Annotated in this window: 50 protein-coding genes, 1 tRNA gene and 4 pseudogenes (1 of these 55 running past the window's edge); 17 read left to right on the top strand and 38 right to left on the bottom strand. The window is 72.6% G+C overall.

Going from position 1 to position 56,414, the window contains the following annotated elements; all coding sequences use genetic code 11:
* The 3 genes from rpoB to rplJ form a co-directional block, all read right to left on the bottom strand.
* Positions 1–2,407: the 5' portion of a DNA-directed RNA polymerase subunit beta gene (gene rpoB / locus IXW69_RS01570; RefSeq protein WP_194784644.1), read on the bottom strand. 1,115 nt of this gene lie to the left of the window's left edge; 2,407 of the gene's 3,522 nt are visible here — the first part of the coding sequence; it begins with the start codon at positions 2,405–2,407; its stop codon lies off the left edge, out of view.
* A 494-nt stretch (positions 2,408–2,901) separates the two neighbouring features.
* Positions 2,902–3,288 carry a 50S ribosomal protein L7/L12 gene (rplL, locus tag IXW69_RS01565; protein ID WP_067942026.1) on the bottom strand — a complete coding sequence of 129 codons (387 nt, stop codon included), beginning with the start codon at positions 3,286–3,288 and terminating at the stop codon, positions 2,902–2,904.
* An 87-nt stretch (positions 3,289–3,375) separates the two neighbouring features.
* The gene (rplJ, locus tag IXW69_RS01560) at positions 3,376–3,897 is read right to left on the bottom strand and encodes a 50S ribosomal protein L10 (RefSeq protein WP_194784643.1); all 522 of its coding nucleotides are present in this window, start codon (positions 3,895–3,897) and stop codon (positions 3,376–3,378) included.
* A gap of 281 nt (positions 3,898–4,178) precedes the next feature.
* Here rplJ and IXW69_RS01555 point away from each other — a divergent pair, with 281 nt between their 5' ends.
* A complete protein-coding gene (locus tag IXW69_RS01555; protein WP_194784642.1) occupies positions 4,179–4,850 on the top strand; it encodes a prepilin peptidase in 672 nt (223 codons plus the stop codon).
* 181 nt (positions 4,851–5,031) lie between these two features.
* Here the strand turns inward: IXW69_RS01555 and rplA are convergent, their stop codons facing one another.
* The 5 genes from rplA to IXW69_RS01530 all read right to left on the bottom strand — a co-directional run bounded on the left by rplA (position 5,032) and on the right by IXW69_RS01530 (position 7,800).
* A complete protein-coding gene (gene rplA, locus IXW69_RS01550; RefSeq protein WP_194784641.1) occupies positions 5,032–5,721 on the bottom strand; it encodes a 50S ribosomal protein L1 in 690 nt (229 codons plus the stop codon).
* A 91-nt stretch (positions 5,722–5,812) separates the two neighbouring features.
* Complete coding sequence (rplK, locus tag IXW69_RS01545) at positions 5,813–6,244, bottom strand: 50S ribosomal protein L11 (protein ID WP_194784640.1); 432 nt, start codon at positions 6,242–6,244, stop codon at positions 5,813–5,815.
* A 215-nt stretch (positions 6,245–6,459) separates the two neighbouring features.
* On the bottom strand, positions 6,460–7,302 hold the full coding sequence (nusG, locus tag IXW69_RS01540; RefSeq protein WP_194784639.1) for a transcription termination/antitermination protein NusG: 843 nt from the start codon (positions 7,300–7,302) through the stop codon (positions 6,460–6,462).
* 94 nt (positions 7,303–7,396) lie between these two features.
* Complete coding sequence (gene secE / locus IXW69_RS01535; protein WP_194784638.1) at positions 7,397–7,633, bottom strand: preprotein translocase subunit SecE; 237 nt, start codon at positions 7,631–7,633, stop codon at positions 7,397–7,399.
* A 94-nt stretch (positions 7,634–7,727) separates the two neighbouring features.
* Positions 7,728–7,800 (bottom strand) — tRNA-Trp (locus IXW69_RS01530).
* 213 nt (positions 7,801–8,013) lie between these two features.
* Between IXW69_RS01530 and IXW69_RS01525 the strand changes: the two genes are divergently transcribed.
* Entirely contained in the window at positions 8,014–9,228 is a 1,215-nt protein-coding gene (locus IXW69_RS01525) for a pyridoxal phosphate-dependent aminotransferase (protein ID WP_194784637.1), read from the top strand.
* 152 nt (positions 9,229–9,380) lie between these two features.
* Here the strand turns inward: IXW69_RS01525 and IXW69_RS01520 are convergent, their stop codons facing one another.
* Both IXW69_RS01520 and IXW69_RS01515 read right to left on the bottom strand, forming a co-directional pair.
* The gene (locus tag IXW69_RS01520; protein WP_267240533.1) at positions 9,381–10,415 is read right to left on the bottom strand and encodes an alanine/glycine:cation symporter family protein; all 1,035 of its coding nucleotides are present in this window, start codon (positions 10,413–10,415) and stop codon (positions 9,381–9,383) included.
* A 357-nt stretch (positions 10,416–10,772) separates the two neighbouring features.
* Entirely contained in the window at positions 10,773–12,020 is a 1,248-nt protein-coding gene (locus IXW69_RS01515) for a phosphotransferase (RefSeq protein WP_194784636.1), read from the bottom strand.
* A gap of 78 nt (positions 12,021–12,098) precedes the next feature.
* Between IXW69_RS01515 and IXW69_RS01510 the strand changes: the two genes are divergently transcribed.
* A complete protein-coding gene (locus IXW69_RS01510; protein WP_194784635.1) occupies positions 12,099–13,163 on the top strand; it encodes an adenosine deaminase in 1,065 nt (354 codons plus the stop codon).
* 320 nt (positions 13,164–13,483) lie between these two features.
* Here IXW69_RS01510 and IXW69_RS01505 read toward each other — a convergent pair whose 3' ends face one another.
* The 3 genes from IXW69_RS01505 to IXW69_RS01495 form a co-directional block, all read right to left on the bottom strand.
* On the bottom strand, positions 13,484–14,770 hold the full coding sequence (locus IXW69_RS01505; RefSeq protein WP_194784634.1) for a UDP-N-acetylmuramate dehydrogenase: 1,287 nt from the start codon (positions 14,768–14,770) through the stop codon (positions 13,484–13,486).
* A 140-nt stretch (positions 14,771–14,910) separates the two neighbouring features.
* Positions 14,911–15,009: a 30S ribosomal protein bS22 gene (locus tag IXW69_RS01500; RefSeq protein ID WP_003792170.1), complete on the bottom strand. Its 99-nt coding sequence runs from the start codon at positions 15,007–15,009 to the stop codon at positions 14,911–14,913.
* Between the two features lie 137 nt (positions 15,010–15,146).
* Positions 15,147–15,389, bottom strand: coding sequence for a helix-turn-helix domain-containing protein (locus IXW69_RS01495; protein WP_194784633.1), 243 nt, complete (start codon positions 15,387–15,389; stop codon positions 15,147–15,149).
* A gap of 241 nt (positions 15,390–15,630) precedes the next feature.
* On the opposite strand from IXW69_RS01495, the gene IXW69_RS01490 reads away from it, so the two are divergent.
* Positions 15,631–17,187 (top strand): TrkH family potassium uptake protein, encoded by a 1,557-nt coding sequence (locus IXW69_RS01490; protein WP_407646509.1) that lies wholly within the window; start codon positions 15,631–15,633, stop codon positions 17,185–17,187.
* 97 nt (positions 17,188–17,284) lie between these two features.
* Complete coding sequence (locus IXW69_RS01485) at positions 17,285–17,953, top strand: potassium channel family protein (RefSeq protein ID WP_194784632.1); 669 nt, start codon at positions 17,285–17,287, stop codon at positions 17,951–17,953.
* A gap of 15 nt (positions 17,954–17,968) precedes the next feature.
* On the opposite strand, the gene IXW69_RS11465 is transcribed toward IXW69_RS01485, so the two are convergent.
* From IXW69_RS11465 to IXW69_RS01475, 3 genes are all read right to left on the bottom strand, one after another.
* The gene (locus IXW69_RS11465) at positions 17,969–18,310 is read right to left on the bottom strand and encodes a substrate-binding domain-containing protein (protein WP_323745111.1); all 342 of its coding nucleotides are present in this window, start codon (positions 18,308–18,310) and stop codon (positions 17,969–17,971) included.
* A 31-nt stretch (positions 18,311–18,341) separates the two neighbouring features.
* The gene (locus IXW69_RS11460; RefSeq protein WP_228524527.1) at positions 18,342–18,956 is read right to left on the bottom strand and encodes a LacI family DNA-binding transcriptional regulator; all 615 of its coding nucleotides are present in this window, start codon (positions 18,954–18,956) and stop codon (positions 18,342–18,344) included.
* Positions 18,957–19,020: 64 nt separating this feature from the next.
* Positions 19,021–20,016, bottom strand: coding sequence for an aldose epimerase family protein (locus IXW69_RS01475; RefSeq protein ID WP_194784631.1), 996 nt, complete (start codon positions 20,014–20,016; stop codon positions 19,021–19,023).
* 271 nt (positions 20,017–20,287) lie between these two features.
* On the opposite strand from IXW69_RS01475, the gene tkt reads away from it, so the two are divergent.
* The 6 genes and pseudogenes from tkt to IXW69_RS01445 all read left to right on the top strand — a co-directional run bounded on the left by tkt (position 20,288) and on the right by IXW69_RS01445 (position 27,490).
* On the top strand, positions 20,288–22,381 hold the full coding sequence (tkt, locus tag IXW69_RS01470) for a transketolase (RefSeq protein ID WP_194784630.1): 2,094 nt from the start codon (positions 20,288–20,290) through the stop codon (positions 22,379–22,381).
* A gap of 267 nt (positions 22,382–22,648) precedes the next feature.
* Complete coding sequence (locus tag IXW69_RS01465) at positions 22,649–23,710, top strand: siderophore ABC transporter substrate-binding protein (RefSeq protein ID WP_194784629.1); 1,062 nt, start codon at positions 22,649–22,651, stop codon at positions 23,708–23,710.
* 161 nt (positions 23,711–23,871) lie between these two features.
* A complete protein-coding gene (locus IXW69_RS01460) occupies positions 23,872–24,771 on the top strand; it encodes an ABC transporter permease (RefSeq protein ID WP_323745110.1) in 900 nt (299 codons plus the stop codon).
* Positions 24,768–25,862, top strand: coding sequence for an iron chelate uptake ABC transporter family permease subunit (locus IXW69_RS01455; RefSeq protein ID WP_194784627.1), 1,095 nt, complete (start codon positions 24,768–24,770; stop codon positions 25,860–25,862). The genes IXW69_RS01460 and IXW69_RS01455 overlap by 4 nt, the downstream gene beginning before the upstream one ends.
* Positions 25,859–26,614, top strand: a complete 756-nt coding sequence (locus tag IXW69_RS01450) for an iron ABC transporter ATP-binding protein (protein WP_194784626.1) — start codon at positions 25,859–25,861, stop codon at positions 26,612–26,614. Before IXW69_RS01455 ends, IXW69_RS01450 begins: the two co-directional genes overlap by 4 nt.
* A 181-nt stretch (positions 26,615–26,795) precedes the next feature.
* Positions 26,796–27,490: pseudogene (locus IXW69_RS01445) on the top strand (L-ribulose-5-phosphate 4-epimerase).
* Between the two features lie 343 nt (positions 27,491–27,833).
* On the opposite strand, the gene IXW69_RS01440 reads toward IXW69_RS01445, so the two are convergent.
* The 5 genes and pseudogenes from IXW69_RS01440 to IXW69_RS11445 form a co-directional block, all read right to left on the bottom strand.
* On the bottom strand, positions 27,834–29,243 hold the full coding sequence (locus IXW69_RS01440) for an MFS transporter (protein ID WP_194784790.1): 1,410 nt from the start codon (positions 29,241–29,243) through the stop codon (positions 27,834–27,836).
* A 101-nt stretch (positions 29,244–29,344) separates the two neighbouring features.
* On the bottom strand, positions 29,345–30,292 hold the full coding sequence (locus IXW69_RS01435; protein ID WP_194784625.1) for a sugar kinase: 948 nt from the start codon (positions 30,290–30,292) through the stop codon (positions 29,345–29,347).
* 191 nt (positions 30,293–30,483) lie between these two features.
* Positions 30,484–31,014 (bottom strand): annotated as a pseudogene (locus IXW69_RS11455) (TIM barrel protein); the annotation flags it as partial.
* 36 nt (positions 31,015–31,050) lie between these two features.
* Positions 31,051–31,365: a hypothetical protein gene (locus tag IXW69_RS11450; protein ID WP_228524501.1), complete on the bottom strand. Its 315-nt coding sequence runs from the start codon at positions 31,363–31,365 to the stop codon at positions 31,051–31,053.
* On the bottom strand, positions 31,362–31,979 hold the full coding sequence (locus IXW69_RS11445) for an orotidine 5'-phosphate decarboxylase / HUMPS family protein (protein WP_228524598.1): 618 nt from the start codon (positions 31,977–31,979) through the stop codon (positions 31,362–31,364). The genes IXW69_RS11450 and IXW69_RS11445 overlap by 4 nt, the downstream gene beginning before the upstream one ends.
* Here IXW69_RS11445 and IXW69_RS01415 point away from each other — a divergent pair.
* Positions 31,944–32,204 carry a sugar-binding domain-containing protein gene (locus IXW69_RS01415; RefSeq protein WP_194784624.1) on the top strand — a complete coding sequence of 87 codons (261 nt, stop codon included), beginning with the start codon at positions 31,944–31,946 and terminating at the stop codon, positions 32,202–32,204. The genes IXW69_RS11445 and IXW69_RS01415 overlap by 36 nt on opposite strands.
* Positions 32,205–32,225: 21 nt before the next feature.
* Here the strand turns inward: IXW69_RS01415 and IXW69_RS01410 are convergent, their stop codons facing one another.
* The 5 genes from IXW69_RS01410 to IXW69_RS01390 all read right to left on the bottom strand — a co-directional run bounded on the left by IXW69_RS01410 (position 32,226) and on the right by IXW69_RS01390 (position 37,501).
* The gene (locus tag IXW69_RS01410) at positions 32,226–33,257 is read right to left on the bottom strand and encodes a siderophore-interacting protein (protein WP_194784623.1); all 1,032 of its coding nucleotides are present in this window, start codon (positions 33,255–33,257) and stop codon (positions 32,226–32,228) included.
* On the bottom strand, positions 33,254–34,135 hold the full coding sequence (locus IXW69_RS01405; RefSeq protein WP_194784622.1) for an ABC transporter ATP-binding protein: 882 nt from the start codon (positions 34,133–34,135) through the stop codon (positions 33,254–33,256). Before IXW69_RS01405 ends, IXW69_RS01410 begins: the two co-directional genes overlap by 4 nt.
* A complete protein-coding gene (locus IXW69_RS01400; RefSeq protein WP_194784621.1) occupies positions 34,132–35,208 on the bottom strand; it encodes a FecCD family ABC transporter permease in 1,077 nt (358 codons plus the stop codon). The genes IXW69_RS01405 and IXW69_RS01400 overlap by 4 nt, the downstream gene beginning before the upstream one ends.
* Positions 35,205–36,260, bottom strand: a complete 1,056-nt coding sequence (locus IXW69_RS01395) for a FecCD family ABC transporter permease (RefSeq protein ID WP_315501192.1) — start codon at positions 36,258–36,260, stop codon at positions 35,205–35,207. The genes IXW69_RS01400 and IXW69_RS01395 overlap by 4 nt, the downstream gene beginning before the upstream one ends.
* An 83-nt stretch (positions 36,261–36,343) precedes the next feature.
* Entirely contained in the window at positions 36,344–37,501 is a 1,158-nt protein-coding gene (locus IXW69_RS01390) for an ABC transporter substrate-binding protein (protein ID WP_194784619.1), read from the bottom strand.
* 191 nt (positions 37,502–37,692) lie between these two features.
* Here IXW69_RS01390 and radA point away from each other — a divergent pair, with 191 nt between their 5' ends.
* Positions 37,693–39,114 (top strand): DNA repair protein RadA, encoded by a 1,422-nt coding sequence (gene radA, locus IXW69_RS01385; protein WP_194784618.1) that lies wholly within the window; start codon positions 37,693–37,695, stop codon positions 39,112–39,114.
* 150 nt (positions 39,115–39,264) lie between these two features.
* A complete protein-coding gene (disA, locus tag IXW69_RS01380; RefSeq protein ID WP_194784617.1) occupies positions 39,265–40,335 on the top strand; it encodes a DNA integrity scanning diadenylate cyclase DisA in 1,071 nt (356 codons plus the stop codon).
* Positions 40,336–40,477: 142 nt separating this feature from the next.
* On the opposite strand, the gene IXW69_RS01375 is transcribed toward disA, so the two are convergent.
* The 4 genes from IXW69_RS01375 to IXW69_RS01360 all read right to left on the bottom strand — a co-directional run bounded on the left by IXW69_RS01375 (position 40,478) and on the right by IXW69_RS01360 (position 44,341).
* Positions 40,478–41,515: a hypothetical protein gene (locus IXW69_RS01375; protein ID WP_194784616.1), complete on the bottom strand. Its 1,038-nt coding sequence runs from the start codon at positions 41,513–41,515 to the stop codon at positions 40,478–40,480.
* Between the two features lie 147 nt (positions 41,516–41,662).
* Positions 41,663–42,583, bottom strand: a complete 921-nt coding sequence (locus IXW69_RS01370) for an A/G-specific adenine glycosylase (protein WP_194784789.1) — start codon at positions 42,581–42,583, stop codon at positions 41,663–41,665.
* A 29-nt stretch (positions 42,584–42,612) separates the two neighbouring features.
* Positions 42,613–43,209, bottom strand: a complete 597-nt coding sequence (locus tag IXW69_RS01365) for an amino-acid N-acetyltransferase (protein WP_194784615.1) — start codon at positions 43,207–43,209, stop codon at positions 42,613–42,615.
* Between the two features lie 37 nt (positions 43,210–43,246).
* Positions 43,247–44,341 (bottom strand): sugar-binding transcriptional regulator, encoded by a 1,095-nt coding sequence (locus IXW69_RS01360; protein ID WP_407646508.1) that lies wholly within the window; start codon positions 44,339–44,341, stop codon positions 43,247–43,249.
* A gap of 241 nt (positions 44,342–44,582) precedes the next feature.
* On the opposite strand from IXW69_RS01360, the gene IXW69_RS01355 reads away from it, so the two are divergent.
* Positions 44,583–46,274, top strand: coding sequence for a glycerol-3-phosphate dehydrogenase/oxidase (locus tag IXW69_RS01355; protein WP_194784787.1), 1,692 nt, complete (start codon positions 44,583–44,585; stop codon positions 46,272–46,274).
* A gap of 259 nt (positions 46,275–46,533) precedes the next feature.
* On the opposite strand, the gene IXW69_RS01350 is transcribed toward IXW69_RS01355, so the two are convergent.
* Genes IXW69_RS01350 through glpA form a run of 3 tightly spaced genes read right to left on the bottom strand, consistent with a single transcriptional unit; the run spans position 46,534 to position 51,148 of the window.
* A complete protein-coding gene (locus IXW69_RS01350) occupies positions 46,534–48,012 on the bottom strand; it encodes an anaerobic glycerol-3-phosphate dehydrogenase subunit C (RefSeq protein WP_194784614.1) in 1,479 nt (492 codons plus the stop codon).
* Positions 48,012–49,430, bottom strand: a complete 1,419-nt coding sequence (gene glpB, locus IXW69_RS01345) for a glycerol-3-phosphate dehydrogenase subunit GlpB (RefSeq protein WP_194784613.1) — start codon at positions 49,428–49,430, stop codon at positions 48,012–48,014. The genes IXW69_RS01350 and glpB overlap by 1 nt, the downstream gene beginning before the upstream one ends.
* The gene (gene glpA / locus IXW69_RS01340) at positions 49,427–51,148 is read right to left on the bottom strand and encodes an anaerobic glycerol-3-phosphate dehydrogenase subunit GlpA (RefSeq protein ID WP_194784786.1); all 1,722 of its coding nucleotides are present in this window, start codon (positions 51,146–51,148) and stop codon (positions 49,427–49,429) included. Before glpA ends, glpB begins: the two co-directional genes overlap by 4 nt.
* 378 nt (positions 51,149–51,526) lie before the next feature.
* Here glpA and IXW69_RS01335 point away from each other — a divergent pair, with 378 nt between their 5' ends.
* Positions 51,527–52,267 carry an MIP/aquaporin family protein gene (locus IXW69_RS01335; protein ID WP_194784612.1) on the top strand — a complete coding sequence of 247 codons (741 nt, stop codon included), beginning with the start codon at positions 51,527–51,529 and terminating at the stop codon, positions 52,265–52,267.
* A gap of 126 nt (positions 52,268–52,393) precedes the next feature.
* The gene (gene glpK / locus IXW69_RS01330; protein WP_194784611.1) at positions 52,394–53,929 is read left to right on the top strand and encodes a glycerol kinase GlpK; all 1,536 of its coding nucleotides are present in this window, start codon (positions 52,394–52,396) and stop codon (positions 53,927–53,929) included.
* Positions 53,930–54,078: 149 nt separating this feature from the next.
* Here the strand turns inward: glpK and IXW69_RS01325 are convergent, their stop codons facing one another.
* The 5 genes and pseudogenes from IXW69_RS01325 to IXW69_RS01315 form a co-directional block, all read right to left on the bottom strand.
* The gene (locus IXW69_RS01325; protein ID WP_194784610.1) at positions 54,079–54,348 is read right to left on the bottom strand and encodes a metal-sensitive transcriptional regulator; all 270 of its coding nucleotides are present in this window, start codon (positions 54,346–54,348) and stop codon (positions 54,079–54,081) included.
* A 5-nt stretch (positions 54,349–54,353) separates the two neighbouring features.
* Positions 54,354–54,656 (bottom strand): rhodanese-like domain-containing protein, encoded by a 303-nt coding sequence (locus IXW69_RS11440; RefSeq protein ID WP_323745109.1) that lies wholly within the window; start codon positions 54,654–54,656, stop codon positions 54,354–54,356.
* A 94-nt stretch (positions 54,657–54,750) separates the two neighbouring features.
* A pseudogene (locus tag IXW69_RS01320) lies at positions 54,751–55,242 on the bottom strand (NAD(P)/FAD-dependent oxidoreductase); the annotation flags it as partial.
* Positions 55,243–55,367: 125 nt separating this feature from the next.
* Positions 55,368–55,559 (bottom strand): annotated as a pseudogene (locus IXW69_RS11850) (CoA-disulfide reductase); the annotation flags it as partial.
* Positions 55,560–55,674: 115 nt separating this feature from the next.
* On the bottom strand, positions 55,675–56,414 hold a 740-nt coding region (locus tag IXW69_RS01315; RefSeq protein ID WP_194784609.1), incomplete at its 5' end, for an IS110 family RNA-guided transposase.

Below are 56,414 nucleotides of genomic sequence, written 5' to 3'. Positions count from 1 at the left end.
TCTCGCCCTTCGGGGTGACCTTGCCGACGAGGATGTCGCCGGAGCGGACCTCGGCGCCGATGCGGATGATGCCGCGCTCGTCGAGGTTGGCGAGGGTCTCCTCGGAGACGTTCGGGATGTCCCGGGTGATCTCCTCGGCACCGAGCTTGGTGTCACGGGCGTCGACCTCGTGCTCCTCGATGTGGATCGAGGTGAGCAGGTCCTCGGAGACGACCCGCTGGGACACGATGATGGCGTCCTCGTAGTTGAGGCCCTCCCAGGTCATGAAGGCGACGAGGAGGTTCTGGCCGAGGGCGAGGTCGCCGCCCTCGGTGGCGGGGCCGTCGGCGAGAACGGACCCCTCCTCGACGCGCTCGCCCTCGTTCGCGACGACGATCTGGTTGTAGCAGTTGCCCTGGTTGGAGCGGCGGAACTTCGCGACCTTGTAGACGGTCTCGGTGCCGTCGTCGTTGGCCACGCGGACGAAGTCGGCGCAGACCTCGGTGACGACGCCGCCCTTGGTGGCGACGAGGACGTCGCAGGCGTCGACGGCGGTGCGGCGCTCCATGCCCGTGCCCACGAGCGGGGCGTCGGGGCGGATGAGCGGCACGGCCTGGCGCTGCATGTTGGCGCCCATGAGGGCTCGGTTCGCGTCGTCGTGCTCGAGGAACGGGATGAGCGAGGTGCCCACGGAGACCATCTGGCGGGGCGAGACGTCCATGAGGTCGACCTGCGAGGCCTCGACGAGCGCCGGCTCGCCGCCGGTGACGCGGCAGAGCACGTGGTCCTCGGCGAAGTGGTTGTCGTCGGTCAGCTCGACGTTCGCCTGGGCGATGACGTGGCGGTCCTCGTCGTCTGCCGTGAGGTAGTGCGTCTCGTCGGTGACGAGCCCGTCCTTGACCACGCGGTAGGGCGTCTCGATGAAGCCGAAGGGGTTGACGCGGGCGTAGGTCGCCAGCGAGCCGATGAGGCCGATGTTCGGTCCCTCAGGGGACTCGATGGGGCACATGCGGCCGTAGTGCGAGGTGTGGACGTCGCGGACCTCCATGGAGGCGCGCTCGCGCGAGAGGCCACCGGGACCCAGCGCGGACAGGCGGCGCTTGTGCGTCATGCCGGCCAGCGGGTTGTTCTGGTCCATGAACTGCGAGAGCTGGGAGGTTCCGAAGAACTCCTTGATCGCGGCGGTCACGGGCCGGATGTTGATGAGGGTGTTCGGCGTGATGGCCTCGACGTCCTGGGTCGTCATGCGCTCGCGCACCTGACGCTCCATGCGGCTCATGCCGGTGCGGACCTGCGACTGGATGAGCTCACCGACCTGGCGGATGCGGCGGTTGCCGAGGTGGTCGATGTCGTCGTACTCGACGGCGATGTCGGTGATCTCGCCGTTGCGGACACCCTCGACGGTCTCGGCGCCGGCGTGCAGCGAGAGGAGGTACTTGAGTGCCGCGACGATGTCCTCGATGCGGAGGACGGACTCGGTGAGGTCGGCGGTGAGGCCGAGCTTCTTGTTGATCTTGTAGCGGCCGACCTTGGCGAGGTCGTAGCGCTTGGCGTTGAAGTAGAAGTTCTCCAGGAGGGTCCGGCCGGCCTCGACGCTCGGCGGCTCGCCCGGACGGATCTTCTTGTAGATGTCCAGGAGGGCCTCGTCCTGCGTGGTGACCTTGCGGTCCTCGTCGAGGGCGGAGGTGAGGACCGGGTAGTCCTTGAACTCCTCGCGGATCTCGGCCTCGTCCATGCCCAGGGCGAGGAGGAAGACCGTGATGTCCTGCTTGCGCTTGCGGTCGACGCGGACGGCGACGTGGTCGTTCTTGTCGACCTCGAACTCGAGCCAGGCGCCGCGCGAGGGGATGAACTTGACGTTGTAGACGTACTTGTCCGTCGACTTCTCCGTGGTGCGCTCGAAGTAGACGCCCGGGGAGCGGACGAGCTGGGAGACGACGACGCGCTCGGAGCCGTTGACGATGAAGGTGCCCTTGCCGGTCATGAGCGGGAAGTCGCCCATGAAGACCGTCTGCGACTTGATCTCGCCGGTCTGGAAGTTCTCGAAGTCGGCGACGACGTAGAGGGGCGCGGAGTAGGTGAGGTCCTTCTCCTGGCACTCCTCGGCCGTGTACTTCGGCTCCTCGAAGCGGTGGTCGTGGAACGAGAGGGCCATGGTCTCGCCGAAGTCCTCGATGGGGGAGATCTCGTCGAAGATCTCCTCGAGGCCGCTCGTCTCGGGCAGGGAGCCCGGGCGCTCGGCGTTGGCGGCGTCCACGCGGGCGCGCCACTTCTCGTTCCCGACGAGCCAGTCGAAGCTCTCGGTCTGCAGGGCGAGGAGGTTCGGGGCCTGCATGGGCTCCGGGATCTTCGCAAAATTGATACGACGCGACGCGGTACGGGCGGCGATGTCAGCGGCAGTAGGTGCGTAGGTGCGCGAGGCAGCCAAAGGGGGATCCTTCCCTCATCTCGGGGATCACACTGCGTACACTGTCGGTACCGGCTGCGCCGTTCCAACGCTCTCCCAGCCTGAGGGCCTGAGCGTCGGGCAACGTCTGAAATGCCAGTACACACAATGGACGCAAAGCGCTAGCGTACACGGCCGCTACACCACGATCCATGGCTCGCCGCTATTGGTTCTTGCGATTCACGCCACAGCCGGGCATACTGCCCCGTTCCGTACCGGTGGCGTCGGGTCCGCGAGGCGCAGGCGCTCCGCAGAGCGCGCACCCGTCCAGCGCTCCCCCGTCGCGCCCCGGGCCCGGCCCCCGTTCCCCAGTCCCTCATTCCCCAGGCCCTCGACGAACCGCCGTGGACCCCTGGCCGCACGCAGGACGAGGCCCCGTCCACCGGGAGGTGGACGGGGCCTCGTCGCGATGAGGGTCCCCTGCCGCGGTCGGGTCCGACCTCAGCGGTCGGCGCCCGACGGCGTCGGGGAGGGGCTCACTTGAGGGTGACGGTGGCGCCGGCGCCCTCGAGCTGCTCCTTGGCCTTCTCGGCGGTCTCCTTGTTGGCGCCCTCGAGGACGGCCTTGGGAGCACCGTCGACGAGGTCCTTGGCCTCCTTCAGGCCGAGGGAGGTCAGGGCGCGCACCTCCTTGATGACCTGGATCTTCTTGTCGCCAGCGGCCTCGAGAATGACGTCGAACTCGTCCTTCTCCTCGGCGGCGGCCTCGCCGCCGGCGGCGGGGGCGCCGGCAACGGCAACGGCGGCCGGAGCGGCAGCGGTGACGTCGAAGGTCTCCTCGAAGGCCTTGACGAACTCGGACAGCTCGATGAGGGTGAGCTCCTTGAAGGCCTCGATGAGCTCGTCGGTGGTCAGCTTCGCCATGATGGGCGTTCCTTCCTGGAAATGGGGTCCTGCACCGTCTTTGTTCTCAGCACAGGGTGAGTTGGATGGGGGTGACGCGAGTGGCCGTCAGGCCGCCTGCTCCTGCTTGTCGCGCAGGGCGTCGACAGTGCGGACCGCCTTGGAGGCGGGCGCAGCGAAGAGGTACGCGGCCTTGGACAGGGACGCCTTCATGGCGCCCGCAGCCCTGGCGAGCAGAACCTCACGGGACTCGAGCGACGCGAGCTTCTCGACGGCGGCGGCGTCCAGGACGTTGCCGTCCATGAGACCGCCCTTGACGACGAGCTGCTCGTTGTCCTTGGCGAAGTCACGCAGGGCCTTGGCGGCCTCCACCGGCTCGCCGGTGACGAAGGCGAGGGCCGTGGGGCCCTTGAGGTCGTCGGCGATGCCCTCGAAGCCCGCCTGGCGGGCGGCGATGGTGGCAAGCGTGTCCTTCACCACGGCGTACTCGGCGTTACCGGCGAGGGAACGACGCAGCTCCTTGAGCTGGGCGACGCTGAGCCCGCGGTACTCAGTCAGCAGGACGGCGTCGGACTGACGGAACTTGTCCGTGAGCTCGGCGACCGCCGCTTCCTTCTCAGGCCGTGCCATGGGCCCTCCTTCCGTGGTCATCCGCAGGGCCCACTGACGGAAGAAGCCCCGCGCCGGTGGCACGGGGCTCGCACTCCGCTCACGCGGAAGGATCTCGTCTCACCTGCGCCGGCCCCGACGTCTTCGGACTTGGTCCCGGCCCTCCTCGGAGGGCCAGGAGACCTGCGGTCTTTGGCAGGGCTCAACGTAACCACGCCGTCGGGTTGTGGGGCAAGGCTGACGGTCTCCACAGGGCGGTGCGATCGGTCACGCACCGGCGACGCCCGTGGCAGACTGCCGCCGTGCTGGCTCTCCTGCTCGTCTGGGCGGCGGCATGGACCGCCGTCACCGCCGCCCCGCTGCGCCGCTGGGCGCTGCGGTACGCCGTGTCGCGCCCGCAGGGCGAGCGAGTCCGGCGCCGCGCCCTCTCCCCCATGAGCGCCGTCGTCGCCGTGGGAGCGATGACGGCGCTCACGGTCGCGCTGAGCACCAGCGCCGGCAGTCCGTGGGCCGGCGCCGCCGCGGTTCCGGTCCTCGCGGTCCTCACGCTGGCGGCCTTGACTGACGTCGCGGCCCACCTGCTGCCCAACAGGCTCCTGGGAGCGGCGACCGCCTGGCTCCTCGTCTGCGGCGCGGGCGCCACCCTCGCGAGTCCTGGGACGGCCCACCTCGCAGCCGTCTCCCTCGCGTGCGGCGCGGCCACAGGAGTCCTCGCGGGCTTCGCCGCGGCAGCACCGCGCGGCACCGGCCTGGGCATGGGCGACGTCAAGATGCTCACCGTCCTCGCCCTCTGGTTGGGATGGTTCGGTCCGACCGCCGTGTGGACGGGCATCGTCCTCGGGTTCCTCGTCGCCGGTCTCACGGCCCTGGCACTCGTCCTGGTGCGCCGCGCCGGCCGCCGTGACCCGATCGCGCTAGGACCGTCGCTGCTCGCGGGCGCCGTGCTGGCGTGGGCGGCAGCGCTGACACCCTGACGGGCCGGGCCGAGGCCCGGAGCGGCTCCCACCTCGGTCGGAGCAGCCCGGCCAGGGCTCGCTGCGGGCCGAGACCGAGGACGACGACGTCACCGTGCGCGTCCACCACGACGGCGCCGGCCGCCTCCCGGGTGGGAGACGACCGGCGCCGGTGCGCCCCGAGCGGGGCGCTGCGAGGCTGTCAGGCCTTGGTGACGTCCAGCGGGATGCCGGGGCCCATCGTCGTGGCCATGGTGGCCTTGAGGATGTAGCGGCCCTTCGAGGTCGCGGGCTTGAGGCGCAGGATCTCGTCGAGGGCGGCCTGGAAGTTCTCCGCGAGCTGCTGCTCGGTGAAGGAGGACTTGCCGATGATGAAGTTGAGGTTGGAGGCGCGGTCGACGCGGAACTCGATGCGGCCGCCCTTGATGTCGGAGACGGCCTTGGCGACGTCCATGGTGACGGTGCCGGTCTTCGGGTTCGGCATGAGGCCACGGGGACCGAGCACGCGGCCGAGGCGGCCGACCTTGCCCATGAGGTCCGGGGTGGCGACGGCGGCGTCGAAGTCGGTGTAGCCCGCGGCGACCTTCTCGATGAGCTCGTCGCCGCCGACCTCGTCGGCTCCGGCGTCGAGCGCCTGCTGGGCGCGGTCGCCCTGGGCGAAGACGATCACTCGGGCGGTCTTACCGGTACCGTGCGGCAGGGACACGGTGCCTCGCACCATCTGGTCGGCCTTGCGAGGGTCCACCCCGAGGCGAAGGACGACGTCCACGGTGGAGTCGAACTTCGTCACGGAGGTCTTCTTGGCCAGCTTCACGGCCTCGGCCGGGGTGTAGAGGATCCCGGACTGGATCTTCTCAGCGGCGGCGCGGTAGGCCTTGCTGCGCTTGGTCATCTGCTTCTCCTTGCAGTCGTGGTGAACGGGCCGCGCAGGCCCTTCCACGGTTCTTGTCTGTGGGGGTGTCGGTGCTCGTGAGCGAAGGGGCTCAGGCGTCGACGGTGATGCCCATGGAGCGGGCGGTGCCGGCGATGATCTTGGAGGCGGCCTCGACGTCGTTGGCGTTGAGGTCGGCCATCTTCGACTCGGCGATCTCGCGGACCTGGGCCTGGGTCAGGTGACCGACCTTGTCCGTGTGCGGGGTCGAGGAGCCCTTGGCCACACCGGCGGCCTTCTTGATGAGCTCGGCGGCCGGCGGGGTCTTGGTGATGAAGGTGAAGCTGCGGTCCTCGTAGACGGTGATCTCCACGGGGATGACGTTGCCGCGCTGCGACTCGGTCGCGGCGTTGTACGCCTTGCAGAACTCCATGATGTTGACGCCGTGCTGACCGAGCGCGGGGCCGATCGGCGGGGCGGGGTTGGCGGCGCCGGCCTGGATCTGGAGCTTGATCAGCCCGGCGACCTTCTTCTTGGGGGCCATGTGTATGGGTCCTTCTTGTCCGGAGCGCTGCACGCCTGCCGTGCAGCGGTGGGGCACGTCCCACGGACGTGCGCGCGCACGAGGACCGATCTTAGCCCCGCTGGTGGAGCCGGACCGCGCCCGGTGCGCGGGATCACAGGCTCAGTGCCTGTGAGACGCGACGCCGGCGACCGCCCCGGTCGGGGCCGGTCGCCGGCGTCGCGTTGGCTGCGTGCTCAGATCTTGGCGACCTGGTTGAAGGAGAGCTCGGCCGGGGTGTCGCGCCCGAAGAGCGAGATGAGGACCTGGAGCTTCTGGGTGTCCGGGTGGATCTCCGAGATCGTGGCGGGGAGCGACTCGAAGGGGCCGTCGGTCACGATGACGGACTCGCCGGCCTCGAAGGCGACCTCGAAGACCTGACCGCCGGCCGAGATCTGGCTGCCCTCGCCGGACTCCAGCGGCGCGGCCTGGGCCTCGGCCTGCTGGGCGGCGACCTCCTCGGGGGTGGGGCCGAGCTGGGAGAGGGCCTCCTCGAAGGTGAGCGGGACCGGGTTGTAGCGGTCGCCGACGAAGCCGGTGACGGCCGGGGTGTCCTTGATGGTGCGCCACACGCGGTCGGAGGTCTCCGGGTCGTCGAGGTCCATGCGGACGAAGACGTAGCCGGGGATCCGGACGCGGGACACCTCCTTCTTCTTGCCCGCGTTCTTGACCTCGATGACCGTCTCCATGGGGACGGTGGCGTCGAAGACGTAGTCCTCGAGCTCGAAGTTCTCGGCCCGTGCCATGATGTCGGCGGCGACGCGGCGCTCGTAGCCGGAGTAGGTGTGCAGGACGTACCACTCGCCGGGGAGGGAGGAGAGCCGCTTGCGGAACTCCTCGACGGGATCGACCGCGGGGGCGGCCTCCTCTGTCGGCTCCTCAGCGGACTCGGCGGGGGCGTCGACGGCGTCCTCGGTCTCGACCTCGGCAGTCTCGAGGGCCTCGTCCTGGCCCTCCTGGGCCTGGGTCTCGGGCTGGTCGGCGTCGAGGACGGCGGCCTCGTCGTCGGCGGTCTCGGCGGAGAAGGTCTCCTCGGACACGGTGTACCTGCTTTCAGTGACGGATGAGTCGGCGGGCTCGAGGACTGCGGGCGCTGCCGGAGCGGCTCCCGTGGTCCTGCTCAGTGAAGGGGCCTCAGGCGAGCGCCCACATGATGAGGCGGTCGAAGGCGACGTCGAGGACGCCGGTGAAGGCCATGATGGCGATGATGAAGACGACGACCACGACGAAGTAGGTCCACAGCTCGTTGCGCGTCGGCCAGACGACCTTGCGGAGCTCGTCAATGACCTGCTTGAAGAAGAGCACGATGCCCGCGAAGAAGCCGCGCTTCTTCTGCTGCGTGCCCTTGGCGACGGTCGCGCCTTCGCTCATGCTCGGGATCCTCGGGGTCGACAGTTCGGTCTGCGCCCTCGCGGGCGAGAGAGACGGAACCGACGGGATCTCCCGACAGATCCGCCGTTCTCAGCAGGGCAGGCGGGACTCGAACCCACAACCGCCGGTTTTGGAGACCGGTGCGCTACCAATTGCGCCACTGCCCTTCAGCGGAAACTGATCATGCCACACGCTACCCGCCAGGGGAAATCAGGCCCAGGTGGGCTGCGACACGTCCCCGGGAAGGGAGGGCTGCCCGGTCCGCGCCTCCTGGAGGAGCGGACCGACCCGCCGACGCCTCACGGCCGAAGGAGACTCAGCCGGAGGTTCAGGTGCCGAACGCGCCTGCGCGCAACGGGGCCCCGTGGGACCATGACGGGGTGAGTACCGCACCCAGGAGCCGAGTCTCCGCCCGTCTTGCTGCCATCGCCCCCTCCGCGACGCTCGCCGTCGACGCCAAGGCCAAGGCCCTCAAGGCCGCGGGCCGGCCGGTCATCGGCTTCGGCGCCGGTGAGCCGGACTTCCCCACGCCGGACTACATCGTCGAGGCCGCCGTCGCGGCCGCGAAGGACCCGGCCAACCACAAGTACTCCCCCGCCAAGGGCCTGCCCGTCCTGCGCGAGGCCATCGCCGCGAAGACCCTGCGAGACTCCGGCTACGCGGTCTCCCCCGACGACGTCCTCGTCACCAACGGCGGCAAGCAGGCCGTCTTCCAGGCCTTCGCCTCCGTCGTCGACCCGGGCGACGAGGTCCTCCTGCCCACTCCGTACTGGACCACCTACCCCGAGGTCATCGCCCTCGCCGGCGGCACCACCGTCGAGGTCTTCGCCGGCGCGGACCAGGGCTACAAGGTCACCGTCGAGCAGCTCGAGGAGGCGCGCACGGAGCGCACCAAGGTCCTCCTCCTGTGCTCGCCGTCCAACCCGACCGGTGCCGTCTACGCGCCCGCCGAGCTCACCGCCATCGGCGGGTGGGCCCTCGAGCACGGCATCTGGGTCATCACCGACGAGATCTACGAGCACCTCCTCTACGACGGCGCCGAGACCGCGCACGTCGTCAAGCTGGTCCCCGAGCTCGCGGACCAGACGATCGTGCTGAACGGCGTCGCGAAGACCTACGCGATGACCGGCTGGCGCGTGGGCTGGATGATCGGCCCCTCCGACGTCGTCAAGGCAGCGACCAACTTCCAGTCGCACCTGACGAGCAACGTCGCCAACGTCTCCCAGCGCGCCGCCCTGGCCGCTGTCTCCGGCGACCTGGCCACCGTCAACGAGATGCGGACGGCCTTCGACCGCCGTCGCCGCCTCATCGTGGACCTGCTCTCGCACATCGACGGTCTCGCGGTGCCGGTGCCCCAGGGCGCCTTCTACGTCTACCCGAGCGTCGAGGGCCTCGTCGGCCGCACGCTGCGCGGCACGACGATCGACTCCTCCGCGACGCTCGCCGGCCTCATCCTCGAGCACGCCGAGGTCGCCGTCGTCCCGGGCGAGGCCTTCGGCCCCTCCGGATTCCTCCGCCTGTCCTACGCGACGAGCGACGACGCCATCACCGAGGGCGTCACCCGGATGCAGAGGCTCCTCGCCGAGGTCGAGTGAGCCGCGACGTCCGGTGCCTCCTCGAGCGGGCACCGGACGTCCACGCACCAACGTCCAGGCACGACGGAGGGGGCCGTACCCGATCGGGTACGGCCCCCGCCGTCGTGCCGGCCGGGCTGCGAGGACGGTCCGCTCGCTGGTCGCGACCGCGGTCAGCGCAGCGAGGTGTCGGCGACCTCGGGCACCGAGGTGAAGTCGTCCCCGGCGCGGCGCAGGTGCGGGTCCTGCGAGAGGTACGCCTTGGTCTCGCGGGCGATGAGGCCCGAGAGCAGGAGCAGGCCGAAGAGGTTCGGGATGGCCATGGGACCGTTCGCGATGTCCGCGAAGGTCCACACGTCGGTGAGCTCGGTGACCGTGCCGATGAAGGTCTGGGTCATGGACACCATGCCCTGGCGCGCGGGGTGGTTCGTCTTCGCGGCCGCCGCGGCGATGGCGGCTGAGCCCATGCCGGACTCGTTGGAGAAGATGCCGCGGGCGACGCCGTACTGGATCGCCAGCATGAGCGTGGAGCCGGCGAAGCCGCCGGTGGCGCCCTGCGCGGTGAAGGCGTCGTGGAAGACCATGCCGAGGGCGCGGGGGATGCCGGAGACGTTGACGGCGCGGATGTAGAGGCAGCCGCCGAGGTAGAAGACGATCATCATGGGCACGAAGCCGGCCGTCACCTTGCCGATGGACTCGATGCCCCCCAGGAGCACGGCGCCGACGCACAGGGCGAGGACGAGGCCGACGGCCCAGCCGCTCCATCCGAAGGAGTTGGCGGGCTGAGCGGCCACCGCGTTGGACTGCGTCATGCAGCCGATGCCGAAGGAGGCCAGGACGGCCGAGCAGGCGAAGAAGATCGAGAGGACCCTGCCGGGTGTGCCCTTGATGGCCTCGCGCAGGTGGTACTGGGGGCCGCCGGACTGCTGGCCGTTGGCGTCCGTGGTGCGGAAGCGGACGGCGAGGAAGGCCTCGGAGTACTTCGAGGCCATGCCGAAGATCGCGGTGACCCACATCCAGAACAGGGCGCCGGGGCCGCCCATGTGGATGGCGGTGGCGACGCCGACGATGTTGCCGACGCCGACGGTGGCGGCGAGCGCCGTCGTGAGCGCCTGGTAGTGGGAGATGTCGCCCTCGGCGCTGACGGCCTCACCGCCGCCGTCGCGCTGGAGGAAGGCGAAGCGCAGGGCGGGGCCGAGCTTGCGCAGCTGGAGGCCGCGCAGGCGCCAGGTGAGGACGATGCCGGTGCCGAGGAGGAGCGGGATGAGGAGGTACTTGCTCAGATGAAGGAGTCGACGGCGCTCAGGCCGTCGGAGAAGGAGACCGGCGCGATCGCCGGCGCGACGAGGGTTGAGGTCGTGAGCACGGGCCTGCCCTTTCGGCCCTTGGGATGGGGATGGGGATGGGGGCGGGTGTAGTGCCGGCAGGGTGGCAGCGCCACGTGTCGTTCACATGTCGCGTGCCACACGGGCGTGTGACACGGAGGGTCGAGGGAGCGGCTCCGCACGGGCCGATGGGCTCGATCCCGGACCGGCCGGGTCGTGCCCACCCAGGTGCCGAGCCTCTCAGTGGGCGCCGCGTCGCGCCTGGATCTCGCGGGCCTGCGCCAGCCACGACTCGGCGCGGGCGAGACGGCCCTCGGCGTCGGGGCGCCACGGGCCGCCGTCCTCGCGGCGGGCGCCAGCGACGAGGGAGAGGACCACCCCGGCGCAGCGCGCCCGTAGGGCCACCGGGTCCACCTGCCGCTCGGCGAGCTCCGTCCAGCGCTCGAGGACCGGGCGCACGTGCGGGTACGAGGCCGGTGCGAGGTGGTCGAGGACGCTCACGTGCCCGAGCAGGCACGCGAGGTCGTCGACGCGGCGGCCGGGCCCGAGGGAGTCGACGTCGAGGAGGCTCGCGACGCCCTCGCCCTCCATGAGGACGTTCGCCTCGTAGAAGTCGCCGTGGACCGGCACGAGCGGGCCGGCGTCCGTCGCGGCCATGAGCTGCTCGACGCCGTCGGCGACGGCGCGGGCCCGGGCGGCGTGCTCGGGCAGGACCGTGGCGGCTGCGTGGGCGTAGTGACGGGCGCGCTCGGACCAGGCGGGGTGGGCGGAGAGCTGGAGGGCGGAGGCCGGCAGGGCGTCGAGGAGCCCCGTCAGCGAGGCGAAGACACGGGTCGCCTGCTCGCGGTCCATGCCCCGTGAGAGGAGCCCGGACAGCGGGACGCCGGCGCCGGTGGACAGGAGGACGAGGCCGTCGGGGTCGTCGCGCAGGACCGCGGGCGCGGGGACGCCGGCGGCCCGCAGCATGCGGTGACGCTCGGCGAAGGCGGCGGAGTGCTCCGGTCGCAGGACCTTGGCGTAGGACGTCGAGGAGTCCGGGTAGGTGACGCGGACGACGGCGCGGCGCGTGGGCCGGTAGGCGACCATCGTGGCCTTGACGGCGACGCCGAGGCGGCGCGAGAGCATCGACGGGGTGCAGGCGACCGCGAGCGCGGGGAGCTCTGGGTCCGCGGGGTGCCGCCAGACGTGGACGACCGGTCCGTCCCCGCCCGTGGGGGCGACGCGCGTCAGGCCCGTGGCGTTCGGGTTGGACAGGCGCGCTGTGGTGGCGCAGAGGTACTCGGTGACCTGGCGTCTCCCGGGGGCGGCGACGACGGCGGTGTAGCCGATGCTCACCCCGGCGCCGGGGCGGTGGTGGACGGAGTGGACCTCCCAGCTGACGAGCTGCTGCCCGGTGGGCGCGAGGGCGGCCGAGAGGACCGAGGCGGCGCGCGGTCCGGTGAGGAGAGCGACCTCCTCCGGCTCGAGTCGTGCCTGCGCGTTGCTCATGGGCACAGTGTGCCCCACGCGGCCCGCGCGCCGGGGTCATCGGGCAGGGCGCGCCTGCGCCCGTGGGAGAATCCCGGCATGCGCGACCTGTCGAAGCTTCCCAAGGCGCACCTGCACCTCCACTTCACGGGCTCGATGCGCCTGGACACGCTCGTCGACCTGGCCCAGGCGTCGCGCACGCGACTGCCCCCCTCGATCATGGACGGCGACCCGCTGCGGGTACCGGCCGACCACCGCGGCTGGTTCCGCTTCCAGCGCTCCTACGACACCGCGAGGCAGCTCGTGACGGACGAGGAGACGATGCGGAGGATCGTCCTCGAGGCGGCCCTGGACGACGCTGCGGAGGGCTCGCGCCGCCTCGAGATCCAGGTGGACCCGACCTCCTACGCGCCCTTCGTCGGCGGGATCACGCCGGCCCTCGAGATCATTCTCGACGCCGCGCGGCAGGCGACGGTCCTCACCGGTGTGGAGGTCGCCGTCATCGTGGCCGCCTCCCGGATGCGGCACCCGCTCGACGCCCGCACCCTGGCGCGCCTCGCGGTGCGCTACGCGGGGGACGGCGCCGGGACCGTCATCGGCTTCGGCCTGTCCAACGACGAGCGCGCCGGCGTCACGGCGAGCTGGGGCCCCGCCTTCGCCATTGCCCGGCGGGGCGGCCTCGCGGCGATGCCCCACGCCGGGGAGCTGCTCGGCCCGGAGCACGTGCGCGACGTCGTCAGCGCCCTCGGTCCCACACGGATCGGGCACGGGGTCAGGACGAGCGAGGACCCGGAGCTGCTCGACCGGGTCGTCGCCGAGGGGATCAGCCTCGAGGTGTGCCCGGCGTCCAACGTGTGCCTCGGCGTCTACCACGCTCCCGCGGACGTCCCGCTGAGCACTCTCCTCGAGCACGGCGCCCAGGTGGCGCTCGGCGCGGACGACCCGCTCCTCTTCCAGTCCCGGCTCGTCGACCAGTACGCGATCGCCCGCGACCAGGGGCTCGACGACGCCGCCCTGGCCGAGCTCGCACGCGGCTCCATCCGGGCCTCGCTCGCCTCGCCGACGTCGAAGGCCGCGTGGCTGGCCGAGGTGGACGCGTGGCTGGCCTCCCCCGACCCGGCCGAGGACTCCTCCGGCAACGAGCCCGCGGGGGCAGCCGCCTGAGCGACCCGTCGGGCTGACTGGGGCGACGCCGTCTGCCCCGTGCGGCGCGGCGCGCGCGACGGCGCCGAGGTCAGAGGAGCGGGCCCTCCTCCCCGGGGCCGGGGAGCGTCGTCGTGAGCGCCGCGGGCACCGTGCCCCCCGTACCCGCACGCGAAGCCCACATGAGCCTTCGGCGTGCGTGGACAGGGGCGAGCTCCACGGTGATGGACGCGGCGAGGATGAGGCCGCCCCCGACGACGAGGCGCGCCCCGGGAACCAGCTCAGTCGCCCGGGACCGCACCGAGGCGCTTTCCGTGGTGGGGCCCCGCCGCCGCTCCGGCTCACCAGCCGACGTGGACGGGCTCGGGCACGAGGTGCACGCCGTAGACGGCCTCGACGCCGTCGACGATCTCGTCACGCAGGGCGGCGAGGTCCGCGGCGGTGGAGGTGCCGCGGTTGGTGAGCGCGAGGACGTGCTTGGTCGACAGGGCCGCCGGGGCGCCGTCGGTCGGGGCGCCCCCGAGGGCGTACCCCTTGCCGAAGCCGGCGTGGTTGATGAGCCAGGCGGCGCTCGTCTTGACGAGCCCGTCGACGACCGGCGCCTCCCGGCTGCCGACGATGGCCTTGGTGTGGTCCGTGACCGGGTACCGCGGCGCGTCGTCGGGGAGGGCGGCGGCGGCCTCGGTGGTGAGGACGGGGTTGGTGAAGAAGGAGCCCGCGGACCAGGTGTCGTGGTCGGCGGCGTCGAGCACCATGCCCTTGGAGCGGCGCAGCTCGAGGACGGCGTCGCGCACGGCCCGGGAGTCGACGCGGTCCCCGATCTCGGTTCCGAGCGCCTTGGCGAGCTGGGCGTAGGCGATGGGGGCGGACAGGGAGGCCTGGCGCACGCCGAAGGTGACGGAGAGGACGACCCAGCGCCCCGTGGGGCCCCAGGTGCGCCCCCCGCCGACGACGGCGTCCGTGAGGGAGCGCTTGAGCGCGGAGTCGCGGTAGGAGAGGTGGAGGTCGCCCAGCGGGAGCCACACGGGGCGCTGCTCGAGGCGGTCCCAGGCGCGCACGCCGGCGATGAGCTCGGCGACCTCGGTGCCGTAGGCGCCGACGTTCTGGACGGGGGCGGCACCGACCGTGCCGGGGATGCCGGACAGCGGGGCGAATCCGCCCCAGTCGGAGGCGATGGCCTGGCGGACGAGGTCGTCGAGGGCGGTTCCGGCGGTGGCGGTGAACTCGACGCCCCCGCAGCGGTCGTCGGCGGAGAGCTCGACGTCGGCGCGGGCGTCGCGGACGACGAGGCCGTCGAAGCCGACGTCGGAGGCGAGGACGTTGGAGCCGCCGCCGATGACGAGGAGCGGGGTGCCGTCGGCGTCGGCAGCGCGCACGGCGTCGATGAGCTCGGCCTCGGTGGTGGTCTCGACGTACTCGCGCACCGGTCCACCGACGCGCAGGGTGGTGAGCTCGGCGAGCGTGGTCGGAGCCGGGGCCGCCGGGTCCAGGGGGCGAGCGAGGGCGTCGACGGCGGCGGGCCACTCCTCGCGCCCGGCGTGGACGGAGATCGGCATCATGCACATGTCGGTCTCGCTCAGCGGCTCGGCGGCTGAGAGGCCGTACTTGGCGGCGGGGGTCTCGGTCATGGTCAGGACGCTCCTGGTGGTGCTCGGTCGGACGGCGCGCGCGGGCCCGGTGCACTGGCTCGGTGATCCGGCTCAGGGTCAGGGTAGAAGAAGAGGCCCCGCACTCCGTGGTGCGGGGCCTCCGGGTCAACAGGTGACCGTCACTTCTTGTTCCGACGCTGGTGGCGCGTCTTGCGGAGCAGCTTGCGGTGCTTCTTCTTGGCCATGCGCTTGCGGCGCTTCTTGATGACAGATCCCATGGGGTCTCCTCTAGGTCGTGCGTGCCGGGTGCTCGCGCTCCCTGTGCCGACGCGTGCCGGCGGGTCCGAGCGAGCGGGTGGTCGATCAGTGACGGGTCACTGCGGCCACTCGGGTGACCGACCCATCCTACCGACTCTCAGGAGCCCGTCGACTCCGAGTCCTCGTGGCCCCAGTCACCCAGACCGGCCGAGAGGTACTCCTCGACGGCGCGCTGGGGGACGCGGAACGAGCGCCCGACCTGCATCGCGGGAAGGTCACCGGAGTGGACCATGCGGTAGACGGTCATCTTCGAGACACGGAGCATCGCGGCCACCTCAGCCACGGTGAGGAAGGAGGGTGCGCTCGACGCGCCGGAGGAGCTGGGGGTGCCCGGTGCCATGGGTGCTGAGGTCCCGTCGTCAGGTCTGCTAATGGGGGCGCGGAGCGACCGGCGCCGACGGCGCTCGCGACGACCTCGAAGACCGCCCGCGAGCCGCTCCGCTGCTTGGGTCAATATATCCCGCGCCCCTCGCGTCGCACAGGTGGTTCTCACCCCCAGATGCCACACGCGTCGCAACTCACACTCCAGCCACCTGAGTGTCGCCCCAGGCGGATGGAACCGGCAGGTACAGGGGGCCACAATGATGCCCGTGCCCTCCCCGAGCAGCTCCCCCGACCGCCCCACGGGCACCCGTGGCGGCCGACGCCACTGGCACGCCCCCGTGCGACCAGCCGTCTCCCGACGCCGCTCCACGGGCGCGCACTCGCCCACCGGGGAGCCTGCCGTCCCGGCCGACGACGCCTCCACCTACACGGACGACGGCGTGCTGGCGCGCCTCAAGGGCTTTCTCCGTCTGCGCGCCCGCGTCGAGCGGGCCGCCCGCTTCGCTCCCGCCCGCCTCGCCGTCGCCGTCTTCGCAGCGATCATCGTCGTCATCACCGGGCTCCTGTGCCTGCCCGTCGCGACCGCGGCGGGCCTAGAGCGCGCTCCCTTCATCGAAGCCCTCTTCACCGCCACCTCCGCCGTGTGCGTCACCGGGCTGACGACGGTGGACACGGCGACCTACTGGTCGGCCTTCGGGCAGGCGGTCATCATCGCGGGCGCCGCCGTCGGAGGCCTCGGCATCATGACCCTGGCCTCCCTGCTCTCCTTCGCCGTGTCCCGGCACGTGGGACTCACGCAGCGCATGCTCGCCGCCTCGGAGAACCAGTCCCGTCTCGGCGACGTCGCGAGCCTGCTGCGCGCCGTCATCTACACGGCCCTCGGCTGCGAGGGCGTCCTCACCCTCGTCCTCGTGCCGCGCTTCCTCACCCACGGCCAGGATCTCCCCACCGCCCTGTGGTACGGGGTCTTCATGGCGCTGTCGATCTTCAACAACGCCGGCTTCGTGGTCATGCCCGAGGGCCTGACCCCCTACGCGAGCGACTGGTGGATGGGCCTGCCGATCGTCATCGGCACCTTCGTGGGCGCCGTCGGATTCCCCGTCATCCTCGACATCCAGCGCCACCTGCGCCGCCCTCGGCTGTGGACGCTCCACACGAAGCTCACGCTGACGACCTACGCGGCGCTCACCGTCGCCTCGTCGCTCGCGATCGCCGTCTTCGAGTGGGGCAACCCCAACACGTACGGCGCGCTGCCGATCAGCGGCCGGGTCCTGACCGCCCTCATCAACGGCGTCAACGCACGGTCCTCGGGCCTGTCAACGATCGCGCCCGAGCACATGCACGAGGCGACGTGGTTCCTGCAGGACGCCCTCATGTTCGTCGGCGGCGGCTCGGCCTCGACCGCGGGCGGCATCAAGGTCTCGACCTTCGCCGTCCTCGTCCTCGCGATCATGGCGGAGGCGCGCGGTGACCGCGACATCGAGGCCTTCGGACGGCGCATCACGCTCTCCACCGTGCGCCTCTCGGTCGCCGTCGCCTTCATCGGCTCGACGATCGTCGGCGTCGCGACGCTGCTGCTGCTCCAGCTGACCGACCTCACGCTGGACCGCGTCCTCTTCGAGGTCATCAGCGCCTTCGCAACGGTCGGCCTTTCCACGGGCATCACGCCGATCCTGCCGCTCAGCGCGAAGTACGTCATCGTCGCCCTCATGTTCGTCGGGCGCGTCGGCACCATGACCGCCGCGAGCGCCCTCGCGATGCGCGAGCGCCGCCGCGTCATCCGCATGCCAGCCGAGCGGCCCCTCATCGGCTGAGCGCCCCGGGAGTCTCCTGGGGGGGCGCCCGCGACTACTGTGGTGGAAGCGGGAGCGCCTCCCGGGGCGCCTCCCCTCTCACGACCCCAGGAGCACCATGCCCGCCAGCACCGACCGCACCGACTCGACCCTCGTCATCGGGCTCGGCCGATTCGGCTCGGCCGTCGCCGCGACCCTCGACCGCCTCGGTCGCGAGGTCCTCGCCGTCGAGTCCGACCCGCTCATCGTGCGGCAGTGGACCGGCCGCATCCCGCTCGTCGAGGCCGACGCCACCGACATGGAGGCCCTCGAGCAGCTCGGGGCCACCGAGTTCGGCACGGCCGTCGTCGGCGCCGCGAGCTCGCTGGAGGCGAGCGTCCTCATCGCCGGCAACCTCGTCGACCTCGAGACGCCGCAGATCTGGGCGAAGGCGGTCTCCCGCGCCCACGGCCGCATCCTGCGCCGCATCGGCTGCCACCACGTCGTCTACCCCGAGTTCGACGCCGGGCAGCGCGCCGCGCACCTCGTCTCCGGGCGCATGCTCGACTATATCGAGATGGAGAAGGGCGGCTTCACCATCGTCAAGATGCGCCCACCGCGCGAGCTCATCGGCTTCACGATCGGGGAGTCCAAGGTCCGCTCCCGCTACGGCGTCACCGTCTTCGGCCTCATGAGCCCGGGCGAGCCCTTCGAGTACGCTACGACGGAGACCCTCGTGTCCGCGGAGGACGTGCTCGTCGTCGGCGGTGACGCCGCGCTGCTCGAGAGGTTCGCCAACCGCGGCTGAGGGCGCTGCGGCCCCTCAGCGGCTCGAGCCGCGCACCACGAGCCGCGGCGCGACCGAGTGCGAGCCGCCGTGCTCGCCGTTGATCGCTCGGAGCAGGACCTCGACGCTCAGCCGACCGAGGTCGTCGAAGAACTGCCTGACGGTGCTGAGCGACGGCGAGAACCACGCAGCACCATCGACGTCGTCGTAGCCGACGACGGCGATCCTGCCGGGGACCTCCACCTCGGCCTCCCGGAGCGCGGCGAGCAGGCCGAGCGCCATCATGTCGTTCGAGCAGAAGATCGCGTCCGGAAGGGAGCGGTCGTCCTCACGGGCGCGCCGAGCGAGGTCCGTCCCGACCCACGCCCCGCAGTCCACGCTCCAGTCGCCCGCGATCAGCTCCCCGGGCTCAGCGCCGGCATCGTCGAGGGCCGCCCGTCACCCGCGCACGCGAGCGCGGGCGTCGAACCAGCCATCGGGGCCGCTCAGGTGCGCGATCCTCGTGCGCCCCTGGCCGAGCAGGTGACGCACCGCCATCCCGGCGCCGAGCTCGTGGTCGACGGAGACGACGTGGATCCGGTCGGCGGCTCGAGCCCGTCGGCGACGAGAACGAGCGGGACCGCCCCGGTGGTCCTGGTCGCCGCCCGCGCGACGGCCTCCTGGGCGCGAGGGCGATGATGCCGTCAACCCCGCGGTTGACCGAGAAGGCGAGAAGGTCATCGACCTCCTCGGGGTCGTCGCTCCGCAAGGCGCTCACCAGGCAGGCGTAGCCGGCGGCGCGAGCGGCGTCCTCGATCGCGGTCGTCGTCGACGCGGGCCCGAAGAAGTGGGAGGACACGGTGGTGACCCCGATGGTCCGGGTCGAGTCGGTGACCAGCGCCCGCGCCGCCATGTTGCGGCGGTAGCCGAGCTCCTCGATGGCGCGCTGGGCTCTCTCGCGGGTCCCCGGGCGCACCGAGTCCGGCGCGTTGATGACCCGTGAGACGGTCTGGTGCGAGACGCCCGCGAGACGGGCGACGTCCATCATGCTGGGGCGCCGTCCGGCGCCCTCGACGCTCATCCCCGCCGCCCCGCCGCGATCCGCCGCGTCACCGCTCCTCGCGCAGCGAGTAGCTGAAGGAGTGGGACTCCCCCACCTCGAGGAGGACGAGGCCGTCCCCGGAGTTGAAGGCGTTCGGCGGGCAGGTCATCGGCTCGACGGCGACACCGCGACGGAAGAGGTGCTCACCCGTGTAGACCTGCACCCACGGCGCGTCCGCCGTCATGACGACCGTGCCGGGCTCACCGCCGGCGAGGCGGACCTCCCACAGGCCGTCGGGCAGGTCCGTGTAGGCGTTGTCGGTCGAGGTCTCCCCCACCGCACGGCCCTCGCGCCAGTCCCAGTCGGTGCCCTCGACCGGGCGCCGACCCGCAGGGGCCATGGTCGCCGGGTCCGCGTCGAGGACCGTCGCGGCCGGGACCGTGAGGACGCACTCGTCGAGCGGCACGGACCGCGTGAGGTAGGGGTGGGCCGAGACGCCGTAGGGAGCGGGCAGCGCCTCCCCCTCCGCCTCCGGGGCGCCCGGGACGTGCGGCGCCGCGACGGCGGCTCCGACGTTGGTCGCGGTGGTCGTGACGGTGAGGCCGGTGACGGTGTCGAGGGCGAAGCGGACCGAGACCTCGAGAGCCCAGGGGTAGCCGTAGGAGGCGGGAAGGCTCAGCTCCAGGGTGACGTCGCTCAGCGGCTCCCCCGCACCCTCGGGGACATCATCGGCTCCGCCGTCGGGGTCGTCCTCGCCCGCGGTGTCGCTGACGACCTGGAAGTCGGACCATCCGACGAGGCCGTGGAGGGCGGAGCCGGTCTCCGGCTCGTTGCAGGGGACGAGGTACTCCTCGCCCCCGTAGGTGTAGCGCGCGCCCGCGACGCGGTTGGGCCACGGCACGAGCGTCCGCCCCTGCCAGCCGCAGGGCAGGGTGGTCTCGGCGTCGAAGGGGATGACGAGGTCGCGTCCGGCACGACGCAGGTGGACGAGCGTGGCACCGGTGGTCGCGACACGCGCCTCGTAGTCGCCGGCGCGCAGGTCGATGAGCTCTCCGTTGATCATGTGGCCATGATCCTCGGCTGATGACCGGGTTCCAAGTCTCAGGGCCCCGTTCATCGACCGAGGGGCGCCAGCCAGGACGTGTGTCGCGAGACCAGTGGACGCCTCACCGGGCGATGACCCCGCACGCACGCCCGTCCACAGCATGCACATGTGTTCCCGACCGAGGTTGTTCGCCCTCGCGGGCCCGCGAGAGGATGCGGCCGTGCCCGCCGGCGCGGTCCGACGACGCCCGCCCCCCCCCAGAGAGCCTCAACCGAAGAAGGAGTCCTGCATGAGCAACGAGAGGTTCGAGCTGTCCGAGAAGGACCTCGAGGCGATCAAGATCTCCAAGGCGCTGGCCGCCGACGCCGTCGAGAAGGCGGGGTCCGGCCACCCCGGCACCCCGATCTCGCTGGCCGGCGTCGCCTACCTGCTGTACCAGTACGAGATGGCGAACGACCCCTCCGACGAGCTCTGGCTCGGTCGCGACCGCTTCGTCCTGTCCGCGGGGCACGCCTCCCTGCTGCAGTACGTCCAGCTGACCCTCGCCGGCTACGGCCTGGAGGTCTCCGACCTCGAGGAGCTGCGCCAGTGGGGCTCCCTCACCCCCGGCCACCCCGAGTTCCACCACACCAAGGGCGTCGAGACGACCACTGGCCCCCTGGGTGCGGGCGTCTCGAACGCCGTGGGCATGGCGATGGCGGCCCGCCGCGAGCACGGCATCCTCGACCCCGACACCCCTCTCGGCGAGTCGATCTTCGACCACTACGTCTACACGGTCCTCGGCGACGGCTGCCTCCAGGAGGGCGTGGCCTCCGAGGCCGCCTCCCTCGCCGGCACCCAGCAGCTCGGCAACCTCATCGCCATCTACGACGACAACGACATCTCGATCGAGGGCGACACCGACATCTCCTTCACCGAGGACCCGTCCGCCCGCTTCAGGGCCTACGGCTGGCAGGTGCTCGACGTCGACTGGAAGGCGGGAGGCGAGTACCACGAGGACTACGCCGCCCTCCACGCCGCCCTCGAGGCCGCCCGCGCCGAGACCAGCAGGCCCTCCCTCATCCGCCTCCGCACGATCATCGCCTGGCCCTCCCCCAACAAGCAGGGCTCGGAGTCCTCCCACGGCGCCAAGCTCGGCGGCGACGAGGTCGCGGGCCTCAAGAAGAACCTCGGCCTGGACCCCGAGAAGAGCTTCGACGTCCCCGAGGAGATCCTGACCTACACGCGCGAGCGCGCCGCCGAGCGCGCCCGCGTCGCCCGCGAGGCCTGGGACACCCGGTTCGAGGCGTGGAGGGCTGGCAACCCGACGGGTGCCGAGCTGCTCGACCGCGTGCGCGACGAGCGCCTCCCCGAGGGACTGGCGGACGCGCTGCCGACGTGGGAGCCCGGCGACTCCCTCGCCACCCGCGCCGCCTCCGGCAAGGTCCTCGACGCGCTCGCGCCGGTGCTCCCCGAGCTGTGGGGAGGCTCCGCGGACCTCGCGAGCTCGAACAACACCTCGATGACGGGTGAGCCGAGCTTCCTGCCGGAGTCCCTCGCCCAGAAGGACGGGGACGGCCCCTTCGGCCGAACCATCCACTTCGGCATCCGCGAGCACGCCATGGGCGGGATCCTCAACGGGATCAGCCTCAACTCCATCACCCGCGCCTACGGCGGCACGTTCCTCGTGTTCGCGGACTACATGCGGCCCGCCGTGCGCCTCGCCGCGATCATGGAGGCGCCGTCGACCTTCGTGTGGACGCACGACTCGATCGGCGTCGGTGAGGACGGCCCCACCCACCAGCCGATCGAGCACCTGGCCTCGCTGCGCGCGATCCCGGGGCTCGACGTCGTCCGCCCCGGCGACGCGAACGAGACGGCCGCCGCCTGGCACGAGATCCTCAAGCGCCACCACACGCCCGCCGGCCTCATCCTGTCGCGCCAGAACCTCACGGTGAACGCCACGGCCGAGCAGGCCGCGGAGGGCGTCGCGAAGGGCGCCTACGTCCTGGCCGAGGCCGCCGACTCGGCCGGCGCCGAGGTCGCACCCGAGCTCGTGCTCATCGCGACGGGGTCCGAGGTCGACGTGGCCGTCAAGGCCCGCGAGATCCTCCAGGGCCAGGGCACGCCGACGCGCGTCGTCTCCGCCCCGTGCCTCGAGTGGTTCGCCGAGCAGGACGCCGCCTACCGCGAGGCGGTCCTCCCCCGCGACGTCGTCAAGGTCTCGGTCGAGGCCGGGATCGCCATGTGCTGGCACCAGTACGTTGGCGACACCGGTGCGAGCGTCTCCATCGAACACTTCGGCGCCTCCGCACCGGGGGCCCGGCTCTTCGAGGAGTACGGCTTCACCGGCGAGCACGTCGCGGAGGTCGCCTCGCAGACCCTCGCCGCCGCGCGCGCCTGAGCCGGCCGGGTCCGTCGGCGAGCCCGGCAGGGCTCCGGCACGGACAGGCACGTCAGTCGGACGGCCCCGTCCTCCCGCGCCGGGAGGACGGGGCCGTCCGCCGTCCCGACGCGGTCAGAACGGTTGGGACACGGTTTGCATAGAATAACGCCACTCCGCTACGTTCATACTCGCTGAGGTTACCCTTACCTAACCCGACATCGGGTCGTACGGGCCCCGGCCCGCGTCCCCGCGGTACCACCTGTCCCCGGAACACCAAGGCTCACGATGTCCCGCACGATCCCCGCGATGCTCTCGCTCGCCCTCACCGCCTCCCTCGCCCTCACCGCCTGCTCCGCCGGCTCCGGCACGAGCACCGACGCCGTCGGCCCCGCCGCCACCACCGCCAGCGCCACGCTGGCCGCCGGCACCGTCACGATCGAGGCCAACAACGGCACCGTCGAGGTCACGACCCCTGTCAAGGCGGCCGCCGCCCTCGACAACCGCTCCTTCGAGGTCCTCGCCCGGTGGGGCGTTCCCCTCGTCGCCGTCCCCAAGGGACTCATGCCCTCCACGGTCACCGCCTACGACGGCGACGACGTCGTCGACGTCGGCACCCACCGCGAGCCCGACCTCGAGGCCCTCGTCGCCGCTCAGCCCGACCTCGTCATCTCCGGCCAGCGGTTCAGCCAGTACGACGAGGACATCGCCGCCCTCACCGAGGGCACCCCGCTCGTCGACCTCGAGCCGCGCGACGGCGAGCCCCTCGACGCCGAGCTCGAGCGCCACACGACGGCCCTCGGCGAGATCTTCGGCAAGCAGGACGAGGCCGCTGCGCTCATCGCCGACTTCACCAAGGCCCTCGACCGCGCCAAGGCCGCCTACGACGGCTCCTCCACCGTCATGGCCGTCAACGTCTCAGGCGGCGAGATCGGCTACGTCGCCCCGACCGTCGGCCGCACCTACGGCCCGGTCTTCGACCTCCTCGGGCTCAAGCCCGCGCTCGAGGTCGAAGGAGCCTCCTCGAACCACGAGGGTGACGACGTCTCCGTCGAGGCCATCGCCGAGTCCGACCCGGACTGGATCCTCGTCCTGGACCGCGACGGCGCCATCGCCGCCGACGAGGAGGGGTACACGCCCGCCAAGGACGTCCTCGAGTCCAACGCGGCCCTGAGCGACGTCACCGCCCTGAGCAAGGGGCAGGTCGTCTACGCACCAGCGGACACGTACACCAACGAGTCGATCATCACCTACACGGAGATCCTGGGCGACATCGCCGACGCCTTCGAGGCGGCCTCCGGCAGCTTCACCGACGCACCCGCCACGGCGACGGCGTCCGAGAAGGCCTGAGCGGCGTGCCCGCCCCGAGCTCTCCGCCCTCGGGCGACGCCCCCGCCGCGCCCGCGGCGGGGGCGTGCCCCGCTCCGTCCCAGCCTCCGGCCCCGTCCCGCCGGTCCCGGGGCCGGCTCCTCACGCCATCCCTGGCAGCCGGGACGATCGCCGTCCTCGCGTTGCTGGGGGCGAGCCTCGCGACCGGCGAGTACTCGATCCTGTCCCACGGGGACGGCGCCCGCATGTTCCTCGCCGTGCGCGTCCCGCGCACCGTCGCCCTCGTGCTGGCCGGCGCCGCGATGGCCATGTGCGGGCTCGTCATGCAGCTCATCACTCAGAACCGCTTCGTCGAGCCGACGACGACAGGCACGACCGAGTGGGCAGGCCTGGGGCTCCTCAGCGTCATGATCGTCGCGCCGGGTACGAGCGTGCTCGGTCGGATGGCCGTCGCCGTCGTCTTCGCCTTCGTCGGCACGATGGTCTTCTTCACCCTGCTGCGCCGCGTCTCACTGCGCTCCTCGCTGCTCGTGCCGCTCATCGGCATCATGCTCGGCGCGGTGGTGAGCGCCGTGTCCACCTTCCTGGCCCTCGAGACGGACACGCTGCAGTCGCTCGGCACGTGGTTCCAGGGCTCCTTCACGAGCGTGTACCGGGGCCAGTACGAGGTGCTGTGGATCGTCCTCGCCGTCGTCGCGGGGGTCTTCGCCATGGCCGACCGGCTGACGGTGGCCGGGCTGGGGCAGGACGTGGCGACGAGCGTCGGGGTCGACTACGAGCGCGTCGTCCTCACAGCGACGGCGCTCGTCGCCGTCGCCACCGGAGTCGTCACCGTCGTCGTCGGCTCCCTGCCCTTCCTCGGGCTCATCGTGCCGAACCTGGTCTCGATGCTGCGCGGCGACGACCTGCGCTCCAACCTGCCGTGGGTGTGCCTGGCCGGGATCGTGCTCGTCACCGCCTGCGACCTGCTGGCCCGCACGGTGATCTCACCCTTCGAGGTGCCCGTCTCCGTGGTCCTCGGGATCGTCGGGGCCGCGGTCTTCGTGACGCTCATCCTGCGTCGCACCGGGAGGTCCTCATGAGCACGACGACGGCGACCTCCTCCGCGGCCGCGTCCCGCCGCACGACGCCCCCGGGGCCGGCCTCCGGCCCCCGGTCGGCCCCGGCCCGCGAGCGCCGCTCCGGCGCCTTCCCGACGGCCCGCGCACGACGCCGCTGGTGGCTCGTCTACCTCGCCGTCACGGCGGCGGCCCTGCTCTGCGCGGCGGGTCTGCTGGCCTGGGACAACCCGATGGTGCCGGGCACGCGCGGCTTCTGGCTCATCGCCCGGCGCCGCGCGGACTCCGTCGTCGCCATGGCGGTCGTGGCGGTCTGCCAGGCGATGGCGACCATCGCCTTCCAGACGGTGACGGCGAACCGCCTGCTCACGCCGTCGATCATGGGGTTCGAGTCTCTCTACCGGGCGATCCACACGACGACGGTCTACCTCCTGGGGGTCACGGGGCTGACTGCGGCCCGGACGCTCACGACCTTCGTCGGGCAGGTCCTCGCGATGGTCGGCCTCTCGCTCGTGCTGTACTCCTGGCTGCTCACGAGCCGGCGGGCGAGCGTCCACGCGATGCTCCTCATCGGCGTCGTCATCGGCACGGGACTGGGCAGCGTGTCGACCTTCATGCAGCGCCTGCTCACGCCCAGCGAGTTCGACGTGCTCACCGCGCGCCTGTTCGGCTCGGTCAACAACGCGGACCCGGGGTACTACCCGGTGGCCCTGCCCCTCGTCGTCGGAGCGACGCTGCTGCTCGCCCTGGCCTCCCGTCGCCTCAACGTCCTGACGCTCGGCCGCGACGCGGCCACCGGCCTCGGCGTGGACCACCGACGCTGGTCCGTGGCGGTCCTCGTCCTCGTCTCGGTCCTCATGGCGGTCTCGACGGCGCTCGTGGGACCGATGACCTTCCTCGGCTTCCTCGTCGCGACCCTCACCTACCAGGCCAGCGACACCTACGACCACCGCTACCTCTTCCCCATGTCCGTCAGCCTCGCGCTGCTCGTCCTCACGGGGTCGTACCTCCTCATGAAGCACGTCCTCGGCGCCCAGGGCGTCGTCTCCATCATCATCGAGCTCGTCGGCGGCGTGACCTTCCTCGTCGCCGTCCTGCGGAAGGGGCGCCTGTGATCACCCTCGAGAACGTCACCAAGGTCTACAGCCCCGAGGTCGTCATCGGTCCGGTCGACCTGGAGGTCCCGACCGGCGGCATCACCGCCTTCATCGGACCGAACGGGGCCGGTAAGTCGACGCTCCTCACGATGATCGGGCGTCTGCTCGACATCGACGAGGGCGTCATCGAGGTCGCCGGGATGGACGTCGCGCGCACGCGCTCGAAGGACCTCGCGCGGGTGCTGTCCGTGCTGCGTCAGGAGAACCACTTCATCACGCGGCTCACCGTGCGCCAGCTGGTCGGCTTCGGGCGCTTCCCGTACACGGGCGGGAGGCTCACGCGCGAGGACGAGGAGGTCGTGTCGCGCTACATCGACTTCCTGGGCCTGACCGAGCTCGAGGGGCGCTACCTGGACGAGCTCTCCGGCGGGCAGCGGCAGCGCGCCTACGTCGCGATGGTGCTGTGCCAGGAGACGGACTACGTCCTGCTGGACGAGCCGCTCAACAACCTCGACGTCGCCCACTCGGTGGAGATGATGGGGCACCTCGAGCGGGCTGCGGCGGAGCTCGGACGGACCATCCTCATCGTCGTGCACGACGTCAACGTGGCGGCGCGGTACGCGGACCGGATCTGCGCGGTCAAGGACGGTCGGGTGGCGCGCTTCGGGACCTGCGAGGAGATCATGCGCACGGAGGTGCTCTCGGAGATCTTCGGGACACGGATCGAGGTCATCGAAGGGCCGAGCGGGCCCTTGGCCTGCTACTGGTGACGGAGGGAGCGCCCCCGCACGGCGCGGCCGTCACGCACGTTCGTGCGTCTTACGGGCTGAAGCGGCCCCGTGGACTCGCGAGAATTCTGGTGACACCCACAGGCGGCCCGCACGGCCGCACCGATCACGAAGGAGTCATCACCCGAGTGAGAAGATCGTCCTTGCCGAGCTCGACGAGGCCATGCAGGCCGCTGTCCAGGACACCCGCGAGCGCGTCGCCACCCTTCATGGCGAGCTCATCCGCTGGAACCTCGTCGTGTGGACCGCCGGCAACGTCTCCGAGCGCGTCGTCGTGGACCGCGGCAGCGGCCCCGAGAAGACCGACCTGTTCATCATCAAGCCCTCCGGCGTCTCCTACGACGAGCTGAGCGCGGACAACATGGTCGTGTGCACCCTCGACGGCGAGAAGATCGAGGACGGCACCCCGGCCTCCCTCACCCCGTCCTCGGACACGGCCGCCCACGCCTACGTCTACCGCCACCGCGAGGACGTCGGAGGCGTCGTCCACACGCACTCCACCTACGCCACCGCCTGGGCCGCGCGTCGCGAGCCCATCCCCTGCGCCCTCACCATGATGGGCGACGAGCTCGGCGGCGAGATCCCGGTCGGCCCCTTCGCCCTCATCGACGACGACTCCATCGGTCGCGGCATCGTCGAGACGCTCAAGGACTCCGAGTCCCCGCCGTCCTCATGGCGAACCACGGCCCCTTCACCATCGGCAAGGACGCCCGCAACGCCGTCAAGGCGGCCGCGATGTGCGAGGAGGTCGCCCGCACCGTCCACCTCGCCAAGCAGGGCGGCGACATCCACCTCATCCCGCAGGAGCTCGTCGACTCGCTTAACGACCGCTACCAGAACGTCTACGGCCAGCACTGAGCCGCGTCTGGCAGCGGCCGCACGGCCCGCACGGCGCCCCCGGAGCACGAGCTCCGGGGGCGTCGTCGTCCGTGGTCGCCTCCCGTCACGCGTGGCGAGCCCCACCGACGCTCACACCGCCTGCGCTCCCTCGCACCCACCGCGCCGGTTCGCACCCTTTGCGCGCACAGGTCACGGACCAATGCCGCGCACAGGGTGCGAGGCCGAGCGAAGGAGGCGAGAGTGAACGGAGGCGACTCGCACTCACCATCCGGGTACGCGCACGTCGGCCCCGGCGTCTGGCAACGCCGGGGCCGACCCGTTGAGGCTGGACCGTGCACCGTGGAACCGACGCCGGCCGGGCTCAGATGCTCTCGAGGGACTCGCCTTTGCTCTCGTGGGCGAAGAGGTAGGTGATACCGCCCAGGAGGAGCAGCACGGCGAAGATGACGAAGGGGAGGAAGACGACCTCCGCGCTCAGCTCCCCGCTGCCGACGAGGGCGCCGACGAAGTAGGGGCCGACGATCTTGGCGATGGCGCCGATGCCGTAGCCGAGGCCGAGGCCGGTGGAGCGCGCCTCCGTCGGGAACTGCTCGCCGCCGAAGGCGTTGAGGATCCCGAAGGCGCCGTCTCCGAAGGCCATGACGATGATGATGCCGAGGAAGAAGACGTAGCCGGCGTGGTGGACCTGAGAGAGGTCGGAGCCCGAGCTCACCATCCGCGTCGAGAAGGCGGCGATGAGGGCGCCCACAGAGCCGATGAGGCCGAAGCTGAACATCGTCCGACGGCGACCGATGTGGTCGGACAGCCAGGCGGAGCCGAGACGGCCGAGGAGGTCCGCCAGGGAGACGAGCATGAACAGCGTCGCCACGTGACCGGCGTCGAACTTGAAGGACTGGCCGAGGAGGGTCTGGCCCCAGGACTGGACGGTGAAGGAGCCGAGGATGAAGCAGAAGGAGCCGAGCGCGACGACGACGAGCGACTTCGGGTACCGGCGGAAGATCACCGAGTAGGAGGCGGAGGTCTCCTCGGGGACTGCCGGGAGGGCGGCGACCTGCTCCGCGGGGATCTCCATGGCCCACGCGTAGGCGCGGCGGGCCTCGTCCTCGCGTCCGGAGGTCTGGAGGAAGCGCGGGGACTCCGGGACGACGCGGGCCCACAGCAGCAGGAGGATCGGGACGCAGCCCAGTCCCACGAGCCCGCGCCAGCCGAGCGGCCCGGCGAGGTACTTCGTGGCGAGCGACCCGAGGAAGATGCCGGCGGGGATGAAGACGCTGGTGAGACCGGACAGCAGGCCGCGCTGCTTGGCGGGGACGAACTCCTGGACGTAGGGCACCGAGGTGATGTTGAGGCCGCCGACGCCGAAGCCGACGCCGGTGCGCAGGATCGCCAGGAGCAGCCAGCCGTTGGTCGGGGTGAAGGCCGAGGCCGCGGTGAAGACCACAAGGACGGTGATGCACCACACGAAGGCGTGCTTGCGTCCGAACATGTCGGCCAGGCGACCCCACGTGATCGAGCCGAGGACGGTCCCGAGGCCCGCGCCGGCGAGGATGACGCCGGAGTGGAAGCCGGTGAGGTGCCAGGCGGGGTCGGAGATCAGTAGGTTGACGATGAAGCCGATGAGGAACATGTCGAAGAACTCCGACACGTTGCCCAGAATCGCCATCGTGATGAGGGACTTCTGGTGCCCGGTGAGGCGGTGGTTGTCGATCTGCTGCGCGGCCGTGCGGCCTGCTGGCGCGCCCGTGGGCGCCGTGGTGGTGGAGGTGCTCATCATGGAACCATTCTCGATAAAGGGTGAGGTGCCCGTGGCCGGGTGGTGCGCCCGGCCACGGGTTGCCGCCGGCGGCGGTGCGGGGCTGGTGCCCCGGGTGGTCAGCGGACGATGTCCGAGGACATGGACATCTCGAGCTCGGCGGGCCGGACGTGGGTGAGGTCGCCGTGGTGGGTGAGGGCGAACTGGGCGACCTTGGCGCCCATCTGGATGCCCTTGTCGACGTCACCGTCGAGCCAGCCGTGGAGGGTGCCCGCGACGAAAGAGTCGCCGGCGCCCGGGCGGTCGATGACCGGCACGGAGCGGATCTCGTAGGTCTTGTCCCCCTCGGCCGTGGACAGGTAGGTGCCGTTGCGGCCGTCGGTGGAGACGACCGTCGGGACCCCCATCTCCTCGCGCAGGGCGTGGCAGGCGTCCACGCCCTCGCCGTCGATCCCGAAGACGATGCGGGCGTCGGAGCGCGAGCAGAAGAGGATCGAGGCCTTGCGGGCGATCGGATCGAGGACCTCACGGGCCTTCTCGCCGCTCCACAGCAGGGAGCGGAAGTTGACGTCGAGGGCGACGTCGACGCCGCGCTCGGCGGCGGCGTCGACGAAGTAGCGCACGACCCGGGCGGTGTTGTCGGTGAGCGCGGCGGTGATGCCGGTGAGGAAGACGACGCGGGTGTCCAGGAGGGCGTCCCAGTCGAACTCCTCGGGGACGATGTCGCGGAAGGGGGTGTACTCGCGGTCGTAGGTGACCTTGCCGGGCAGCGGGAACTCGCCCGGCTCGAAGAAGTAGAGCGCGACGCGCCCGTGGTCCGACATGACCACGTGGCTCATGTCGACGCCGACGGCGGAGTACTCGAGGGCGATCTTGTCCGCCAGCTCGCGCTTGGGGAGCTTCGTGGCCCAGGCGGTGGAGCGGCCGAGCTCGGAGAGGAGGCCGGAGACGTTCGCCTCCGAGCCGGCAGCGGTGGCACGGAAGGAGCGGGCGGTCTGGAGGCGCTCACCACGCTCGCAGGTGAAGCGGATCTGCCCCTCGCCGATGGTCGTGAGGTCGTACGTCATTGTTCGAGTCCTTCTTCTGGCGGCCCGGAGCCGTCTCCCGGTCGGGATCGGGCCCGGCCGGGGATGAGTGTGCAGGGTTGAGGTGAAGGGAGGAGGCCCGTGGCCGGGCGCCGGGGCGCCCGGCCACGGTGCTGCGAGGAGTAGCGCGCCCGCGACCCAGGGCGTGGCGCGGGCTCCTCGCTGACGAGGGCTTACGGTGCGATAATGGGAACGCCGGCCGCCGTAGCCCGCTCCTCGATGAAGCGCCTGGCGCGGACGCAGCGCTCGACCGAGTCCGGAGCGTCATCGTTCCACATCTCGATCATGAGCCGTCCGGTCCAGTGCTGGTCGTGGAGCAGCTCGAAGGAGTGGTCCCGGTCGACGATGCCGGTGCCCATGTCGACCCGACGGGGCTCGCCCCGTCGAACGTCCTTGGCGTGCATCGCGACCATGTGGCCCCGCCCGGCTGCGAGCTCGACGTCGGGGTCCATGCCCTGCTCGGCGATGTTGCCGAGGTCCGGGTAGACCTGCAGGTACGGGGAGTCGACCGCGTCGACGAACTCCATCGCCTTGCGGATCGAGGTGACGTCATTGCTGTCGACGTTCTCGATGCCCATGACGACGCCGAGGCGTGCCGCGAGCGGCACGGCGTCCGCCAGGAGCTCGCCGTACCACCGCTCGGCGTCCGGGGTGGGCTCCTCGTAGTACGCGTAGTAGCCGGCGAGCTGGATGACCGGGGCGCCGAGGTCGTGGCAGACCTACAGCCCTCGCGCCATCACCTAGCGGGCGTGGGCGCGGACCTCGGGGTCGGCCGACCCGGGACCGATCTTGCGGTGGATCGAGAGGCACACGCCGCCGATGTCGGTTCCGACGTCCGACGCGGCCTCGCTGACGGTGCGGCAGGCGACCGCGTCCCACTCGAGACGGGCCTCCCGCTCGAGCGTCTCGTCGATGGAGATGTCCAGGTAGGAGAAGCCGGCGCTCGGCACCTGCTCGAGGAAGGTCCGCCAGTCGTCGCCGTCGGAGAGGGCGTTGCCGACGAGGGCCTTCTCGTAGATGCCGAGGGTGATCCCGTCGGCGAGCGGGTCGCTCATGACCAGACCTCGTGGATCGTGTCCCGCAGCTCCTTGGCGGAGGCGGCGGGGTCATACGCCCCGACGATCGCCCGGCCCGAGATGACGATCCCGACCTTGCGACCGGCGAAGGCCGGCAGGTCCTTCGGGCTGACGCCACCGGTGATGGTGACGGTGAAGCCCATGTCTGCGAGCTCGACCTGGACCTCGCCGCCCAGCTCCTCGGCGACCTTGCAGACCTGCTGGATGGTCGTCAGGGAGGCCCCGGCGACGCAGGAGACGAGGTCGGCGATCTCGGTGACGGAGTACTGGTTGCCCCAGGACTGGCGCCACTCGAGGTAGACCTGCTGCTGGTAGAAGCCGGTGGCCTGGATGACCTGGAGGTTCGGGACGCGGTCGACGACCCGCTTGAGCTTCTCGACGCCGCGGCCTGAGGAGGCCGGGCACATGTCGACGATGGTGCCGCCGGAGGCGAAGCGCTTGGACGCCTCGGCGAAGTAGGTCGCCTCCTCGACGTCCTTGTCCTCGTCGATGAGGAGGTGGTCGGGGTCGATGCAGACCTCGCCCCGCTCCTGCGGCGCTGGAGGACGCCCGCCGTCATGGACGAGTGCCGTGAGCGCGGCGTCGTCGCCCACGTGTGCGGGCACCACCTCGACGCAGAGGGCCGCCACGTCCACACGGACCTGTGCGACCGGACGGTGTGCCTCGAGCCCGAGCGCCTCGCCGGGATCCCGCTCGTCATCGGCGTCGCGGCGGGCCCGGAGAAGGTCGTCCCGATCCGCGCGACGCTCGCTGGCGGTTACGTCTCGGCTCTCGTCACGGACGAGCCGACGGCGCGCGCCCTCCTCCAGGCAGCCTGAGGAGGAACGTCTGCACGCGGCTCAGACGACCTCGGCGCGCCCGCGGCGCCAGTAGCCCATGAAGGCGACCCGCTCGCGCGGCACCCCAAGGTCGCGCACGAGGGCGCGGCGGACCGCGACGACGTCACCGGCCTCCCCCGCCACCCAGAAGTAGGGCGGGCGCTCGATGGACAGGGTCCCGAGCCCTTCCGGCGTCGGCCCGTGGGACGTGCCGTTGGCGACGCCCGTGAGCGCGGCGGTCGCGCTCGCGTCCGTACCGGCAGCGCCGTGGGCGAGCAGCCACGGCGTCTCCCAGAGCGTCTCGGCGTCGATGTCGACCTCGGGCAGCACCTGGCGGGCGGGGCGCACGGGCCCGCAGCGCAGTTCACGGGCGCGGGACCACCGCAGCCAGGTGGTGGCGCAGACGTCGACGGCGCGGTCGACGAGCGCGGTGCCGGGCACCCAGTCCGTGCGGACGCCGAGCTCGGCGCGGTCGGCCTCGCTGGGAACCGTGACGACGGCGCGCACGCGGCGTGGACCACCGGCCTCGGAGGCGGCGATCGCCCGGGCGGCCGGCAGGGCCGTCGCGTCGGCAATGAGCACCACGTCACGGGCGCTGCCCGGCCGGTACTCGAGGCCGACGGGGTGGGCGTCCTCGCCCGTCGCACCCGGCTCAGGCGCTCCGGGACCGACGAGGACGAGCTCGTCCCCGACGGGCTCGGAACGGGCCCAGTCGACTCCGGGACCGGCGTGGTCGGTGAGAAGGACGTCGACGTCGACGGCCGCCAGCGCACCGGCGTCGTCGTGGTGGACGGCGGCGACCGTGTAGGTGCGCAGCACCCCGCGCGTGGCGGCGGGCATCTCGCGCCATGCGCGGTACCAGTGGGCCGGGAGGACGCCGGAGCCCAGCGGCTCGCTCGCGCCGATCTCGAGCTTGACACGGGTGTCGCGCAGGCCGGCCGGCCCGCCGTCGTGGAGGAGGGCGAGGTCGGCTCCCTCGAGGCGCAGGCGCATGAAGGACGGGGTGGTGCGCTCAGCCCCGGCGACGCGCAGCCGCGCGGCGACAAGGCTCACTGGCCCTCACCTGCGTCGGTGGCGGCGTCGGCTCGCTCCCGGGAACGGAGGGGGCGCACGGGGACGACGAGGGGGCTGCCGGTCACGGGGTCGGGGACGACGCGCGCCTCGAGGTCGAAGACCTCGGCGACGGCGGCCTCGTCGAAAACGTCGGCGGGCGCCCCGGCGCGCAGGACGCGCCCGTCGCGCAGGAGCACGAGGTGGTCGGCGTAGCGGGCTGCCAGGGCGAGCTCGTGGAGGACCACGACGATCGTCGTGCCGCGGCGCTCGTTGAGCTCGCGCAGGAGGTCGAGGACCTCGATCTGGTGGGTGAGGTCGAGGAAGGTGGTGGGCTCGTCGAGGAGGAGGACGCCCGTGCGCTGGGCGAGAACCATGGCGATCCAGACGCGCTGGCGCTGGCCGCCGGACAGGGAGTCGACGTCCCGGTCCGCGAGCTCGGTGGTGCGCGTGTCCGCCAGGGCTTGCGCGACGGCGTCCTCGTCCTCCTCGGACCAGCCACGGAAGAGGCCGCGGTGCGGGTAGCGGCCGCGGGAGACCAGCTCGCGCACGCTCAGCCCGGGCGGGGCGTCGGGGCCCTGGGGCAGGAGCCCGAGCTCACGGGCGACGGCGCGGGTGGAGCGGGAGCGCAGGTCCTCGCCGTCGAGGAGGACGACGCCGTCGCGCGGCGGGAGGAGGCGGCTCATGGCGCGCAGGAGGGTGGACTTGCCGCAGCCGTTGGGCCCGGCGAGGACGGTGATGGCTCCGTCGGGCGGGGTGAGGTCGACGCCATGGACGATCTCGGGGCCGTCGTAGGCGAGGTGAAGGTCGCGCGCCTGGAGCCGTCCGTCCTGCGAGTCGGAGCGCGAGGTGCTCGGGGAGGAGGTGCGGCTGGTGCTCATGCGGCGGCTCCGGATCCGCTGCGGCGCAGCAGCACCCACAGCAGGAAGGGGGCGCCGGCGGCGCCCGTGACGATGCCGACCGGGTAGGGCCCGAGCGGGAGGAGCTGGGCGACGCCGTCGGCGAGGAGGGTGAGGGCGGCCCCGGTGGCGCCGGCGGCGACGAGGCTGGGGCGGCCGCGAAGGAGGAGACGGGACAGGGGGCCGGAGACGAAGGCGATGAAGGCGATGGGGCCGGCAGCCGCTGTCGCCAGCGCGGCGAGGCCGACGGCGAGGGCGATGAGGACCGCGGAGTCTCGCTGAGGGGAGGCGCCGAGGGCCCCGGCGACGTCGGCGTCGATCTCGAGGACCTCGAGGCTGCGACGTCGGGCCGCCGTGAGCGGGAGGAGCACGGCGAGGCCGACCGCGAGCCAAGCCGCTCGCTCCCAGCTAGCCGGGGACAGGGACCCGGAGAGCCAGGACAGGGCGTCGGAGGCCTGCACCGAGGAGACGGTGGAAGCCAGCATCGCGATGAGGGCGTTGGCGGCGCTGGCCAGCGCCACGCCGATGAGGATGAATCGCTGCCCGGCCCGCCCGGCGCCACCGGAGAGCAGGAGGATGACGGCGACGATCGCGACGGCGCCGACGAGGGCGGCCGCGGAGACCCGCCAGCCGGTCCATCCGAGGACGAGCATCGCGACCATCGCGGCGAGCGACGCGCCCGAGGAGATGCCGAGGACGTCGGGGCTGGCGAGGGGGTTGCGCATGAGCCTCTGGACGAGGGCGCCGGAGACGCCGAAGGCGAGGCCGGCGAGGGCCCCGACGACGAGGCGCGGGGCGCGGAAGGTCAGGAGGATGAGGCGCGAGCCGCGAGAGGCGCCGGTGAGCCCCTCCCAGACCTGCGTCGCGTCCAGGCGCGGGGCGACGGCGGTGAGCTGGACGAGGACGGCGACGAGGGCGGCCGCCACGAGCAGGAGGGTGATGACGACGAGGCGGCCGCGACCCAGGGAGGCGGGGTCGGTGGGGCGACGCCGGGTGGATCGAGGGACGAGCGTGGCGCCGGCGCTCCGGGAGGTGCCGGTGGTCGGAGCGCTCACAGCCGTACCAGTCCCTTGACGCGGACGAGGACGATGAGGACGGGCACGCCGAGCAGGGCGACGAGGACGCCGGCGGGCAGCTCGGCCGGCGGGGCCACGACGCGACCGACGACGTCGGCGACGACGACGAGAAGTCCCCCGCCGAGCGCTCCGGCGGTGACGGTCCAGGCGTGGGAGGGTCCGCCGAGGAGGCGCATGAGGTGGGGCGCCATGATGCCGACGAAGCCGATCGGCCCGGCGAGGGCCGTGGCGCCTGCGCACAGGACGACGGCGCCGAGGGAGGCGACGGCGCGACCGCGCACGACGGGGACGCCGAGGCCCGTGGCGACGTCCTCCCCCATGGCGAGGGCGTCGAGCACCCGGGCCTGGGAGAGCACGAGGAGGAGCCCGACCGCCATGACGACGACCGCGGGCACGATGAGGTCCCAGGTTCGCCCGGAGACGATGCCGGTCTGCCAGCGGCGGGTGGACTCCAGGTCGTTGACCTTGACGAGGCTGACGGCGTTGGCGACGGCGGACAGGCCCGCGGCGGTGGCTGCGCCGGCCAGGACGAGGGTGAGGGGGCTCGCGCCGGTGGGGCTGAGCGAGGCGACGGTCCACACGAAGACGAAGGCGACGGCAGCGCCCAGGAGCGCGGAGACGAGGTAGGCGGTCGGGGTGACGAGCCCGAGGAGGCCCGTGGCGAGGACGACGACGGTGGTGGCCCCGGCGTTGACGCCGAGGAGGCCCGGGTCGGCGAGGGGGTTGCGGGTGATGCCCTGCATGGCGGCGCCCGAGGCGGCCAGGGCGGCCCCGGCCGCGAGCGCCACGACGGTGCGCGTGAGGCGGGCGTCGAGGACGGCAGCGACCGTCGGTCCGAGGCTCGCGCCGTCGCCGCGCGCCCAGGTGAGGACCTCGCCGAGCGGGACGTGGCGGGCGCCGAGGGCGAGGGAGGCGACGACAGCGAGCCCGAGGAGGACCGCGAGCACGGCGAGGACGACCCCGCGGGACGCGAGGCGCCCCGCTGCGGCTCCGGCTCCCGCCGGGGCTCGACGGACTGAGTGCACGGGCACGCGCCCGTGTCGCGCACGGGCGTCGGCCCGCGCCCCGGGTCGGGGCGCGGGCCGCGTCGTCGCTGCCGTGGGGCGTGGCGGCATCAGGACGCCGAGGTGGCGGAGGCCGTGGCGCTCGCGGAGGCGCCGTCGCTCGCGGTGGCGGTGGCGGTGGCGCCGGTGACGGCCGCGGCGATCTGCGGGACGTGGTGCTCGCAGCACCACGGCAGCGAGAGCGGCGAGGCGGCCGACAGGCTCATGACGGTCGTGTTGTCCGTGACGAAGAGGGCGGTGCGGTTCTTCACGGCCGGGATGGTCGCGAGGAGCTCGTTCTTCTCGACGGCCTCGACGGCGGACTCGTCGTTCGCCCAGGACCAGAAGAGGTCGGAGGTGAGGGCGTCGGCCTTCTCCGCGGAGTACTCGACGAAGAACTCGTCCTCGGTGTCGGCGCCGCCCTTCGCGGCCGCGGGGGCCATCGTCATGCCGAGCATGTCGAAGAGCCGGGGGCGGTTGTCGGCCTTGGTGTAGAGGTTGATGGTCGAGCTCGTCGCGTCGAGGTTGGCGGCGATGTACGTCCTCGACCTGAGCTCGGGGTACTTGCCGGCGGCGGTCTGGATGGCCTGCGTGGTCTTGGAGACGAGCTCCTCGGCGGCGGCGGAACGGCCGAGGGCCTGTCCGATCGTCTTGGTCGTCGTCTCCCAGGGGGTTCCGTAGGCGGCGACGCCCTTGGGGTAGGCGAGGGTCGGGGCGATCGCGGAGAGCTGGGTGTACTCGTCCTCGGTCATGCCGGAGTAGGTGCCGATGATGAGGTCGGGCTCGAGGGCGGCGATCTCCTGGACGTTGATGCCGTCGGTCTCGGAGTACTGGGTGGGGGCCTTGTCGGTGCCCCAGCCGGCGCCGAGGGCGGTGAGGGCGTCGGTGGTCCAGGGGTAGGAGCCGTGCTCGTCGGCGCCCCAGGAGACGGTGGGCACGCCGACGGGGACCACGCCGAGCGCGATGACGACGTCGTCGTTGGTCCACGAGACGGTGGCGATCTTGGTGGGCTCCGCCTTGATGGTCGTGGAGCCGTAGACGTGGTCGATGGTGACGGGGAAGGAGTCGGTGGCGCTCTCGGAGGCGTTGCCGGCGGCGGCGCTGGCGCCCGTGGCGGCGTCGTCGCTCGAGGAGCAGGCGGCGAGGAGGGCGGCGAGACCGAGCCCGGCACCGCCCGCGAGGACGGAGCGGCGCGTGAGCGCGTGCGTGGGACGGTTCTGGTCGGCCACGGTGGGTTCCCTTCGATGGTTCCGTCAGGGCGGGACCCAAGGTCCCGCGAATTGAGCAAGCCCGATCTTGCCATAAGCACGGGACGGAGACCAAGGTGAGCCTAAGCGTCCCAGGTCACAGCGGCCGAGCTCCCCGGCGGCCGGCCCGGGGCGCAGCGGTTCGTGTCGCACCCCGCCGGTAGCCTGCCGCCATGCCCTCAGCCAAGGCCCCCAGGGCGCGCGTCTCCTACGTCTGCTCGGAGTGCGGCTGGACGAGTCCCAAGTGGCTCGGCCAGTGCCGTGAGTGCAAGGCGTGGGGCACCCTCGAGGAGTTCCACGAGGCCGCGGGAGGCGGAGCCGTCGTCTCGGGCGGCCAGCTCGCCCGGGCGGCCGCCGTGCGCCCGGCCGTGCCCGCGCGCCCCATCGGGGACGTGAGCGCGGAGGAGGCCCGCGCCCGGCCGACAGGCGTCGGCGAGCTGGACCGCGTCCTCGGCGGCGGGATCGTGCCGGGCGCCGTCGTGTTGCTCGCCGGGGAGCCCGGCGTCGGCAAGTCCACGCTCCTCCTCGACGTCGCCGCCAAGGCCGCCGCCGTCTCTCGCGCGCGCGGCGAGGGCCCCGTCCTCTACGTCACCGGAGAGGAGTCCGCCAGCCAGGTCCGGCTGCGGGCCGAGCGCATCGACGCCATCGACCCGGCCCTCCTCCTCGCGAGCGAGACCGAGCTCGGCGCGCTGCTGGGCCACGTCGAGGCGGCCGGCCCCTCGCTGCTCGTCGTCGACTCCGTCCAGACGATCGCCTCTGCGCAGGTCGAGGGCTCCGCGGGCGGCGTCACCCAGGTCCGCGCCGTCACCGGCGCCCTCATCTCCGTCGCGAAGGAGCGCGGCATCCCCGTCCTCCTCGTCGGGCACGTCACCAAGGACGGCGGGATCGCGGGGCCGCGCGTCCTCGAGCACCTCGTCGACGTCGTCTGCCAGTTCGAGGGCGACCGCCACGCGCGGCTCCGCCTCCTGCGGGCGGTCAAGAACCGCTACGGGCCGACGGACGAGGTCGGCTGCTTCGACCTGGGCGAGCGCGGCATCGTCGGCCTGGAGGACCCGAGCGGGCTCTTCCTGTCCTCGGCGCGCTCCGAGGTTCCGGGCACCTGCGCCACCGTCACCCTCGAGGGGCGGCGCCCCGTGCCGGTCGAGGTCCAGGCCCTCGTCGCCGGGACCAACGCGGGCTCGCCGCGCCGCACCACGTCGGGGGTCGACCACTCGCGTGTCGCCATGACGCTGGCGGTCCTGCAGGCGCGACTGCGCGTGGACACCTCGAGCTCGGACGTCTACGTCTCCACGGTCGGCGGCGCGCGGGCGGTCGAGCCCGCGACGGACCTGGCGGTGGCGATCTCGGTGGTGAGCGCGGCCCAGAACCTGCCGACTCCCTCGGGTCTCGTCGCCTTCGGCGAGGTCGGGCTCACGGGCGAGGTCCGCGCCACGGTCGGCGTCCAGCGGCGCCTGGCGGAGGCGGCCCGGCTCGGCTTCACCCGCGCGATCGTGCCGCTCGCGGGCTCGGAGGAGCTGCGACCGGTGCCCGGCATCCAGTACCTGCCGGTGAGCCACCTCGGCGAGGCCGTCGGCGCGGCCCTGCCCCGGTCCTGACCGTCGCCGGGAGCGCCGCTGCGGCCCGGCAGCACCACCCACGCGAGGCACACGTCACGGCGTCGTCATGACACCTGCGGATACGATGACGGCGTCCCAGCCGACCTCCTCCCCGGGTCGACGTCCCGGCGGAGCCCCTCAGGAGGCACCTTGAGCGAGAACACCGGCAACCTGCTGCGCGACACCCTCGCCCTGGTCGCCCCCGGCACCGTCCTGCGCGACGCCCTCGAGCGCATCCTGCGCGGGCGCACCGGCGCGATCATCGTCCTCGGCTTCGACGACTCGGTCGAGGCGATCTCCTCGGGCGGCTTCCACCTCGACGTCGAGCTCTCCGCCTCCCGGCTGCGCGAGCTGTCCAAGATGGACGGGGCCGTCATCGTCGACACGGGCGCGGGCCGCATCCGCCGCGCCAACGTCCAGCTCATGCCCTCCTCCTCGATCGAGACGGCCGAGGCCGGCATGCGCCACCGCACGGCCGAGCGCGTCGCCCGCCAGACCGGCTACCCCGTCATCTCGGTGAGCCAGTCAATGCAGATCTCGACGCTGTACGTCGACGGCAGGCGCCACGTCCTCGAGCCCAGCGAGGCGATCCTCGCTCGCGCCAACCAGGCGCTCGCCACCCTCGAGCGCTACACGAACCGCCTCGCCGAGACGTCCCAGGCGCTCGACTCCCTCGAGATCGAGGACCTCGTCACCGTGCGCGACGTGACAGCCGTCCTCCAGCTCCTCGAGATGGTGCGTCGCATCGCCTCCGACATCGACGACGACGTCATCGAGCTCGGGACCGACGGCCGGCTCCTCGCCCTGCAGCTGGAGGAGCTCACCCGCGGGCAGATGGCCGAGCGCGACTTCCTCCTGAGCGACTACCTGCCTGACGGGCTCGACAAGAGCACCGTCGAGGCCCGCCTCAAGTGGGTCGGCTCCCCCGCCCTCCTCGACCTGGCCATGGTGGCGCGGGCCATGGGCGTCGGCGGCCCCGACGGCCAGGACCTCGACGCCTCGCTCTCACCGCGCGGTCTGCGGATCCTCGCGAAGATCCCGCGCCTCCCCCTCGTCACGGCGCGGGGCGTCGTCGAGCACCTCGGCTCGCTCCAGGCGGTCCTCGGGGCGACGAGCGATGAGCTCCAGGAGATCGACGGCGTCGGCCAGCGGCGCGCGCGCACGCTGCGCGACGGCCTCTCGCGCCTGGCCGAGGTCTCCGTCTCCGACCGCTACCGCTGACGCGAGCCGGCCTCGCTGACGGCGAGGACTCCGCGACGCCGAGGACCACGCCCTCGGACCGACGACGGCTCCGAGACGGACGAGACGCTCCGCCCAGCCGTCAACGCACGCGCAGGAGCGGACGCGCGGCCGTCGTGCCGCCTCAGCCGATCGTGAAGGTGGAGCTGTCCGTGACGGACTGGCCGCCCAGCTCGAGGTGCACCTGGTAGGTGCCGGTCCCGGCCGCCTCGCCGGACCCCGGGTCCTCGGTGGCGGTGGCGCTCGCGGAGGCGTCGGCGCCGGCGCTCGGCTCCGCGGAGGCCTGCTCCGTCGTCGGCTCGGCGCTGGGCTCCGCGGTCTGACCGCTGCTCTGACCATCGGACGGCTCGGTCGCCTCGGCGGTGGCCGAGGGCACCGACCCGACGGCGTCGGTGGGAGTGGGGCTCACGGTGGGGCAGACGGTGCGGTTGACGCGACCGTCCCAGGTCAGCGTCGTCTCGCTCGTGGCTCCGGCGTCGATGAGCAGCGGTCGGCTCGTCGGACCGACGGTGCACTGCGTCGAGGTCCAGACCTGGGTGTCACCGGAGGTGATGACGGCGGTGAGTGCCGTCGAGCCGCCGTCGACGATGCAGGGCTGGGTCCCGTTGTTCTTGATGGTCGCCTTGATGACGACCTGCTGGCCGGACGAGACGCTCGCGGGGGCGCTGAGGCTCGTCTCGAGCTCACCGCCGGCGCAGGTGGTCGGCTCCGCGTAGACGGTCTTGACCTCGCTGGCCGCCTGGGCCTCGTTCTGACTGCGGACGACGTCGCGCACCTTGAGAGCCCCGAGGAGGACGCCGGCGACGACGCCGACGAGCACGAGGAGGGCGAGGAGCCCGAAGCCGAGGCGGCGCAGGCCGTAGTTCGGGCGCGACCCCGTCGTGCCGCGTCCTCCGCGAGCGCTGCGGGGGGCGCTGCCGCGCGGTCGGGCGCTCGAGGACCCGCGAGCGCGTCGGTTCGAGCGCGGGGCGGAGCCGCGGCTGCTCGTGGCGTCCCGGCCGGTCGTGCGCCTGGTGCGGCCCGATGACGAGGCCCCCGTCCCGCGTGCCGCGGACGAGCGCCCGGTACGGGACCCGCCGGGCGCCGACTGGCGCCCGCGAGCGCCTCGTCCGCGCTCCCGGTCACTGCCCCGACCGCTGCCACCGTCACGTCCCTGCGCCATGGTCGGGACTCTACCGGCGGGGTCGGGCGCCCCACGCCAGCGCAGCGCCGTCCTCGTCGCCGGTCGGGGGTCGTGCGCGTCACCGGCGACGCAAGCCCCTCGCGTGCGCGGCCAGGGCGCCTGTCACGGCAGCGACCGAGACCATGATCAGGGCAGGCGGTACGTCGCGCCCTCGTCGTCCGTGGCGATGAGGCCGTCCGCGAGGAGGCCGACCAGCGCGCGGGCGGGCTGGTCGGGGTCGGCGGCCGCGCCGCGGTGAGCGCCCGCGAGGGAGGCGGCGGCGAGGAGGGCCTCGCGAGGCAGGCTCTCGCCGTCACCGGCGGCGCGCAGCTGGGCCATGACGAGGCCGCGGGCCTGCCGGTCGGTGCCGTGCCAGGCCTGGGTGCGGCGTCGCGAGGCGTGCTCGTCGGCGGGCCGACCGGCTCCCACCCAGGCGCACTGGCGGTGCCAGGGGCACTCCTCGCAGCGCGGGTCGCGGGCCGTGCACACGAGGGCACCGAGCTCCATGACGGCGACGGACCACTCGGCGGCCTCGGCGTCGCCGGCCGGAAGGAGGGCCCGGGCCCGCTCGCGCTCGGCGCGGGTGAGGCTGGGGGCCGGCAGGGCCTCTCCGCCGACGGCGCGCGCGAGGACACGTCGGACGTTGGTGTCCAGGACGAGGGCGCGCCGGCCGTGCGCGAAGGCGAGGACGGCGCCGGCGGTGTACTCCCCCACGCCGGGCAGGGCGAGGAGGGCGTCGAGGTCCTCGGGCAGCTCGCCGTCGTGGCGCTCGACGACGGCGCGGGCGGCCTCGATGAGGCGCAGGGCGCGCCGCGGGTAGCCCAGCCGCCCCCACACGCGCAGGACCTCCGCCGTCGGCGCGTCGGCGAGGTCGGCGGGCGTGGGCCACCGGCGCATCCACTCCTGCCAGGCGGGGGCGACGCGGGCGACGGGCGTCTGCTGGCTCATGACCTCGGAGACGAGGACGCCATAGGCGCTGGTGCCCGGCTCGCGCCAGGGCAGGTCGCGTGCGTGGGCGCGGTACCAGGTGATGACCGCCGCGGCGGCGGAGGGGTGCGCCACCGCCATGGCGCCGTCGCCGCTCTCCTCCTGCGCACTCACAGCTCGAGGAGCATGCGGGTGTTGCCCAGGGTGTTGGGCTTGGCCCGCGCCAGGTCGAGGAACTCGGCGACGCCGTCGTCGTGGGACCGGACCATCTCGGTGAAGGCGTCGACGCCGACGGGCGTTCCCTCGATGGGGTGGAAGCCGTGCCGGGTGAAGAAGTCGACCTCGAAGGTGAGGCAGAAGACCCGGCGCAGGTCGAGGGCGCGGGCGCGGGTGAGGAGGTCGTCGAGGATCGCGGAGCCGACCCCGGTGTGGAGGTGGTCGGGTCGCACGGCGAGGGTGCGGACCTCGGCGATGTCGTCCCACATGACGTGGAGGGCTCCGCAGCCGATGATGCCGGACTCGGGGACGCCGTCCGGAGTGGTCCCCGTCCCCTCGGCCACGGTGAACTCCTGGACGTCCTCGAAGTAGTTGATGAGGTCCTTGGCCACGAGGATGCGCCGCTCGGCGTAGGGGCGCACGAGCTCGGCGACGGCGCGGACGTCGGCGGGGCGGGCCTGGCGCAGGACGGTGCGTCGGGCGCCGGGCGTCTGCGCGCGGTGCGCCGGGGGCGCAGCGACTCCGGTGCCGGCTGCGTCGGCTGCGCTCACGTCGGGCTCCTCCTCGGTCGGGTACGGCTGCGTGGCCTCAGCGCTCGGCGAGGGCCAGGACCGCCCGCGCGGTGGCCTCGTCGATGACGAGGTCCGTGGCCGCGTGGGCCCGCAGGGCTGCCAGCGTAGCCCTCGCCTTGCCGGTGCCTGCGACGACGCACAGCCGCCGAGGGATCCGGGCGAGCTGGGCGGGGGTGGGACCGGTGGCGCGGGCGTTGACGTCGATACCGCCCCAGGTGCCATCGGCGCGCAGCATGACGGTGCAGACGTCACCGACGACCCCCTCCTTCTCGAGCACCCGCATGTCGGCGTCGGAGAGGTGCCCCCCGGCGTAGACCTGGCTCGGGAGCTCGGCGGTGAGGGAGCCGACGCCGAAGACGGCGAGCCGGGCGCGCGACGCCACGGACAGCACGCGCTTGATGGAGCGCTCGGACCACATCGCCTCACGGGTCGTGACCTGGTCGAAGAAGGCCGGGACGGGGAAGCCGATGGTGCGCGCCCCGAGGGACTGGCCCATGCGGCCGAGGACCTCGCCGGCGCTCGGACCGTCGCGCAGGGGGTCGGAGGCACCGTTGAGCTGGACGACGGTGAGGCCAGGGACGCGCCGGGTCGGCAGCGCGGCGCTCACCTCGCTCATGGTGGTGCCCCAGGCGGTGCCGACGACGAGCTCCCCCGCGCCCGGGTCGTCCAGGGGCTCGGCGCCGGCGGCCGCGGCGGCGCGGGCCCGGGCGGTCGCCCTGGCGGAGCGCTCGCGGCTCATCTCGTCGATCATCTCGACGAGCCGGGTGGCGGCGACGGCGGCGACCTGCTGGAGGCGGTGGATCTCGGTGGTGCCCTCGCGCACGGGGACGATCTGGGCGCGCACGCCGATCTCCTGGGCGAGGCGCTCCTCGACGCTTCCTGCGCCGCCGGGCTGGACGAGCTCGATGCGGACGATACCCTCGTCGCGGGCGCGGGACAGGAGGCGGGAGACGGTGGAGCGCGAGACGCCGAGGTGCCGGGCGATGACGTCCATCGTCTCGCCCTGCGCGTAGTACATGGAGGCGGCCTCGTAGGCCCGGTGGAGGTCGGCGGGGACCTGGCCGTAGGCCAGTTGGACAGCCGGTTGGTGGACCGGGTGGAGATCAGTCATGGGCATCCTTCCAGGAGACGCGTCGTTGCGTGAACATCCGTGCGCGGATATTGACCATTCTCTCATGGTCCGAGAGCCTCGTGTCAGTCCGCCCTCCGCGACGCGCGGAAGAACAGGAGCAGCCATGCGCACGCACCACGCCAGCACCCAGCACGAGCCCGGCACCTCCAGCACGAAGGGGCCGCTTGACGCCGCCGACGCCGCCCTCACTCGTGAGCAGCGCGCCCGCGCCCTGGAGGAGATGTCCTCCTCGGAGGGCCTCGACCTCCTCGTCGTCGGCGGAGGCGTCACCGGCGCCGGCATCGCGCTCGACGCCGCGAGCCGCGGGCTGCGCACCGCGATCGTCGAGATGGGCGACTGGGCCTCGGGCACCTCGTCCTGGTCCTCCAAGCTCGTCCACGGCGGCCTGCGCTACCTCTACCAGCTCGACTTCTCCCTCGTGCACGAGGCCCTCACCGAGCGCGGCCGCCTCCTCACCACCAACGCCCCGCACCTGGTCAAGGCCCAGCCCTTCCTCTGGCCCCTCAAGCACCAGTACGAGCGCGGCTACTCGGCGGTCGGCGTCGGCATGTACGACGCCCTCGCCGTCGCGGGCGCCCACGGTCAGCGCACCGTCCCCCTCCAGAAGCACCTGGGACGCAAGGGCACCCGCGCCCTCGCCCCGGCGCTGGACTCCTCGAACCTGGCCGGCTCGATCCGCTTCTACGACGCCCGCGTCGACGACGCGCGCCTCGTCATCGACCTCGTGCGCACCGCCGTCGGGCTCGGGGCGCTCGCCGCGAGCCGCACCAAGGTCACGGAGTACCTCAAGGACGCGGCCGGCACGGTGGTCGGCGCCCGGGTCACGGACCTGGAGACCGGCGAGAGCCACGACGTGCACGCGGCCCGCACCATCAACGCCACCGGCGTCTGGACCGAGCAGACGCAGGACCTCGCCACCCGCGACGGCGGCCTCAAGGTCCTCGCCTCCAAGGGCGTCCACGTCGTCGTGCCCAAGGAGGCCATCGACGCCGAGACCGGCATCTTCCTGCGCACGGAGAAGTCCGTCCTCTTCATCATCCCGTGGCCGCGCTACTGGGTCATCGGGACGACGGACACCGCCTGGACCGAGGACGTGTCCAAGCCCGTGGCGACGAGCGAGGACATCGACTACATCCTCGAGCACGCCAACTCCGTCCTCACCCGCCCGATCACGCGGGACGACGTCATCGGCGTCTACGCGGGCCTGCGCCCCCTCCTCCAGCCCCAGCTCAAGCCGGGCGCCGAGGCGGCGAGCACGAAGGTCTCCCGCGAGCACACCGTCACCCGCGTGGCCCCGGGCCTCACGGCCATCGCGGGCGGCAAGCTCACGACCTACCGCGTCATGGCGCAGGACGCCGTCGACCACGCCCTCGGCGAGGGCCTGGCGAAGGCGCACCGGACGCGCACGGAGAACCTGCCGCTGGTCGGAGCGACCGGCTACGCCGAGCTCGCGGAGCGCGCCGGCGACGTCGCCCGCGAGCGCGGGTGGACCCTGGCCCGCGTGACGCACCTGCTGGACCGCTACGGCTCGGAGACCGTGGACCTCCTCGCGGCCGCGGACCAGCACGACGCGGCGCTTCCCGAGGACTCGGCCGAGCCGCGCTGGACCGAGGCGCTGACGGGCGCCCCGGACTTCCTGCGCGCCGAGGTGGCCTGGGCCGTCACGCACGAGGGCGCTGCCCACCTCGACGACGTCCTGCTGCGGCGGGTGCGCCTCGACCTCGAGCGCCGCGACCGCGGCCTGTCCGTCGCGGACGAGATCCTCGCGGTCATGGCGCCGCTCCTGGGCTGGTCCGAGGAGGACGTGGCCCGCGAGCGGGAGCGGTACGCGGAGCGCGTGGCCCAGATCGCGGCGGCCGAGGCTGAGCACGACGACGCCGCTGCGGTCGCCCACGTCGACCAGGCGGTCTGAGCCGCCCGCGACGACGAGGACAGGGAGCGCCCGCGCTCCGGGCTGAGGGCCCGGGGCGCGGGCGCCTCCACGTGCACGGGGCCATAACGCTCCGGCGCCCAGGCCCGTGCACGGGGTCATGACGCTCCGGCGCCCAGGGACGCTCGGAGAGCGCGCGCACGCGGGGAGGCGGGCCCGGCCCTCCCCGGGAACCGGACCCGCCCCTCCTCCCGTGGTACCAGCGCCGGGACGCGGACTCGCGCCCGGCACCGGACGTCTTCTAGTGGCCTCCGCAGGCGCAGGAGCCCGAGCAGCCGCCGGACGCGGCCGGAGCGTCCTGCGCCCCGTCGGACCCGCTCCCCTCGACCGGGCGCTCGCGCCAGACCGGAGTGGTCATGCGCCCGTCGGGGTCGTCGACCTCGATACCGGGCAACCTCGAGAGACCGTAGGCGGCGTGGAGGACCCACACGGGGTGGACGGTCCTCACTCCGGAGCCCTTCTGGATCTGCCAGCGGCAGGTCTCGGTGTCGCAGACGGCGAGCTCGGGGTTGACGTCGGCGACGAGCTCGAAGAGCGGCTGCCCGACCTTCTGGGCGATGTCGTACTTCTCCTTCTTGAGGCCGTAGGTGCCGGCGATGCCGCAGCAGGCGCGTCCGGACTCGACGACGTGGAAGCCGGGGACGAGCTCCATCATCTCGATGGCGGGCAGGCCCATGTTCTGGCCCTTGAGCTGGCAGGGCGCGTGGTAGGAGACGGTGGCGTCGATCCGGCGGAACCGGTGGGGCAGCTCGCCGGAGTCCTCGAGGTCGCGGAGGAACTCGGAGAGCTCGTAGGTGCGGGTGCCGACGTCGCGCAGCTCCTCGGCGTCGACGCCCATGATCTCGTGGGCCTCGTGCTTGAGCATGCCGGCGCAGGAGCCGGAGGAGGAGATGATCGGCAGGTCGGTGCCGGCGCCGCGCAGCTGCTCGCACAGGCGCAGGACGTCGTGGGTGGCCTGGCCGTAGAGGCCGTTGGACTGGGAGGCGAGCCCGCAGCAGCCCTGCTTGGGGACGAGGACCTCGTAGCCGATGTGCTCGAGCAGCTCGATGGCTCGCTTGGAGGTCTCGACCTCGAAGTAGCCGCCGGCGCAGCCGTGGAAGAAGACGACGGGGCCGCGCGAGCCGGCGGGGACGAGGGTGTCCTTGCGGGGCCGGCGGTGCTTGAGCCAGCCCTGGAGGGACTGGGGCTGGGCGGTCGGCATGGGGGCGTCGCGGTGGACGCCGACGACCTTCTCCATGGCGACGCGGACGGGCTTGAGGCCGAGGGCCGCGTTGGCGACCGGCGCGACCGGGGTCATGACCTGGCCCATGAGGGTGGTCTGGGTGATGAGGCGGTCGCGGACGGGGATCGACTTGTTCTGGGCGCGCATGACGGCGCGGGCCTGGTTGTTGAGCTCGGCGATCTTGACGCCCTGCGGGCACACGCGGGTGCAGGTGCCGCAGCTGGAGCAGTAGTCGATGGAGTGGTCGACGCTCTGGCCGTGGCGGAAGCGCTCGGCCTGGGGGCCGACGAACTTGGGGCCGGGGAAGAGGTCGGTGACCGCGGCGACGGGGCACTGGGTCTCGCAGATGGTGCACTTGATGCAGCAGTCGAGACTCGTGCGGGCGAGCGCGTGGGCGGGGGTCTCGACGGCGAGGGTGCCGTCGGCGACCTTCTTCCCTCCGGTGGTGCCGGGAAGGGGCAGGTCCCAGCGGGTGGCGAGGGCGTCGAGGTCGAGCATCAGTTCTTCTCCTTCGTCTGGCCGGCGGCGGCCGTGGAGGGCTCGGGGTGGGCGGTGGACGCGGCCGCGCGGCCGGTGAGGGCGTCGAGGGCGGCCCGTGCGGAGCCGAGGGCGATGCCCTCGCCGGACTTCTCGGACCAGCGGACGGCGCCGGCGAGGACGCCACCGACGGCGTGGACGTTGGTGAGGACGGGGGTGCCGTCGGGGCCCAGTGGGTGCATGGCGTCGTCGACGGCGACGCCGGTGCGGAAGAGGCCCTGCGGGGAGCCCCAGTAGTCGGAGTGGATGAGGCGTCGGAGGTTCTCGGCGCCGTCGGCGCTCACGCCGGCGAGCGGCAGGCCGAGGACGGTGTCGGTGACCTCGCCGTGGGAGGTCATGGTGAGGGCGCCGGACTCGAAGCCGCCGGCGGCGAGGACGAAGGCGCCGCCGCGGTGGCGGGTGGGGTGCCCGGCGGAGGCGGAGGAGACGGAGACGAGGCGGTCGCCGACGCGCTCGTGGTCGATGACGCGCCCGCCCTGGACGACGCGGACGCGCTCCTCCATGGCGAGCCGGGACAGCCGGTTCTCGAGCCGGAGCCCGGGAACGCTGGGCGGGGCGAGGGGGATCTCGCCGACGGGGGCGCCGAGGCGCTCGGCGAGGCGCTCGGCGACGGCGGGGTCCGCGAGGCCCAGGACGGCGGGGAGGAGGACGGTCTCGCCGTCGCGCAGGTGCGGGGCGATCGCCGCGGCGAGGCGGTCGGCGACGGCGGGGTCGTCGAGGGCGCGGGCGTGCTCGAGGGCGCTCGTGTCGTGGTCGCCGGGGCGGACCTCGAGGTCGACGGTGACGGCGCGGGCCTCGACGCGGCCACCTCCGGGCAGGTCGGTGCGGGAGAGGTTGCCGGCGACGAGCTCGGGCGCGAGGTCCTTGAGCCGGGCGAGGCCGACGACGAGGTACCGGCCGCCGTCGCGGAGGACGGAGGCCCGCATGGAGGGCTGGATGACCGCGGTGGGGCGCACGGCGCCGACGGCGGTCGGCAGCCACAGGTTGGCGGGGTCCGCGGGGTCGGCGGTGGCCTCGGGCCGGACGAGCAGGTTCTCGCCGACGAGGTCGATGAGGTCGTCGACGCCGCGTCGCACGCGCTCTGGGCCGAGGACCCGGTAGGGGTGCCCCTCGGGGAGGAGCTCCGTGTCCGCGATGGCGGCGTAGGGGTGGGTGACGGCGCGGCGGCGGGAGCGCTCCTCGAGGCCGGCTCCGGCGCCGGGGCCGGCCGGGCCGGCCGCTCCCCCGAGGTGGCCGAGGACGTCGAGGGTGCCGTTGGACAGCGGCAGCCCGCCGACGCCCTTGGTGACGAGGGTGACGGTGGCGCCGGCGCGGCGCAGGCCGAGGGCGGTGGTCCATCCGGCGATGCCGGCTCCGATGACGACGACGTCGCTGCTCATGCGAGGGCCTCCTGACGGGTGGCGGGCTGGGCCGTCGCGAGGGCGGGGTCGAGCGCGGGGGCCGGGGCGAGGGCAGCGAGCGCGGCGGCGAGCTCGGTGGGTTCCTGGACGCCGTCCTCGGCGTCGGTGAGGGCGGTGGCGACGGAGGGTGGCGGGGTCTCGGAGGGGATGTCCTCGATGTCGAGGGTCCCCTGGAGCATCCAGAAGTCGAGGGCGGTCTCGCGGACCTGCTCGCCGTGGAGGATGGTCCACAACCCGATCCAGCGGTGGCGCAGGAAGGTGCGCAGTCCCTCGGTGGCGTCGGCGGCGCTGCGGTGGGCGCAGGTGGTGGCGAGGCCGGCAACGCGCGGGGCGCAGAAACCGCCCTGGCAGGGCCCCATGGCGAGGCGGAGCTGGCGGCGCAGGTCGTCGAAGGAGGCGTCGGGCTGCTCGGCGAGGAGGGCCTCGAGGGCGGAGCGGGAGGTGGCCTCGCACTCGCAGACGACGGGGTCGGTGAGGCGGTTGGCCTCGCGCTCGGCGAGGCGGTGCGTGACGTGGTGGTTGCGCGTCCCGTCGGCGCCCGGGACGAGCTCGCCGGCGGTGGTGCACTCGCGATCGAGGCCCATCTCCTCGCAGACGGCGTCGACGGCGTACTGGGCCATGAGGCGGTAGGTGGTGAGCTTGCCGCCGGCGACGGTGACCATGCCGGCGATGCCGTCGGCCTCGCGGTGGCGGATGATCGTCATGCCGCGGCTCATGTGGCGGGTGTCGTCGCCGGAGACTCGCTTGTCGAGGACGAGGGGGCGGGCGCCGGCCCAGGCGTGGAGGGCGCGGGCCTGACGGAAGCCGGGGACGAGGACCTCACCGGCGTCGAGCATCTGGGCAACCTCCTCGCGCGGGATGGCGAGGTGGTCGGGGTCCTCGGCGCGGTGGTCGGTGGTGCCGATGATGGAGACGGTGTGGTCGGGGACGATGATGTCGCCGTCGGAGGGGTGGATGCAGCGGTTGACGACGTGGTTCACGATCCGGTGGTTCATGGCGATCATGACGCCGCGACCGGCGGCGATCTCGACGCTGTCGGCGTCGGCCATGGCGGCGAGGCGGCCGCCCCAGGGACCGGCGGCGTTGACGAGGAACCCGCAGGTCACGGTGAGGTCCTCACCGGTCTTGAGGCCGTGGACGCGCACGGCGGCGACGCGGCGGTCGTCCCCCTCGCCCTCGACGACGACGTCGGTGACCTCGTGGTAGGTGAGGATCGTCGCACCGTGGGCCTGTGCGGAGCGGGCGGCGCCCCAGACCATGCGCCAGCCGTCGACGGCGCCGTCGTGGACGGCGAAGGCGCGCTTGATGCCGGGGTTGAGCATGGGCTCCACGCGGAGGGCCTCGGAGAGGCTGATCTCCTCGGCGGGGACGCCGGTCGCCTGGGCGCCGGCGAGGAAGCGGTCGGAGAAGTCGAGGTCGTCCTCGGGGGTGACGACGAAGAGGCCGCCGACGCGCTCGACGGCGTCGGAGTGGATCCGGGAGAGGACCTCGTTCTCCTCGGCGCACTCGGTGGCCGACCGGGGGTCGGAGACGACGTAGCGGCCGCCGGAGTGGAGCAGGCCGTGGAAGCGGCCCGAGGTCCCCTGGGCGAGGTCCGCGCGCTCGAGGAGCACGACGGACAGGCCGCGCATGGCGGCGTCGCGGGCGACGCCGACGCCGGTGGCGCCGCCTCCGACGACGACGAGGTCGGCGCTCATGGTGCGTCCGCGCGGGGCGCTGGGGGCGGTGGCGCCGCGGGGCGCGTGCTGATCGGCTGACACTGGGACCTCCTCGTCCGCTGCTGGTGCCGGTCGCCGGTGCGCCCGGGGCGGGGCGCGCGGGGCGGCGACTCACCATTGCTACACGGGCTCGGGCCGATGTGCACGCCCTATGCACGACCGTGCAATCGTGGGGGTGACGCAGCGCACCTCCTCCCAGATCGCGCGCCGGTCGATGCATGCACGTATTCCCATCGGTATCCTCGCTCCTCAGCGGCCAGGACGTGTCCTGGGCCACGTTTTGATCACGCTTCACTCGTGGGACGCCCGAGCGCACCCCGGCAAGACCGCACGATGACGTGCAGAGAGCGATTCACCATGACACCCACAACCGGGCAGATCTTCATGTCCGAGTGCTTCGGCACATTCATCCTCATCCTCTTCGGAGCGGGCGTGTGCGCCGCGTGCACGCTCCCCAAGTCGAAGGCGAAGGGCGCCGGCTGGGTCGCCATCGCCCTCGGGTGGGGCTTCGCCGTCTACATGGGCGTGTGGGCCTCCTACGCGACCGGCGCCCACCTCAACCCCGCGGTCACCCTCGGCCTGGCCGCCGCGGGCCGCGACCTCGCCCCGAACGTCCCGGCCACCGCCGGCAACATCGTCGTCTACCTGTTCGCGCAGATGGTTGGCGCCTTCCTCGGCGCCGTCGGCGCCTGGCTCGCCTACAAGAAGCACTTCGACGAGCCGGCCCCCGACGGCGACAAGCTCGGCTGCTTCTCCACCGGCCCCGGCATCCGCTCCTACGGCTGGAACGTCGTCACCGAGGTCCTGGGCACCTTCGCCCTGGTCGCCTGGATCATCGAGTCCGGCAAGACCCCCTCCCAGCTCGGCCCGCTCGCCGTCGCCCTCGTCATCGTCGCCATCGGCCTCTCGCTGGGCGGCCCCACCGGCTACGCCATCAACCCCGCCCGTGACCTCGGCCCGCGCATCGCCTACGCCGTCCTCCCCATCAAGGGCAAGGGAGCCGCGGACTGGGCCTACTCCTGGGTCCCGATCGTCGGCCCCCTCGCCGGCGGCGCCCTCGCCGGCCTCATCGTCCCGAACCTCGCCGGCCTGTTCTGACCGGCCCCGCCGGACGCCGTCGGCGCCCCTCCCGCCCAGGCCGGGCGCCGACGGCGGCACCCTCCGGCACCACCTCGACAGCACTCCACCACCAGACCTCCACACAGAGTCGTGAAAGGACCCACCATGTCTGAGACCCGCGAGAAGAAGTACGTCCTCGCCATCGACCAGGGCACCACCTCGTCGCGCGCCATCATCTTCGACCACTCCGGGCAGATCGTCTCGGTGGGCCAGAAGGAGTTCCGCCAGATCTTCCCCAACCCGGGATGGGTCGAGCACGACCCCCTGGAGATCTGGAGGTCCGTGCGGGCCGTCGTCGCCGATGCCCTCCAGGAGGCCGAGATCAACCGCCACCAGATCGCGGCCGTCGGCATCACCAACCAGCGCGAGACCACCATCGTGTGGGACAAGAACACCGGCGAGCCGGTCTACAACGCCATCGTGTGGCAGGACACGCGCACCTCCGCCATCGTGCGCGAGATCGCCGCGGGTGATGAGCTCGGCACCGAGCGCTACCGCCAGATCACGGGCGAGAACCTCTCGACCTACCCCTCGGCCCCCCGCATCAAGTGGATCCTCGACAACGTCGAGGGCGCCCGCGAGAAGGCCGAGGCCGGGGACCTCCTCTTCGGCACCCCGGACACCTGGGTCCTGTGGAACATCACCGGCGGGGTCAAGGGAGGCGTCCACGCCACCGACGTCACCAACGCCTCCCGGACCCTCCTCATGGACGTGCGCACCCTCGAGTGGCGCGAGGACATCTGCGAGGACTTCGGCATCCCGACGTCGATGCTCCCCGAGATCAGGTCCTCCTCCGAGGTCTACGGCTACGGCCGCAAGAACGGCCTGCTCGTCGACACTCCCATCTCCGGCATCCTCGGCGACCAGCAGGCCGCGACCTTCGGCCAGGCCTGCTTCGAGAAGGGCACGGCGAAGAACACCTACGGCACCGGATGCTTCACCCTCATGAACACCGGCGAGGAGCCCGTCTTCTCGGAGAACGGCCTGCTCACGACCGTGCTCTACCAGCTCGGCGACGCCAAGCCCGTCTACGCCCTCGAGGGATCGGTCGCCGTGGCCGGCTCCCTCGTCCAGTGGCTGCGCGACAACCTCGGCATGATCACCAGGTCCTCCGAGATCGGCGAGCTCGCCTCGAGCGTGGAGGACAACGGCGGCGTCTACTTCGTCCCCGCCTTCTCCGGCCTCTTCGCGCCGTACTGGAAGGACGACGCGCGCGGCGCCATCGTGGGCCTGACGCGCTACGTCACCAAGGGCCACATCGCCCGGGCCGTCGAGGAGTCCACCGCCTTCCAGTCCGCCGAGGTCCTCGACGCCATGAACGCCGACTCCGGCGTCCCGCTCAAGGAGCTCAAGGTCGACGGCGGCATGACCCACGACGACCTCCTCATGCAGTTCCAGGCCGACGTCTCCGGCGTCGACGTCATCCAGCCGGTCGTCGCCGAGACGACGGCCCTGGGCGCCGCCTACGCCGCCGGCATCGCGGTGGGCTTCTGGTCCGGCACCGAGGAGGTGGTCGCCAACTGGCAGGAGGGCAAGCGGTGGACGCCGTCCATGGACGAGGCCGAGCGCGACCGCACCTACCGCCTCTGGAAGAAGGCCGTCACCCGCACCTTCGACTGGGCCGACGAGGACGTCAAGTGACGTCCTGACCGCACCGCCCGCACGGGGAACCGGCCGACCCCGGTTCCCCGACGCGGCCCCGGCACCCCCTCCCGACGGGGCGCCGGGGCCGCGTCGCGTCCCGAGCCGCCCGGGCGCGCGCCGCGGGTGGTCCCGCGAGCAGAGCCGACTCAGCTGAGCGAGAGGAACATGCGCTCCAGTCGCGCCGAGTCCACAGCCGAGCCGTCGGAGTCCTGCGCGAGGCACGTCCGCATGCCTGTCGCGATGACGGCGAAGCCGGCCCGGTCGATCGCCTTGGAGACCGCGGCCACCTGGGTGACGACCTCCTCGCAGTCGCGTCCCTCCTCGAGCATCCGGATCACTCCGTCGAGCTGGCCACGAGCGCGCTTGAGCCGGGCGATCGTCGGCTTGAGGTCGGAGGGGTCGAGCTGGACTGCCATGGTGGTCACTCTGCCACGTCCGGCGCGCCCGCCTCGGCCCGCGTGCCACGGCTCTCGCCGTCGTCCGCGCCGCCCCGCTCGCCCGCACCGTTGACCGCGCTCCACGTGGCGTAGCCTCCGTCGAGGTTGCGCACGCTCCGACCGACCTGGATGAGCAGACGCGCGCCCACGTGACCGCGCAGCCCCACCTGGCAGGTGACGACGAGCTCGCCGGCCGGGAGCTCGTCCAGCCGGGAGCGCAGCTCGTCGACCGGCACGTTGAGGGCGCCCGCGATGTGCCCGCGTTCGAACTCGCTCGGCGTGCGCACGTCGATAAGGTGCGCGCCCGTAGCGGTTGGCGGTCTGCGCCAGGGCGACCAGGGAGGGGCTCCCCGTGACGGGGTCGCGCTTGAGGGCCGCGTCACCCGCCGCCCAGGTCGCGGGGTCGGAGCTGCGCTGCTGCTCGTCGACCTCGATCCCGCCGCGCTCACCGACCTCCAGACCGGCGTCGCGCGCCAGGGCGTCCTCGGGACGGACACCGGCGGCGACGATCACGAGGTCCGCGGGCGCGCTGCTGCCGTCGGACAGCACGACCCGCCGCTCCTCGACAGTCTCGACGGTCGAACCGGTGCGCCCGTCGAGGCCCGCCTCGCGCAGTCGCGCCTCGACGGGCGCCGCCATCTCCGGGTCCAGCGGCGGCAGGACCTGGTTCGCACGCTCGACCACCGTGACCGTGAGGCCGCGCCTGTGGAGGTTCTCGGCGGCCTCGAGACCGGTGAAGCCGGCTCCGATGACCACAGCGCTGCTCGCTTCGCGCCCGTCCGTCCCACCGTGCGCGACGGCGGCCGCAACCGCGTCGGCGTCAGCGACGTCGCGCAGCGTGAGCGCGCGCTCGAGCCCGGGCACGGGCGGTATGACGGCCCGTGCGCCCGGCGCGAGGACGAGAGCGTCGTAGGCGAGTACCTCCTCCTGGTCCGGCCGGCCAGGTGCCGCACCAGCAGCGTCCGCGAGCCGCGGTCGATCGCCACCGCCTCGGTCCGTACGCGCACGTCCAGGTTGAAGCGCGCGCGGAGAGACTCCGGCGTCTGGAGGAGCAGGTCCTCGCGCTCGGAGATGACGACGCCGACGCAGTGCGGCAGGCCGCAGCTCGCGAAGGAGACGTGATCGCCCCGCTCGACGACGGTGATGACGGCGTTCTCATCCAGCCGCCTCAGCCGCGTGGCGGCGCTCATTCCGGCGGCGACCCCGCCGACGACCACGACCCGCAGCCGCTCATCGCGACCCGGCACGTCAGCGCCGCCCGAGGAGCCGGGACGGGAAGCGGGGGGGGTGCCCCTATGTTGTTGGTCAAGCGGCAGCGGGTAGCTGGTGGGTTGGTTGGGGGTCGTAGAGGGCGCCGTCTCGGATCATGGCGTGCAGGGTGAGGATGCGGCGGTGGGCCAGGGCGATGACGGCTTGGTTGTGGCGCTTGCCCTGGGCGATCTTGCGGTCGTAATAGGCCCGGGATACGGGGTCGGAGCGCAGTGAGGCGAAGGCCGAGAGGAACATCGCCCGCTTGAGTCTCTTGTTGCCGGCGTGCGAGACGTACTCACCTCGGATCGAGGAGCCCGAGCGTCTGGTCACGGGTGTGAGTCCGGCGTAGGAGGCCAGGTGCGCCCCGGAGTCGAAGGAGCGCCCGAGGGTCTCGGCGATGAACACTGCGGCGGTCCTGACCCCGATGCCGGGCATGGAGGTCAGGACCTGGTAAAGAGGGTGGGCCTCCACCAGCGCCTCGACCTGGGCGGCGACGTCGGCCCTCTGGGCGTGCAGGGAGATGAGCTGGCGAGCCAGGTGAGGCAGGACCACCCCGGCGGCGTCGGTGCCTGCCACCACCACGGACTGGGCCGTCAGGGCGTCGATGATGGCGCCAGCCCAGGTGGCGTGGCGCCTTGCGCCGTGCGCCTTGAGCTTGGCGTCGATCCGGGCCCGCCCGGCCTTGCGCAGTGCGGCGGGGGTGGGCCAGGAGGCGATGACCTCCAGGACGGCGTCGTGCTCGAGCCACGGCCCCAGGATCTTCTCCAGGGCGGGGTGGACCTGGGTGTACAGGC

It is taken from the genome of Actinomyces haliotis, assembly GCF_015355765.1.
Classification (GTDB): Bacteria; Actinomycetota; Actinomycetes; order Actinomycetales; family Actinomycetaceae; genus Actinomyces; species Actinomyces haliotis.
Note: the sequence above shows the minus strand (reverse complement) of the source record. Positions and strands in the feature narration are given on the sequence as shown.

Coding starts and splice junctions, on each gene's coding strand:
- IXW69_RS01435 (WP_194784625.1), bottom strand. CDS start 30,292: ATGACGTACGACCTCACGACCATCGGCGAGGGGCAGATCCGCTTCACC.
- IXW69_RS01360 (WP_407646508.1), bottom strand. CDS start 44,341: ATGACTGATCTCCACCCGGTCCACCAACCGGCTGTCCAACTGGCCTAC.
- IXW69_RS01370 (WP_194784789.1), bottom strand. CDS start 42,583: ATGGCGGTGGCGCACCCCTCCGCCGCCGCGGCGGTCATCACCTGGTAC.
- rplL (WP_067942026.1), bottom strand. CDS start 3,288: ATGGCGAAGCTGACCACCGACGAGCTCATCGAGGCCTTCAAGGAGCTC.
- rplA (WP_194784641.1), bottom strand. CDS start 5,721: ATGACCAAGCGCAGCAAGGCCTACCGCGCCGCCGCTGAGAAGATCCAG.
- rplJ (WP_194784643.1), bottom strand. CDS start 3,897: ATGGCACGGCCTGAGAAGGAAGCGGCGGTCGCCGAGCTCACGGACAAG.
- IXW69_RS01325 (WP_194784610.1), bottom strand. CDS start 54,348: ATGGCAGTCCAGCTCGACCCCTCCGACCTCAAGCCGACGATCGCCCGG.
- IXW69_RS11450 (WP_228524501.1), bottom strand. CDS start 31,365: ATGAGCGACCCGCTCGCCGACGGGATCACCCTCGGCATCTACGAGAAG.
- glpB (WP_194784613.1), bottom strand. CDS start 49,430: ATGAGCAGCGACGTCGTCGTCATCGGAGCCGGCATCGCCGGATGGACC.
- IXW69_RS01510 (WP_194784635.1), top strand. CDS start 12,099: ATGCGCGACCTGTCGAAGCTTCCCAAGGCGCACCTGCACCTCCACTTC.
- IXW69_RS11460 (WP_228524527.1), bottom strand. CDS start 18,956: ATGGACGTCGCCCGTCTCGCGGGCGTCTCGCACCAGACCGTCTCACGG.
- IXW69_RS01475 (WP_194784631.1), bottom strand. CDS start 20,016: ATGATCAACGGAGAGCTCATCGACCTGCGCGCCGGCGACTACGAGGCG.
- IXW69_RS01335 (WP_194784612.1), top strand. CDS start 51,527: ATGACACCCACAACCGGGCAGATCTTCATGTCCGAGTGCTTCGGCACA.
- IXW69_RS01500 (WP_003792170.1), bottom strand. CDS start 15,009: ATGGGATCTGTCATCAAGAAGCGCCGCAAGCGCATGGCCAAGAAGAAG.
- IXW69_RS01465 (WP_194784629.1), top strand. CDS start 22,649: ATGTCCCGCACGATCCCCGCGATGCTCTCGCTCGCCCTCACCGCCTCC.
- tkt (WP_194784630.1), top strand. CDS start 20,288: ATGAGCAACGAGAGGTTCGAGCTGTCCGAGAAGGACCTCGAGGCGATC.
- IXW69_RS01375 (WP_194784616.1), bottom strand. CDS start 41,515: ATGGCGCAGGGACGTGACGGTGGCAGCGGTCGGGGCAGTGACCGGGAG.
- IXW69_RS01355 (WP_194784787.1), top strand. CDS start 44,583: ATGTCCTCCTCGGAGGGCCTCGACCTCCTCGTCGTCGGCGGAGGCGTC.
- IXW69_RS01415 (WP_194784624.1), top strand. CDS start 31,944: ATGGACGAGTGCCGTGAGCGCGGCGTCGTCGCCCACGTGTGCGGGCAC.
- IXW69_RS01350 (WP_194784614.1), bottom strand. CDS start 48,012: ATGCTCGACCTCGACGCCCTCGCCACCCGCTGGGACCTGCCCCTTCCC.
- IXW69_RS01455 (WP_194784627.1), top strand. CDS start 24,768: ATGAGCACGACGACGGCGACCTCCTCCGCGGCCGCGTCCCGCCGCACG.
- radA (WP_194784618.1), top strand. CDS start 37,693: ATGCCCTCAGCCAAGGCCCCCAGGGCGCGCGTCTCCTACGTCTGCTCG.
- glpA (WP_194784786.1), bottom strand. CDS start 51,148: ATGAGCGCCGACCTCGTCGTCGTCGGAGGCGGCGCCACCGGCGTCGGC.
- rplK (WP_194784640.1), bottom strand. CDS start 6,244: ATGGCCCCCAAGAAGAAGGTCGCCGGGCTGATCAAGCTCCAGATCCAG.
- IXW69_RS01490 (WP_407646509.1), top strand. CDS start 15,631: ATGATGCCCGTGCCCTCCCCGAGCAGCTCCCCCGACCGCCCCACGGGC.
- IXW69_RS01485 (WP_194784632.1), top strand. CDS start 17,285: ATGCCCGCCAGCACCGACCGCACCGACTCGACCCTCGTCATCGGGCTC.
- IXW69_RS01505 (WP_194784634.1), bottom strand. CDS start 14,770: ATGACCGAGACCCCCGCCGCCAAGTACGGCCTCTCAGCCGCCGAGCCG.
- IXW69_RS01495 (WP_194784633.1), bottom strand. CDS start 15,389: ATGGCACCGGGCACCCCCAGCTCCTCCGGCGCGTCGAGCGCACCCTCC.
- IXW69_RS01440 (WP_194784790.1), bottom strand. CDS start 29,243: ATGAGCACCTCCACCACCACGGCGCCCACGGGCGCGCCAGCAGGCCGC.
- secE (WP_194784638.1), bottom strand. CDS start 7,633: ATGAGCGAAGGCGCGACCGTCGCCAAGGGCACGCAGCAGAAGAAGCGC.
- IXW69_RS01515 (WP_194784636.1), bottom strand. CDS start 12,020: ATGAGCAACGCGCAGGCACGACTCGAGCCGGAGGAGGTCGCTCTCCTC.
- glpK (WP_194784611.1), top strand. CDS start 52,394: ATGTCTGAGACCCGCGAGAAGAAGTACGTCCTCGCCATCGACCAGGGC.
- IXW69_RS01405 (WP_194784622.1), bottom strand. CDS start 34,135: ATGAGCACCAGCCGCACCTCCTCCCCGAGCACCTCGCGCTCCGACTCG.